Genomic DNA, 53,076 nt, shown 5'->3' on the forward strand with positions numbered 1-53,076 from the left:
AAATCCGAAACCCGTCAGATCAGGACCGCCGCTTCCATGGCAGGTCGTCCTGGTATGGCAGTTTAGGGCCCTGAGACTTCTCTGTCTGCCCAGGGTAACATCGGTGCAGACTGTGTCGGTGGTATGAACTCCAACGACAGCCACGAAGTCTCCCAGTTGAACGAACTCAAGATCGATCTTGACGCAATCGCTGTCATTGCCCACTACAAGGGTAACAGTGACATCATCATGGATGAACAGATGCCTATCTTTGGAGGCTACGCCGGCGGTGTTGAGGAAACAGCCATTGTCGATGTTGCAACCCACCTGAACTCTATGGTAATGAGCAGTGCCAGCTGGCACCTTGATGGTCCAGTGCACATCCGCTGGGGATCCACCAACACTCGTGAGACCCTTATGATCGCAGGTTGGACATGTGCCACCATTTCCGAGTTCACAGACCTTATGTCCGGTAACCAGTACTATCCATGTGCCGGTCCATGCACCGAGATGTGCCTGCTTGAGGCTGCAGCCCAGTCTATGACCGATACTGCATCCGGTCGTGAGATCCTGTCCGGTGTTGCAGCCGCAAAGGGTGTTATCACTGACAAGACAACCGGTATGGAAGCACGTATGATGGGAGAAGTCGCACGTGCAACTGCTGGTATGGATATCAATACTGTCAACCAGATTCTGGATAAACTTGTAGCAAGCTATGAAGGCGATTATGCCAACGCACCTGCAGGCAAGACGTTCCAGGAATGCTATGATGTTGCAACCGTTACACCGACCGAGGAATACGTCAAGGTCTATGACGGTGCAAAAAAGAAACTCGAAGACCTGGGTCTGGTATTCTGAGTGTGAAAGAGCCATTTTTATGGCTCTTTTTTTAGTAGAGATATAAAAACAAATAGGAGGCATCCGAATGACCTGGACTATAATTAACGGCGTCATTTACCTGGTATGTTTCGCCATGATCGGCTGGATGTTGCTTGATGCAATGAAGGTAGCGAAAAAATAATGGGGGAATATTGAATGACAGATGAAACTACTAAAGATCCCTTGGAAGAATCCACCGGCCTTGTCAAGACACTAAGACCATACCATGTATGGGCACTTGGTGTCGGGATTGTGCTTGTGGGTGAATATATGGGATGGAACTTTACAGTTGCCAAAGGTGGTATATTGGGTTCCCTTTTGGCATTACTTGTTGCCGGTACAATGTATCTGATGGTTTCTCTATGTGCAAGTGAACTAGGTGCATCTACCAAACTTGCGGGAGGACCTTATGACTGGGCACGATTATTTGTAGGTCCCGGTGCAGCGGCACTGGTGGGACTTGCTGTTTATATGGAATACATCGCTCTGGAAGCCGCAGATGCCATTGTTGTGGCATCAATTGCAGAATCAATTTTCCCGGAGATACAGGTATTCCCGGTCACGCTTTTAGTGATCACGTTCTTGACATTTATGAATTACAGAGGGGTTGTGGCAGCGCTCAACCTTAATTTCGCACTGACATTTACTGCATTCATTGCAATTCTTGTATTCTTTGCTATGAGTGTTACAGGTTTTGCAGGTGTATGGAATCCGGGTAACTTAATATCCGGTGCTATTCCAAATGGCTTTATAGGAATTTTCGCTGCATTGCAATTTGGTCCCTGGTTCTATCTGGGTATAGAAGGAGCGGCTATGAGTGCTGAAGAATGTAAACATCCTTCCAGGGCAGTTCCGCTGGGTCAACAGGCGGGGATGATCACTCTTTTGCTTGCAGCCGGTATGACACTGTATGTATGTTCTGGTCTTATACCAACAGACCAGCTTGGTGTATCTGTCTATCCACTTTATGAGGCAGCCACTAACAGCGGTGTACAATTGCTCGTAGTACTTCTTGCAATAGGTACTCTCTTTACATGTCTTGCAAGTGCCAACGGTACTATCTGTGACTCGTCCAGATCATGGTATGCCCTATCAAGGGACCAATTCCTTACACCATGGTTCTCTGCTGTACATCCAAAGTATAATACGCCTTACAGGGCTGTTATTTTCACTATGCCAATTGCTATTGCATTTGCATTCAGTGGTTTCTTGGATCAGGTTATCACATTCTCGATAACATCAGGACTTGTGTGCTATGTTATGATTCCATTCTCCCTGATTCGTTTCAGGAAGATGTTCCCACAACACAGCAACAAAGTGCGTCCATTCGTTGGTCCGTTGCAACCCTGGCTTGCATACTTCACAATATTCCTGGCACTTGTGATTATGTCAACCCTGCAGTGGGGATACAGGTATAATCTGATATTTGGCCTGTTGTTCTATGCGATTGCATATTTCTATTTCAACCGGAGATATCGGAGTTTAGAAGTTAGCCATGACTGGGGCGAAGAGATGGGCTGGCCCGACCCTGTGAGGACATAAGGAGGTGATGATCTTGGAAGATAAACAAAAAGAGGAAAATGTTGATACTAGAAGATACATGAGCAAACTGCGGCAGGACGCTCTTGTTGTGGTGGCTTTGATGGGTATTTTGTTCTTCTCAGAGTCATTCATCTTCTATACCATAATTACTACTGTATGGGATAGCACGCCTGAACTTTCGGGTATATTCCCGGTTTATGTGCTGTTCTTACTGCTGGTACTGGGTATAGGAACCGCTGCATGTCTAAGGGTGTATAGTTCTATAAAGGAACACATGTACACATTCAGGTATTATGACTAAGGAGGATTAAGTATGGCAGTTACTAGCAGGGGAAAAGAAAGAAGTGCTTTCATGCAGATATTTGACATCTTGTTTATTTTTATAGTGGCAGGTATCTGTGTTGTATTGCCTGTTGTCCTGCAAGGTACCGTCCTTGTAGGCTGGGGGGAGTCAGGAGGCATGAAATTTATCTGGGACCCGGTGTCTTATTTCAGCCTGGTTGCTGTAATTCTGGTGTTCTTTGGAGTGGTGCTTTTCCACTCGGTTAAGAATTACAGGTTCTGAAGTTGTCAGCATTTCTGGCAACTTATTTTTTAATTAATGGGTAGGTGATACGATGACTGATAATATTAACCGTTTAAAAGATAAGGATAATCCAACGGAGACTGAAAAGAAACATATACCGGTAATCGAAGGGCCGTCAATGATGACAGCAGGAGGTACCTATGAAGTAACGGTTTCTGTAGGAATTGAACCACATGTAATGGAAGATGGTCACTACATCGAATGGGTAGACCTCTATCTTGCGGATCAGAAGATAGGCAGGGTGGATCTTGGGCCATCTGCAGAAAAAGCAGAAGCCACATTTAATGTAACTCCCAATGAGGAGCTAATTGGTGCAAAAGAGTTTGAGGTCTGTCACATAAGGGGTGTAAATGTTTGTGGAGATTGTGGTCTGACTTCTGTGATTACAGATTTTAAAGCAATTGAAAGTTGTAATGTCCATGGCCTTTGGGAATCTTCCATGGAAGTGGAAGTCATGTCCTCAAAACAAAAACCAGGCAAAAAATGCAGCTGGAAAGCTTGATAATCTATATTTGGAATTAAGATACCGGTCTTGCCGGTACTTTTTTTTTATTTTATTGCAACAAAAAACAAATGGCTATTTAAAAATTTACTTCATATATTTTTTCTATAAATTAGTAAACAGAGGAATAATCATGAAATCCGGGGGCATATTGGTAGTTGAGGATGAAATGATCGTTGCAATGGGCATAAAACTCAAACTGGAAGAGATGGGTTATACTGTTTGTGGAATTGTGGCAGATGGGCAAACTGCTATAAATATGGCATCACATTTGAAACCTGATTTGATTTTGATGGATATTGTTCTCAAAGGCAATATAGACGGAATTGAAGCTGCCAAAGTAATCAAACAGAAATTGGCTCCTCATTTTATTTTCCTTACCGGTATCTCTGACAAAGCCATTTTGAAGCGTGTCCATGAACTAAAACCAGTGGGAACTATAATGAAACCCTTTGATGACTCACAGCTGCGTAATATGATAGAAGAGGCTTTGTCTGAAAATCAATCCTCTTCAGAGACATTGGATTTTTCTGATTCTTGTGCTTTGTCAGGATGAAAGAACAAATCGAACCCTGTATGCAAAATTGTTATATTTTTTGTAATCATATACCTATGTCCTGATACGTGCTCATAAACTCTTGAGTGTCTTAAATGAAACCAAAATCCGATCAAAGTAGATACATTATCCTTGGCAGTATTGATGGAGTACTGGCAGTACTTGGTGTTGTCATTGGTGCTTCGAATGTCTCTTCTAACCCTGATCTCATAATAAATGCTGCTCTGGGAGGTGCGCTTGCTCTTGCAATGACCAATGGGCTTGGTTCTTATCTTGCAGAAAGTGCGGTAGAATATGGCCATCTTGCTGATCTTGAAAAACCTCTCTTACGCAATCTTGAATCTACAAGTCTTGAAAAAGAAACACGCAATAAAATATTATATGATACTCTAGCACATGGCGGTTCCAGTCTCATTGGTTCTCTTGTGCCGATATTGCCGTTTGTATTTCTGGAAAATTATGCACTGGAGGTCTCAGTTGTATTAAGTATAATTGTCTTGGCTGCTCTTGGAATGTTTTCCGGCAAAATAGCCCGGCAGAACCTGATACTACATTCTGTCCGAATGGTTGGGCTTGGAATACTTGTTGTAATTGTTGTAACTGCTTTTGGACTTACATGAGAGGGATGAGGGTAAAATGAAAGACATAACCTATAGTAACATTCTGGTGCCAATTGATGAAACGAAACTTTCTAAAAAAGTGATAGATAATGCATTGCATCTTGCTTCTATGGAGAATGGGCGCATTATTGTAATTTATGTGGAAGAGCCAAACAACTTAAAATCATTGCCGGATGAGTTTCATGAAAAACTTGCCGATCTGGTTATTAAGAATATAGAAGCCAATCTGGAATATGCGGCAAAGCAATCTGAAATACATGGCATAGAGTTCCATAGCCGGGTTGTTAGAGGCAAGGATCCGGGTCGTGAAATTATCAATATCGCAAAGGAAAACAAGGTTGATCTTACTGTAATGGGGACAGAATCATTGCGTAGCAATCCTTTTGGAAGCCTCACAAGATGGTTAATTGCTGCCGATATAGGACCGGTTCTTGTTATTACTGCAGGTGACTGAAAAATTTTAATCGGTTAAGTTTTATATTCTCTATTAACCATATTGCGCTGATCCCAAAAATGCAGCAATATACTTTACCTCTTTTTATAGTAGGTCTGATCCTTATTACAAAAGGTGCTGACTGGTTTACTGAGTCTGCAGTTTCTATATCCCAAAAAAGTGGCATTCCTAAAATGATTATAGGAGCGACTATTGTTAGTTTCGCAACGACTGCACCGGAATTTGCTGTTTCTGCATATGCTGCCTATCTGGGTCATACAGGTCTGACAGTTGGTAACGCTGTAGGCTCTGCTATATGCAATGCTGGCCTGATCCTTGGAGGCGTAATAGTCTTACGCTCGATTCCTGTAGAGGATTCCTCTTTTTTGAAAAGGGGTGCATTTATGATTGTATCGGCTTTGCTGCTGATTGTAGTATCCATTGACGGCATGCTCACACCTGTTGATGGTATACTTTTACTGATAGTTTTTGTTGCTTTTCTTTATTACAATTACAGACTTCAATCGATGCTCTTTGGGACAAATGAAGAAGTTAATGAAGAACTCGGCGAAGTATCCGATTCTATTTCAAAAGATGTGGTTTTTTTTGTTCTTGGTGCTGCTCTTGTGGTGGGTGGCAGTCGTATCCTGATTGATTCCGGTACTGACATTGCTATGTGGCTTGGTGTTCCCGAGATGATAATCGGATTGACCCTTGTAGCATTTGGGACATCTCTTCCTGAACTGATAACTGCTATTTCAGCTACTCGTAAAGGACATAATGACCTGGCAGTCGGTAACATACTTGGGGCAAATACGATGGACATAGCACTTATATTGGGTGCTTCTTCCCTTATCAGTGAACTTCCGATACAGGACCAATCCCTATACTATGATTTTCCTGCAATGTTGTTAATTATGGGTATGATTGTATTTTTTGGATTGACAGGTCGCAAGCTTGCACGCTGGGAGGGAGCTATTATCTTAGCCACTTATATTGCATACATTGTAGGCCTTTTCTTTTTCTATATGTAATCAATAAGGGCTTTGTAGAAATCCTTAACCAGACTAAAAAAACAATGTTGAAATGCTGAAGTTAGAGAAAGGATTTTTACAAATCCAAAATAAAGATATATTTTTATTTTAACGAATCAATCTTATCGTTATGACAATGAACGAAACTAATCAAAAAAGAATGGAAAATATTGCCCATGTGTTATCTGAAGTTTCAAACCTGAATATGACTGATATGTTTATCCTGTTGGCTTTGTTGAAGAATAGCAAGATCACGAATTCAGAACTGGCGAAGATACTGGATTTCAAAGATGGTAACTCTGCTGCCTATCACACACGCAGTATGCAGAAAGAAGGCTTGATAGATAAGTATACTATCATTCCCAATTGGAAACGTGCTGGGTTGCCAACTGAATTCATTATACTAGCAGATGCTGATGGATATGTTACTGTAATGCTTTACAAGGATTATCCTAACATAAAAGAAGAAGACATTGCGGGAATAACAAAAATTATTCGAAACAATGCAGTAAAAGTAGGCATAAAAGATGTACCAATCATTTTTACACTTGATGAACATATAAAACCTGCCACGGGCGACTGGCCAGCTTTGCCTTCATATTCTTTAAAATATCGCCCTATTATAGGAGGTATTGCAATGACAACAACCAATGGAACTATTGGACAGGTTGGAAGCGTTGGATTTGCTGCAGAAAGAGACTCTGACAACCAGAAAGGATATGTCACCGCTGGACATGTTAGTTTCTGGTCTTCAGGAATACAGGCATACCAGCCTCTTCCAGGAGTTGGTAACGAGTCAGGAACTTCTTCCCTTATTGGAAGTGACTCCGATGTTGCATTCGTTCCTTACGATAATGTGGTTGGAAAGATTCACGTAGGAGGAGGCTACACTATTGATGTAGATGGATATTACTCAGGTGGTATAACATCCATGTACTTGCAAAGATCAGGTTGTGTGAGCGGTGTAGAACTTGGTGACTATGAGGCAGTTTTAACTGGAGTAACCATTCGTGGACAGTACATGGACAAAGTTGAAGTTATGGATAATGAATGTCAACAGGGAGACAGTGGTGGACCAGTATACTACACATACTATGGTCGCAACAAGGTTGTAGGCATCATCTCTGCATATGGAACATATAATAATGCGGATGTTACATTCTATATACCATGCAGTGAAGTGACATCAAAGTTGGATGTTACACCTCTTGAAGCATGATTCTGAAGAGGTTAACTATCACGTGTAACTTCATTTAAAGGCACATTTCGTGCCTTTATCTTTTTGGAGAATAAATATGTACAAAATTATTGTCACACTTTCAATGTTGTTAATTCTTTTTACTAATATGGGGTCTGCAAATTTTGATGATATTGAATATGTAGATTATTATACAGATGAAAGGGCATTATCAGTTTATCTTGGATTAAAAAATGAGAAGATCTCAAGTTTCACAAATCCTGCTAGTAACATCTATGATCCAAATGTCATCAAAGTATACGGTGAGCTCCCAGAGATTGAAAATACTGGCCAGTTAGTTTCATATATCTATACTTTGAGAGATATAAGAGCTAATTCTTATGATAAAATTGGTCCCGATTTCTATCCTGAAGGAGATGTTGTGCTTTATGGATACAATACAGCAACCGGTTATTTTGCAATTGATCTTTACAGGAATGATAATAATACAACGTATTCTGATGAAGAAATAGAGAAGATATACAATATTATAAAAGAAGAAGCAGACAAGAATGGGATAGAAAACATACCAGTTGTTTTTAGGCTTACAAACAATATTGATGCGGTTGGTTACTATGATGTGAATTTTGGATCCCTGGATGAGACTTTAGAAGATAATAAAGAAGCTAACATCAGCGATTCTAAGGACACTGGAGAAGATCGATCCACACCTGGATTTGGAACATTTTTATGTCTAATGATGTTAGCGTTTGTATTCTATAAAGATCGTTTATTGTAATATTATAATGAAATAACGAATCGCTGTTGATGCTGGGAGGTGAATTCCACGTGGGGAAGTGGAAATTCACATACTTCCAGGAGGAAGCAGCATATACTTGATTAAATAAAATCGGGCAGGTTCAAGCTTGTTGGAATCAGCTCGGTTTAAACTAAATAAGCAATTGCTTAAATAATAAAATTCACATCAATATTACTAAATGATACTGCCAACTGCCCAATCCATAAAGCAGCAAAGGATAGAGCTAGGACTTACACAGAGCGGCCTGGCAAAAAGAGCCGGTGTCAGCCAGCCCCTTATAGCAAGAATAGAGTCGGGTGATGTTGATCCTAGGTTATCTACATTGAGAAAAATATTTGATGCTTTTGACCAATCTGAAAAAGAAAAGATATGTGTCAGGAACATCATGCATACCCTTGTGGTTTTTGTATCTTCCGATGAGTCGGTGGACCATGCAGTCAGTATCATGCAGGAGCATGGTTATTCTCAGGTTCCTGTGATTGACAATGGTGTGCCTGTAGGCAGTATTTCAGAGGACACGTTTGTCAAGTCAATGGCTGAGAAAAAAACCGCCGTGATATCTAAAATGAAAGTAGGCGATATGATGGGTGAATCTTTTCCAGCAGTTTCTCCGGAGGCTGATATTGGTATTGTATCGACACTGCTGGAACGCTATCCTGCTGTCCTTGTGCTTGAAAAAGGAGTTGCTATCGGATTTATCACCAAACACGACATAATTAAGTTGCTACACGGTTAATATTGTTTATTCTGACTGTTTAACTACAGTTAAATATTAGCGCTACATTAGGTGTGGATTAGTTAAAAAAACTATTAGAGGAAAGTCTATGGACCTTGAAGATAATTTATTAATGATGCCGGGCCCGGTGCCAGTACCACCCAGGGTTCTCAGGGCAATGTCCAAACCGATGATCAATCATCGTGGAGCACAATTTTCTGGAATATATGATGATTGTCGTCGTATTCTTGCTGACGTTTTCAAGACAGAAAATGATATTTTTGTGTTAAGTGGTTCAGGTACCGCTTCTATGGAAGCTGCTGTAGGTTGTATCGCAGACAAAGATGACAGGATAATCTCCATTGAGAATGGTAAATTCGGGGAGCGTTTCAAAGATCTTGCATCCAGATACGGTTCTGTCGTTCCCCTGGAATTTGAATGGGGTTCTTCAGTGGACCTGGATATGCTTGAAGCACAACTTCAGGAAGGAGCAAAGGCCGTTACCATGGTTCACAACGAAACATCAGCAGGTATCCTGAATCCTGCCGAACAGGTTGGCAAACTGGCAAAGAAATATGGGGCCCTATTTATAATGGATGGCGTAACCTCCCTGGGCGGAGATAATGTATTTGTTGATGATTGGGGAGTTGATGTAGCAGTGGTTGGTTCCCAGAAATGTATTGGTGCACCACCAGGCCTTTCAATGCTTTCTGTAAGTGAAGCTGCCTTTGACGCAATGGAAAAAGAAAACCTTCCTTATTATCTTGATCTCAAAGCCTGCAAAAAGAGTGCTGACAAGGAAAAAACACAAACTCCTTACACACCTGCGATCCCCCTATTCTACGCCCTGCAGGAATCCCTTCATATAATTGAAGAAGAGGGAATGGATGCCAGGATAGCAAGGCACCATAAGGGTGCAGCTGCTGTGCGTGCTGCTATGGATGCTATGGGTATCGAGATGTTCCCACAGCTCAGTGAATACAGTGCATATTCCAACACTGTCTCGGCAATGAAGGCACCGGCGGGTATGGACAGTGAAACCCTTAAAAAAGAAATGATGAAATCCGGAATTACAATTGCAGGCGGACAGGCCCACCTTAAGGGCAAGATTTTCCGTATTGGAAGTATGGCCAATGTAAGTTACAGGGATATTCTCAGTACTCTCCAGCAGATTGAAGTAGTATTCAAGAAGAATGGAGTGGTTTCAGAACTGGGTCCTGCAACAGAAGCTGCAATTGAAGTATTGTATAAATGAGATAGTATGAAAACCATAGGTATTGTAGACACGACGTTTGCACGTTTTGATATGGGCAGTGCTGCTGTGGATGAGATCAAGCAGCATGTTTCAGCCCGTATAATTCGGATCACAGTTCCGGGTATAAAAGACCTGCCGGTGGCTTCTAAAAAGCTTATCGATGAGCAGGGCTGTGAAATAGTTATGGCCCTTGGAATGCCCGGTGCTGCTCAAAAAGATAAAATGTGTGCACATGAGGCTTCCACGGGTATCATTCAGGCCCAGCTTATGACAAACACACATATAATAGAAGTTTTTGTTCACGAAGATGAAGGCAAGGATGAAAAGGAGCTTGCTTTTCTTATGGAGAACCGGGCCCGTGAGCATGCTCTTAATGTCGTGGATCTTCTCTTTAAGCCTGAGAAACTTGTAAAACAGGCAGGTACGGGCCAGAGGCAGGGTTTTGAGGATGTAGGAAGCCTGCGTGGATGAGAGTTTGATTTTATAATTTATAAGTATGATTAGGAAGCAAAATCTGCATTGGAGAACAATATAATGACAATCAGACTGGGATTTGTGGTAGCGGAGTTTAACAGGGATCTTACCTACCAGATGGAATTGCTTGGTATAGAACATGCGAAATTCCTGGGCGCGGAAGTGACAGATACCATTCTTGTGCCCGGTGTTTACGATATGCCGCTCGCAATCAAGAAACTTTGCGAAAAAGATGACATTGATGCAGTTGTAACCATTGGTTCGGTGATAGAAGGTGCAACAGGTCACGATGATATCGTGGTCCAGCATGCCTCAAGAAAGATTACCGACCTTTCTCTGGAATACAACAAGCCTGTCACTCTGGGCATTGCAGGTCCCGGTATGAGTCGCATGGAGGCTCATCAGAGGGTCGATTATGCCAAGAGGGCTGTAGAGGCTGCGGTAAAACTTATCAGGCGTCTCTAAATAATTCATAGGGGCTACTAATGGCATCTTCAAGATTGGCCCGAGTGGCTGAATCCCCGACAATCCGTATAGCAAATATAGCAAATAAGCTCAAGCATGATGGCATTGATGTAATTAGTTTCAGTCTGGGTGAACCGGATTTTGATACACCCAGACACATCAGTGATGCTGCATGCAAGGCGCTTTATAGCGGAGAAACTCATTATTCTCCATCCCCGGGTATCAAACCGCTGCGCGAAGCTATAGCCAAAAAACTACAAACAGAGAACAATCTGAATTTGGATGCATCCAATGTGATGGTTACACCGGGAGCCAAACAGGCAATCTTCGAAGTTATGATGTCTGTACTTGATGATGGCGATGAGGCTATCCTGTTCGATCCTGCCTGGGTTTCCTATGAACCATGCATCAAATTTGCAGGAGCAAACCCCAAATGGGTGCCTACAGACCCGGAAAATGGCTTTCTTCCTTATGATATTGGAGATCACATTACAGATAAAACTCGTCTGATAGTTGTCAATTCCCCCTGCAATCCCACGGGTGGTGTATTTGGCAAGGACAAATTAAAAGAAATAGCAGACCTTGCCATTGATCATAATCTGCTGGTTCTCTCCGATGAGATCTATGAGAAGATACTTTATGATGAAAAACACTACAGTATCGGTGCTATGGAAGGGATGCAGGACCGCACTATTACTGTAAATGGCTTTTCCAAATCATATGCGATGACAGGCTGGAGGTTAGGATATGTCGCTGCCAATGAAGCTTTCCTCCATGATTTCCAGAAAATCCAGTCACATTCTGTCAGCAGTGCTACAACGTTTGCTCAATATGGTGCCATTGAGGCACTGGAAGGTGACCAGCAACCTGTTGAGGACATGGTAGCCGAATTCAGGCAACGTCGCGATATCCTTGTAGATGGGTTGAATGATATTGGTATACATTGCAGCCGTCCCAGGGGTGCATTCTATGCATTTGCGGATGTAAGCGAGTATGGGAATGGTGAAGAGATTGCTGAGAAATTACTTTCAGATGCCCACGTTGCTGCTACTCCCGGTTCGGCTTTTGGCCCAAGTGGTAACAATTTCGTGAGGCTTTCATATGCTATTTCACAGGAAAGGATAAGAGAAGCTCTTGAAAGGATTGAGAATTGCCTTTTATAATTCTGTTCTCTTTCTTTCCAGGATTCTTTTTATAATTCTGCCACTGCTGCAAAGCGGACATTGCCGGGGCTTTCCCAGACGAACTACCTTTGTCTTGAATCCTCTTTTTTGAAGTTTATCTTCAAGTTCTTTTTCACCGAATACCTGGTCGTGCCCCAGTACGATGATATCCGGTTGTACTTCTTCGAGGGGTTTGAACATATCTTCTTCGCTTCCCAGAAGGGCATGGTCCACAACCTTTAAAGCTTTAACCATTTCAAGCCGCTGTTTTTCAGGAACTATGGGTTTAGGTTTATGTTCAATTGTTGAGTCCCGTGCAACAAGGACATATAATTCATTGCCATACTTCCGGGCCTGGTCCAGATAGTAGAGATGGCCCGGGTGTAGTATATCAAAGGTTCCTGTTGCAAGTATGCGTGTCAATTCATCACCTGATTTATTGTCCGCTAATGAATAGGAATTACCTTTAATAACTTTATGGAAAAGAACCGGATACTTTAGGTTCAATATAATTCCTTTTTGAAATTACTGTAGCACTGCTTTAAAGTGTTAAGGTTTGCCGGTACATGCAGTATATCAAAGTCAAATAAATCAGCGAACTCATCGACCTTTTGGTGGAAATCCTCTTCGTAATTAATTCCTGTGTCGACCTTTGCTACGTGCTTGTAACCAACTTCATTAAAGACATATCTCGATGTTTCAATGTCGTTTTTATCTTTGCCAAACCCAGAAGAAACCAGCATATCCCTCCAGTTGGCTGCCCACATGGGTGTCAGGAAAAAAGCCCCTTCCCCTTTGAAACTCTTAAGAGTGTCGAGATATTCCTGTCTGCCTCCAAGTACGGCACCGATACAGTCATCAATTGTTTCCCCGTTATTTTCTCTTAGTATTCCCACCGGACAGGGATGATCGGCAAAATCCTGTTCTATATTTGAGAGTACGTTGCCACACAATCCGTAGAAAAGCAATATACCGTCAGATATGGGTGTCAATCTCTTGGTATTTGTGTATACCTCATCCTTGAGTTTCTTTGGGGTTGCATGCAGGGCAAATTCAAGTATCTGGATAACTATATTGAATTGATTATCTGACAATGGGTTATTCAGCAAATTCACCATTGTTTTTGTTTCAACATCCACTCCTGCTTTGTTGAGTTTGTTCTTTATACCATAAGATTCATCATTTTCGATTATAATCACATTATCTACCGAATTGTCCTCTTTTATGAGATATGCTATCTCATCTTCGAACATTCTGCAGGCTATTATTGTTAGGGTTGGCAGGTTAAATCACCTGTATAAAAGAGAAAAGGGAAGGGATTTTAAGATTGTGCCTTTTGGCCTTATCTTTTGATGCATCCCCTGTAACATTTGTCGAGGTGTTCTTCTGGCATTGGCTTGGTAGCAAGGCTTACTACTACGGCGGTAATGGCTGCAATTGGTGTGGCAACAAGGATTGGATCCACAACGGTCCAGGTGCCGGTGAGCAGGGTTTCCGTTCCGAAAATAGCCTGTGATATTCCCAGGGGAGCCGCTTCCTTTGCATGGACAAAGGTCAGCCAGAAAAGGCTGCTGAATGTTCCTGCAAGAAGACTTGCAATCGCTCCTTCCCTTGTCATACGCGGCCAGAACAGCGCTCCTGCATAGGCGGGCAGGAAGGCAGCTGCACACAGGCCAAAGAAAATAGCTGTGCCACGGGCAATAATGCTGATTGGCAGCATGTAGGCAAGGATGACACTCAATATGATTGTAACAGCGATTCCCAGTCTGGTTACGGATATGGTCTTTCCGGATTTACCACCCTTGAGGAATTCTTTATAAAAATCATGGCCAATAGCAGTTCCCATTGTGTGATATTGGGAACTGAGAGTTGACATAGCAGCTGCCAGCAGGGTTACCATGAAAATTGCAACGAAAAGGTCTGGTGTGGCACTGTTTATGTATTCCGGGATGATGCGGTCCATATTACCTCCTGCCACATCCAATGCAATCTGGCCTTGCGTATCGAGGAAATACACATTGGAAAGGGCACCCACGATATAGGCAACTCCTGCCATCATGAGGATAAAAGGCCCGCCGGCAAATACTGCCCTGTTGAGGGATTTCTTGCTATCTACTGTCATGAATCGCACGGCCAGCTGGGGCTGTGCCAGTACACCGATTCCCACGCCAAGTATAATTGTAGATACCATTGTCCACCATATCGGTGTGCCAAGTGCAGGCATTGATGTCCATCCAGTATGTCCGCCTGCAGCTAAACCTGCAGGTACCATTGATGACATGTCTGTGAGAGCCTGGTGGGCTTCCGTGACTCCACCGAGGTTAACATAGGTCAATATGAGCAGTACAGTCATACCTCCAAGCATCAGGGTTCCCTGCATGGCGTCTGTGTACATAACTGCCAGTAAACCTCCTGTAATCACATAGGCTGCAACAATAATAGTGAGGATAAATACGGCCACGTCATAATTTATTCCCAGGGATGTTTCCATGAACCTGGCTCCTCCGATAAGTACGATCCCTGCATAAAGGGGCATGAATACACCGATCAAGGCACCTGAAAAACCCTGTATGAATTTTGAGTTGAAACGTTTGCCTAGAAGATCGGGGAATGTGACAGCTCCCAGGTTTACACCTATACGTCGTGTGCGTGATCCGAAAAGGACAAAGGCTACAAATATTCCAACCACGATGTTCATGAAGACGAGCCACAGGGTTCCCATGCCTAAAGTTGCGGAGACTCCTCCAAAACCAACGATTGCCGAGGTACTGATAAATGCTGCTCCGTAGGATAGGGCCAGTATGTACGGATGCACTTTCCGCCCCGCAAGCATGTAATCGTCAACTTCTTTTGTGCGCTTGTATGCAATCCATCCACAATAGAAGACTATCATCAGATAGACCAGAACGATTACACCAAGAACTACCGGGCTTACAGGCAATCCTCTTCCTCCTCTTCATTCCATTTTGCAATTCCATATGCCATGCAGGCAATGGCACTTATTATGCACAGAACATATGCACTCCATATGTAGGGGTCCTCTATGCCTAACATTTTTACACCTCTTTTATACTGGGGAATGTTAGCAAGTAACATACTTGAACTTTTCGAAAAGAGCAGGATAAACAGGGATCAAACAAACGGACCAAAAGGTATTTATCGAAAAATAACAGAAAAGTAGAATTAAGTATTACAATAGATGATTTTTGTAATACTATGTCTGTTTTGCAGACCTTAAAGGGCGTTGTTGTCAGACCACGCCTCCTTCTCTTCTTTTAGAGTTCAATTATCTCGGTTTCCTTTGTTACGGGATCCACCAGTGCAACAGTAGCTTTTCCGGTAAGTACTCCGGCAGTCTCCCCGGGATTTATCACCCGTGTATTGCCGATCATGTGGCTGCCTGCCTGGTGGGTATGTCCCCTGACAATCAGATCAAAATTACCGGATGCAGCAAGAGCCTCAATTTCTTCTTCATTGATTCCATGTAGCAGGGCAATATGCAAATCCTCGATATCCATTGTTCCAAAATCACCACATACGTTTGCTCCCTGTTTTACAAACCATTCTTTTATGGTGATTCTGTCTCCCTCATTATTTCCAAATACAAGGTGGAGAGGTGCCTTCAGTTCAGTGAATCCTTTTACATTGAAGGGTGATACGAGATCCCCGGCATGGAGCACAGCTGAGACCTGTTTTTCATTGAAGAACTTAACTGCTTTACGTATCATTTCCAGATTATCGTGGGAATCAGCCATTATTCCGATCATTTCTATATCTCCTGCTTTGTTTATGGTACTCTCGCATTAAGTACCCTATTGAAGCTACTGAAAGTTTCATCGTTAAAACATACAAATACTATCCTGTCAAAAACAGGCCGGTCATTCAGAAAATCGATTACTTCATTTATCGCTATTTCAGCTGCTCTGGGTATGGGAAAATGGTAGGCTCCGGTACTTATTGAGGGGAAGGCGATTGTTTTTATTCCTTTTTCTGCCGCCACCGTAAGGCAATTCCTGTAACATTTGGCCAGCATTCCGTCCTCGTCATTGTTTCCGCCGTGCCAGACAGGCCCCACTGTATGAATGACCCATTTTGCCGGCAGGTTATAGCCTTGTGTGATTTTTGCTTCACCAGTTGCACAACCGTTCAGTGTCCTGCACTCTTCCAGCAGTTTAGGTCCTGCAGCTTTGTGTATTGCTCCATCAACCCCTCCTCCTCCCAGCAGGGAATTATTGGCTGCATTCACGATGGCATCAACTTTCTGTTCGGTAATGCCGCCTTTAATTATCTTGATTATTTGTTTATCCATAATCTTTGGTCTTTTTTACGGGTTAATAATTGTTGTCACTTCAGAACAGGAAGTAATCAATCAGTAAGACTGAAGTGAAGAGTGATATCCCCAGTATGGCAAGTGGAATGGTATAGTTTGATACTACGGTTTTCACATCATCGCCCGTGGTTCTCTGGATCAGCCAGAAAAATGGATCTGTAACGTAGGAAAACACCATGGTGCCAGCTGAAATCATCAATATTAGAGGGATGGTTGCCACCTCTGAAACATAGGGGCTGTAGGCGAGTATGGATGATGTTATTATTGCAGTGACAGCCCTGGAGCCCTGCGCAGTCTGGATTATCGCGGCGAAAAGAAACGGGATGAAAAGAGCAGGTACTAGGTGTCCGATTAGATTATAGGTATTTTCTGCAAATGAGCTTGCAGCAATTACTCCTCCAAGTGCCCCCGCACCGCATAGGTCAAGTAATATAATACCTGCATTGCGGCTGCCTTTTTCAAAAACTATATCCAGGTTTTCCTTTTTTACCAGTAACAGGGAGAAACTGGCTGCAAGAATAATAGCAAGATTGATATCTGCCAGCAGGGAAGCTCCCGGCAAAAAATGGCCAATTGTCAGGAAAAAAATGGGCAGTATTAATGGAATCCATCCAATAGGTGACTTTTTTGCTGACAATTCTCTTTCTTCCCATGTGTCTTTGTGGCTGCCTCTTTTTGTAATAAGCAGGTATCCAAAAATAAAGAGAATTATGGATATGGTGATTGCAGCCAGGTTGAAGCCAGCATCAACATTAAAATTAAGATTTCTTGTAATACTGTATATAACAGGAAGCGGATACAGAAGGACAAAAGAAAGTGTGCTTGCGATTGCGGTTGCATAATAGCATTTCTTCCTGATTTCAGAGTTTACATTCAGGTTTTCAACAAGGGGTATCATTACCACATAAGCTGTCAGGCAGCACATGAGGGGTATGGATAACAGGTAACCTGCAATCGCTGATGTAAGGGTGGGCCGTGAGGATATTTTTTGCATATCTGAGACAATTCGCTGAGCAAAATTTTCCTGTCTTATTACCAGGGCAATCAATGACCCTGAAAAAATAGGAATTGCTAGAAGTGCAAAAACCCTGCCTGCACCCTGTGTAGCCATTGAGATTGCATTTTGCTGCATCCCACTGAAAATACCATAAAAAAGGGCTGCACCTGTCAGGACAAGGAAAGGGGGTAATCTAATCTTCCAGAGAAGAATTGTTATTAATACTATAGTTATCGTGAAAATCATTACGATATAGATTCAAATACCTCTAATTGTACTATATTTGAATTGATTGTATATATTATTTCTTATTATATGATTGAAAAAATAAAAATAGTTATTTTTGGAATTTAAATTCAATCGGCAACATACAGATTTTTATACTTTGTCAATTTATGTAAATAGGGTGTATCCTAATGGGATTGGCAGACAGAGATTATACAAAAAGGGATTCAAACGGAAATCTTACAACATCAAAAAACCATACTTATCAAAAATATAGTTATCATAAATCAGCTTCCAAATCGTCCACTATATCTTCTAAAGAACAATTTTCTAAATCATCTGGTAAGGATTATCCTATTTCAAATACTACTTTGGAACAAAAGAAATCTGAACTTGCAGCTGTTTTAAGTAACCCAGATATACCCAAAGATGAAAAAATAAGATTAAAACAAAAGTTAAAAGCTGATATTAAATACATCAAAATATCACTGGGGCATGAAACAAATATTGACGTCATAAATACTTCGACAAATGAATACAATTATTCATCTGATAAAACTACATTTTGCAAAAAACCAAAATCAGAATCGAAACCAAAACCCCTATCTGAAAAAATCACTTCCAAATTAGGTAACATATTCAAATCTATTAAAGGCAAAAGTTGAATATTGCATTGTTTGACAACATACTGATTTTATTGGGGGGAATTATGTCTTCAGGTAATAACAAAGAAAATAACAGTAAATGTTGGTATTGTGGCAAATCTCCCAAAGATACAAAATATTCTTATGAAACTGGTGGTGAAAAGAGAATAAATACGAAAGGATATGGAGACGTTTTTAAATGTAATCTTTGTGGATACTATTTTTGTGAGGAACACCACTTACCTGAAAAACATGATTGTTCTGGTTTGTTATTGAAAATGAAAATACGAAATAATAATGGTAAATTGGAATATTCCTATTCAAATCTGATGAAATCAGATTCTAAATCCAATCAAAATATCAAAGATAAAATTAAACTTTCAGGAAGAAAGAATTATCCAATAAATAGTAAATCAGATGAAGCTCGAATCAGTTATAGAAAACCAACTCCTATTACACAAAAAAATGAAATAGAGTATTTAAATAATCCATCATTAAGAAATTGGATTTTGAACAATATAATTCTTTTATTAATGGTTCTTGTAATTATAGGTGCAATTGTATATTATTTGTTTATATACTCTTAACATCAATATTTCATTAATTTTTTTTCTTTCATGCCGTTTTCTAATATATCACGAACGTATATTCCTTGTGGAGTATAGTTCACAATTGCAAATCCACATGCATAAATATGATATTCATTCAATTTATGTTTTATATGCCCCCGACTAAATTCCTCATTGTTTTTACTCAATATTTCAATATCACCCTTTTTAACCGCATTTTTACCTTTAACACGAACAGGTATCATATTACCCCATTTTTTAAAGAAATTCATATCTAAATATTCCCCATTATACTTTTTAGCTAACTTTTTACGTCTGTTTATTCTTTCTTCATTCTTCTTTTGGGTTTCAGATTTTTGAGTATTTGGTTGTTCTTTGGATTTGTTTTGAAGTTCGGAGACTTTCTTTGCATATTCTTCTATACGTTTCTGATGAGTCATTTGAAGTGAGAATTTTTCAGCTTCTAATTTTTTTATTTCCTTATCTTTTTCCATTAATTGCGATTCTAAATTTTCATCATCGGATTTTTCATTTCCATGACTATCATATTCATTACCAAAATCGTTAGGAGTATTCATATTGTTGGGAGGAGTGCCACTAAAATTGTTTCCTGTTCCGTTATTCAAATATGCAACACCATTGTTGCCATATTTTTCACGCATTCGTTTATCGTAATTGGATACAATCTGATTATGTAATGCGATTCGTTCTTCACGATACCCAAATGGGTTATCTATACAGGCATCTTTGCCCATTGGTGTCAATTGGTAGTATGATGGTCGTTTTCCGTACTTTATAATATATCCACGTTTTACATATCTCGATAAATGGCTTCTGAATGAACTATATTCTCCTTTATATTCAGAATATTCATACATATCTTTAGATGTCATATCCACATTGATTATAGGTTTCAATATTTCCTGTTTTGCGATACAATCTCGTTCATGACATTTACCATGTAATTTTTTCTTTTTCTTTGCGTTTGTATTATTTTCAAAATTTTCATTATTATTACTATTTTTTGGAATTTGAATTTTCATAATATCACCATTGATAATATTGTTTTCACTATAACGATTTCAACGATTTCACCTCTCAATTCCTGTGGGTAACCGAAGATGTAATGTATATATATAGATTACATCATTAATATATAATACTTTTTATTGAAATGTATTTGAAGAACAGATATATATTTATTCATAAATTGAAGAACAAATCGACATACATCATTTCAATGAATGGTGAACAATTCATTTCAGGTGTTTGAAAAATGGCAAAAATTATCAAACGTCATTTGTCGTTTATTACATCGACAAAATAATTGTGCAAAAATGAACATATTTATACAATACTTTCATCGGATATATACTTCTTGTTTGAATTATTATCACCTTTACTCAAAAGGTAAACTTTTACTGTCTGTTCGAAATGTATATATAGAAGTTGCGATATTGAGTAGTATGTATTATTCAATACGAATTATATTAATAAGATGATTTAAATGAAACAACGAATAACAATAACAGTCGATGAAGATATATTGCCAATTTTCGATGAGATGGCAAATGAAAGAATGATAGCTAAAAGTAGATTAATTAATCAATTAATTAAAAATGAGATAGACAAATGGAAAAATACGAGGTAACAATATGGAAAAAAAAGAAAAAAATGAAACGCCCTGTCAGACGCAACAGGAAAATATTAATGCCAATAATAAAAATAATAACAAATTATATAAAGATTTCGATACAAATGCAGATTTAACAAATAACAACGATAAAGATGAAATTGATAATCCACAAAAAGAGAAAATAATACAAACCATTTCAAAAGAATATAAAATTCCATTAGATACAATACGAGAAATATATAACATTGGTATTATAGAATTACAAAATGAAAATAAAGAATCAGAATATATCAGTAAAATAAAGGAAAAGTGTAAAGTTTCCGATGATGACGCAGAAGATATAATGGATATAATATCTACAAATGCACGAAATCCCGATGCTATTGAAAATTATAAACAGAACCGAGAGCTTGAAATCCATACTTCAGATGTTATATTTACAATCACGTATGTAAAAAATCAATACCATATTCAATTAATGGAAGATGGAAAAAAGTTAGGTATGAATTATTCTGCAAAAAAATCCTTACTTACATCTCATCCACAAAGAGATAAAGATATTATAAAATTGATACAGGATTTATTAAATATTGATAGGGAAAAGGCGAAACAATCCGTTGCAGAATTAAATCGCAAAATATCAAAAGAATACTTCAAAGCTGTTGATGAACTCAAAACCAATTATGAAAAATATATTGAAACAATAGAAGATGGAGATGAAGATGATGAAAATGAACCTGAAGCGTGGGAAAATGAAGACATAATCGATAAAGCTAATGATATTCTTAATAATGGTAATCCTTATGAATTTATACAAAAATCTACCGCAAAACACCACGCTGGTGATGAAGACTTAATAAAAATGTTAATTATTGCAAGGTCAAATCAATCAATACGAAACAGTAATGGGTTACAACCCACTATTAATGGCGATTCGGGTTCAGGAAAATCACATGCCACATTTACATTTATAAAACATATTCCAAAAAAATATGTAATAGAAGGTTCTTTTAGTGACAAATCCTTTTTTTATCTCGGTTTGAAACCCCCTATGGTTATCGTTAGTGATGATACTGAAATTAGTAATAGTATGGAAAATACATTAAAAAGGGCAATGTCAAATTTTCAAGAAAAAACTGAACATTATACTGTGAATACTGATAGAGAATCAGAAAAATTAATACTTCCTGAAAGGTCACTCTTTTTATTAAATTCTGTAGAAATGAAAGGAGGAGATGAACTACAAAATAGACAGACGAGCTTTGCTGCCGATAATAGTAAAAAACAGGATGAATCTGTCTTTAATATTCAACAAAGAAAGGCAATGTTAGGAGAGATACCCGACCTTGCAGATGATGAAAATGTATTGATATGTAGGGCAATGTTCGATATATATGCAAAGAATCTAGATATCGTAGTCATCCCCTTTGCCGATAAAATAAAGTGGAACGATAAGAAAAATAGGCGAAATTTCGATATGTTTTTAGATATGGTCAAAGGGTTCACAATGTTAAATTTTCGACAACGCAAAAAGAACAATTCTGGATATTATATAGCTACAATTGAAGATTTTAGAGAAGCCGAAAAAATATATCATAAAATTGCAGTAAGTCAAACAACTAAACTAACAAAGGCAGAAATAAAAATGGCAAATCGAATTTCAATTAATGGAAATGCAGGAATAACTGTAAATGAATTGACAAAATCTTTAAAAATATCAGATACAATGGTTAGAAAAAGATTAAATACACTTTTTGAAAAAACACAAATATATGAGGAAGAAGGTTCAAAAGGTACACATAATGAAAATACTAGCCATTATGTAAAATACAAAAAATATTATTTACCTAATTTTAATCCAAATAATATTGGTAAAATCGTATATTTAGAAGGAGATAATGTTGATGGATAATTATAGGTTACAAACCTATATTTTTTTATAAACTACCATTATAATATGTATGGGAACCCCTATACAACCCTATACAAATCCCCATATAACCCCCATATAACCCCTTCTTTTTTTGAATAACGGAGATACATTGACTATTTTTGCCAGATACACATAATAAGATAAAAAAACTACCATTATAATATGTATAATAATATGCATGAAAAAAATATAGACTTCACTCATATCTAATAGGGGTTGGATACCCCTTTATATTTTACAAAATATACTCTACTATTATTAATTATTTATTATATATATAAGGGTTTGATAAGGAGTTTGATAGACAGTTTGATAGGGGTTCGAGAGGTTATACTTATTTATTATTCAAATTATAACCAAAAATGGTAATTTAAGCGCATATTTGAATTATTATTACAAATATGCATCAAACTGCCTATAACCGTAATTATTTGTAAATTTGAGAGAATATGACAATCTAATAGTCATTTTATGTTCTTTATCTTCTCTAACTTATCCTGTTCTTCCCATTTATCTTTATATTTATACATTGTAGATGCAGGTATGTTCATAGTTCGTGCAATCTCAGCCCATGTCAAACCTTTCTTTCGATAATCCATAACCTTACGTTTATTTGGTTCTTTAGAGGGTCTTCCCCACGAATCATTTTCTTTCTTATGACGTTGAATACCGATTTTTATTCGTTCCTGCAAAATACGTTTCTCATTTTCTGCAACCCACCCAAATAATGAGATTAACAACTTCCTGTAATGTGAATCTCCAACTGTACTCCATGATTCAGATGGAGATAATGAAACCACTTTAATGCCCTTATCTTCAAAATCCATGATTAAATTCAATGTATCAATAAATGTTCTACCTAATCGTGAGATCTCAAAAAGATAAATGGTATCAATATCATTTTCCTCAATTAATTTTAACATCTGTTTGAATCCATGTCTTTTGGTAGCTGTTACAGAACCACTAACTCCTTCGTCAAAAAATATATTTTCGTCAGGGATTCCATTATTCTTTAACTGAATGATTTGTGTATCTATATTCTGTTCCTTCGTACTGGTTCTTGCATAACCAACTGATTTATTATATTTTATATCTTCCATAAAATATATTTTATGTTACATACTATATAAACATTTTTATTAGGGTGTTATGTAACATAATAGAGGTGTATTATGGAATGGGAATTTGCGAAAGGTAACAATAGTGAACAGTCTAAAACGAAAAATCTTTACACTCTACTCTACTGCCCCTCTTTTTTTAAACTCTCTAAATAAATTTTGTCGGACTATGCCTATAGTATAAGAGAGAAAAATCGTGGTTTGAGAAAGGTTTATATAATACGAAAATTTGAGATACAAACCAATCTTTAACTATTGAGTGAACATTACACATGATGTAATCTTTTACCAGTAGAACCCTCATATATCCTCATTTTTGGCATATTTTGGTATAAGAGGATATGTAACTCCTTTCAAACAAAATAGTTCCATATTGATAGGATATGAACTTTACAACATCAAATCTTTTTCTTACATCTTGTTGCAAATCGAAATTGAAGAGAATAGTACATGAACGTAATAACACTAATAGATTTGTTTGTGTTATTGATATTCAATCTTCCTTTCTACAAATTGTTAATATATTACCATCTTCCATCCATTGAAACTAATCGTCTATCCAGTCGCCAATCAGTAATATATATTCAACATTTACCTCATTACAGAAATACGATAATAAAGCTGCCAGTTTTGAATTTTCAATAGATTTGTCTGAAAACCTATTTTCAAATGTTATTTCGTTATTTATTTTCAAAACCCATTTTTGCATTTTACATATCATCCTTTATTTGTTGGAATTGAGAGTGACATAATTATCGAAGTAAGAGAGTACAAATATTATATAAATGTGACTGTATTTTAAAAAAGAAGCATGGTGTACATAACAATAGTGAACAGTCTAAAACGAAAAAACTTTATACCCTACTCTAATGCCCCTCTTTTTTTGAACTCTCTAAACAATTTTTGTCGGACTATGCCTATAGTATAAGAGAGAAAAATCGAGTTTTGGGAAAGATTTATATAATACGAAAATTCGAGATACAAACCAATCGTTCAACTATTGAGATGAACATTACACATGATGTAATCTTTTACCAGTAGAACCCTCATATATCCTCATTTTTGGCATATTTTGGTATAAGAGGATATGTAACTCCTTTCAAACAAAATAGTTCCATATTGATAGGATATGAACTTTACAACATCAAATCTTTTTCTTACATCTTGTTGCAAATCGAAATTGAAGAGAATAGTACATGAACGTAATAACACTAATAGATTTGTTTGTGTTATTGATATTCAATCTTCCTTTCTACAAATTGTTAATATATTACCATCTTCCATCCATTGAAACTAATCGTCTATCCAGTCGCCAATCAGTAATATATATTCAACATTTACCTCATTACAGAAATACGATAATAAAGCTGCCAGTTTTGAATTTTCAATAGATTTGTCTGAAAACCTATTTTCAAATGTTATTTCGTTATTTATTTTCAAAACCCATTTTTGCATTTTACATATCATCCTTTATTTGTTGGAATTGAGAGTGACATAATTATCGAAGTAAGAGAGTACAAATATTATATAAATGTGACTGTATTTTAAAAAAGAAGCATGGTGTACATAACAATAGTGAACAGTCTAAAACGAAAAAACTTTATACCCTACTCTAATGCCCCTCTTTTTTTGAACTCTCTAAACAATTTTTGTCGGACTATGCCTATAGTATAAGAGAGAAAAATCGAGTTTTGGGAAAGATTTATATAATACGAAAATTCGAGATACAAACCAATCGTTCAACTATTGAGATGAACATTACACATGAAGTAATCTTTTACAAGTAGAACTCTCATATACCCTCATTTTTGGCGTGTTTTGGCATTAAATGTGAATATACACCTTTCAAACAAAATAGTTCCATATTGAGAGGATATGAACTTACAACATCAAATCTTTTTCTTATATCTTGTTGCAAACCGAAAATGTAGGAAAATAGTCTATGAATGATGAAGATATTTGAATAAATGGGATTATTTAATTATTCTCAAAAAGATGCAATAATGTGTGAAACATTATATTCTTTCATAAGAAAAATTCTATAAATAAAGTTATATAACATGAATATAAGGCACGTAAACAAATTATAGGAGTATTACCAAACCTATTATACTTTGAATATTTATGTAAAATGGATGTATTACAATGGGAGTTCAAGATAAAGATTACCCAAAAAGTAATTTTAACTCAAATCAATCAGAAAAAGAAATCGTTAAGTGTTTTCATTGTGGGATTACCCCCGATAAATACAATAGTTTAATGGATGCAGTTAATATAGATGACAAAGGTCATCTAAAACATAAAAGTAATTGTTCCTTCAAGGTATGCAAAAACTGTGGGGAAATTTTTTGCCCAATCGATATTTTACCTGAAAAACATAATTGTATTGGTAAACCAAATGAAAACTCTCAAAATAATCATACGATTGAACCATATAATTGGTTTGCTTCGGAACAAGAAAAAAGAAACAAGAAACAACCATCTTACTATTCTTTTATACCAAAAATACTCGCTTTATTGGTGATAATTGCATTACTATTGTTGTATCTTTATCTAAACACATAAGAAGTCGTTTTTCACTCACCTATATCGTACTTTTTCTTTATTTCTTCTATTTTTTCGAGATAGGGTTCTTTTATACGTTCAATTTCATATTCAAATCTTCCTTTTTCTTTTTTTAATATTTTTATTGTTCTTTTGTAACTATCAATGTCTTTCGTAGTCAAATTGACATATTCTTTGCCATCAATAATAGTAGTTTTAATTTTATTTTTGTCAGTGCCTATTAGAGTTAATTTTTCAATGGGTTTCATACCATATGTTAGATACTTATTATATTCCTTTATCCAGTACTCTTTATCCTCTATTTCTTTTTGATATGGATAGGTAATTGCATCTATTTTTACTTGTTCATTATTAACTTCACTTTCCATTCTCATCATTTTTATTTCTTTATTATGTTCTATTTCCATTTCAGCTATTTTCTTTTCAAGTCTTCTTTCTCTATCTTTTATTAGGTTTATATTGACTTTTTCTGTAAACATCAAATGGTTCATGTAATCAACATATTTGTCTTTTAAAACTGTCACAGCTTCTTCAGGAGTTCCATAATTTGTCAAATACGTTTCATATGATTCACCTGTTGATTTTCCAGCTAAAAAATGTACGTCTTGTATTCCGTAACCATAACTATGCAATGTTTTTATGAAGAAACTACGTAAATTATGTGTACGAAGCTTATTGTATTTCCCCTCTCCAGTTGATAATCCAGATTCATGTGCGATTTTCACCATATATTTGCCTATATTATGTGGTCGTAAACATCGTTTTTTATCATCAAAATCATCCAAATAATAGTCAGGTATATCCCGCATTAGAAATAACTAATCACTATGGTTTCTCCATTCACGTTTACTTTTCAATATATTAGCGGGTTTCCCTCTATAATTTACATTTTTATTATCTTTGTTTTTATATGTAGGGTTGCGGTTTCTCCATTCTAAATATTCACATACAGCTTTAGTAGCTTCAGGATTTAAAAAGGAAAGGTGCTCCACATCTGTTTTTCCTCTTTTTAATAATTCTAATGTAACTATTTTATTTTCATCAATATTTTCCTAAACATCACCAACAGTCAATTTCGTAATATCATCAGACGCCATACCCGTCGATACTGCAACTAAAATATAAGCTCTTATTAGAGGATTTTCTCCTGCATAATTTTCTAAAACATTCTTAATATCTTCATAAGTTAATCTTTCATTATTTCCATCTTTCTTATTTGTTTTTTTTGCTATGACATTTTCAGAAATAGGAATATCATAATATTTGTAAAAGTTATGAATACACCGAAGTCTCTGATTAACTGTTTTTTCCGAGGAATTTCTTTCATTTATCAAATAATTTTTAAATTTACGAATATATCGTATGTGTTTTTGCCTTTGTATAATAACTTTGTCATCTAATTCGTCGAGTGCTTCATCTATCAATTCATCTGGTGTTTTCCCTGTGAATTTTACATATATTTGTAATGTACTTTTGTAATTTTTTCTTGTGTTAATACTTTTTTTACTTTCTATCCATTCTTTACATGATTCATATTCATCAACACATTTTCCATTTATTTTGTATTTTAAATGGTCTTTATTTCGTCTTTTATCTACCTTTTTATTTTGATTATTCATTCAATTACACCTTTCATACTTTTTGATATGATTCATATGATATAATCACATCGATATCGATTTGATTATCGTGAAAATCAGGATAGCTTGCACATTTTTCACCGTTTTTGGTTAATTCACATTCTGTATATCATCTCCAGTTATATTTTCTGTATATTTTAAACCAATGTTTTCAAAAATACCTTTAATACGGAACAGCAATTTAAATAGCAAAAGAATAGGTTTAATTATAAAAAAATCTAATTTAATATCCTCTTAAAACAATCACATTAAAGGTGCTTTTGCCATGGCTAAAATCTCAGTAATAGGAGCAGGGAATGTTGGTGCAACTACTGTGCAGAGACTTGCCGAAATGGAATTCGGTAACATTGTCCTTGTGGATATAGTTGAAGGTTTACCTCAGGGAAAAGCCTTGGACCTTATGCAGGCAGGGTCTATAGTAGGATATGATACTAAAATCAAGGGCAGTAATGACTATGCGGACATTGTTGATTCAGATATTGTTATCATAACTGCCGGTGCTGCAAGAAAACCCGGAATGAGCCGGACTGATCTGATAAATATCAATACTAAGATCATGAAAGATGTTTGTGAGAAAATCAAGCAATATGCACCTAAATCGATTGTAATTGCTGTTACCAATCCTCTTGATGTAATGACTTATGTGGCCCTGAAAGTCACTGGTTTTGAACCAAATCGTGTGTTTGGAATGAGTGGAATACTTGATACGGGACGTTTTGCCAGTTTTATTGCCGATGAGCTTGCCTGCTCCAAAAGAGATGTTGAAGCAATGGTAATAGGTGGTCATGGGGACCAGATGCTTCCTCTTCCCCAGCATTCTTCAGTATTCGGGACGCCTCTGCCAGAATTGCTTGGGGAAGATGTAATTGCAGGGCTTGTAGAACGTACAATCCATGGTGGTGCTGAAATAGTTGCTCTTCTCAAACAGGGTAGCGCCTTTTATGCACCTTCTGCTGCCATAGTCCAGATGGTTGAATCAATTTTGAGAGATGAAAAGAGAATCTTACCTGTTTCTGCTTATCTGGAGGGGGAATACGGCCAGAAAGGAATATACTTCGGTGTACCTGCCAAAATTGGTTGTGATGGCATTGAAGGGATAATAGAGCTGGAACTGACAGAAGAACAGAAAAAGGCAATAAAAGACTCCTCTGCAAATATAAAGGAAAGCATCGATTATCTGGATATATGATATTTCGCATTTTAGCGAATTTTGTAGGAGAAAAAGGTGCAGCAACAAGTAGACATTTTGGGAGGCAATTGCCTATAAGGCTGGCATTGAATAATGCGAGAAATTAAAATATAATACTTCAAAGCCAGTTATAGTTTTTTGGCTTTGCAGAGGTTCTTGTCATCCTTTGCAACCCGACCACATTTCTTGCAGTAATATGAAGGATTCTTTATAAGTTTTTTAAATTCCTTTGTGTTTTCTTTTATATCATCTTTTTTCCAGGAACACATCTTTTTTGACATATTTGTCCTCCTTAAAAGGATCATAATCAAATCAAACTATACAATACTAGCTTGGTATGTGCTATTATTTTAAATTATCCTGCAGTTCAGAAATCCCATAAATGTGCTGCATTTTTGTACAACACTCTGTCAACATCCTTTGTTGAAAAGGTTCCGTCTTCCTGTAGTTTAACTATGTTCTGGAGTTGCTCCTGCAGGTTTCCCCAGGGTTCATCTGAACCAAAAAGGACTTTTCCTTCTGGCTGGCTGGTTATTATATCCTCAGTAGTCGTGCCATTATTTTTATACATATATCTGTATGCTTCATGGTTTGACATTGCCGTATCCAGATAGAGATTGTCAAGATCATTAACTGCTTTTATAATTTCAGGGATACCATCCCCCAGATGTGCAAGCTGAAAATTAATATCCGGATATTGTTCCACTTTATCCAGCAATTTATAAGGATCTTTACTACACGCCATAGGGATGTGTAAAAGGAGGTTCATGTAGTTTTCATTCATATAACTCAGGATTGAATCATCAGGCATATTTCCATAGATTCCATAATACTTTATCCCTGCAGGAGGTTTTTCGTCTTCATCTTCATATTTTGCAATATTTTCGGCACTATCATTTGCAGCTATAAACGGTATAAAAGCAACCCGGTCATCATCAATTGCCCATATTTCATCGTTTGCTCTGGTGTAATCTATCTTCCAACCAGAGTATGGTTCATCAGGGTCTGGGGATTTGTTTTTGAGATGGTAGAACAGGCCTTTCCAGAAATGTCCGAAAGTGTTTGATGGTTCTGGTTGTGCAAACAGAACACAGTTTTCAACATTATTCTGATCCATGTTCTCCTGCAGCCTCTGTATGTTATTACTGATCCTGGTGGTGGGCCTTAGCGCCATTGTCATAAAGATTGAATTTGTTCCGTAATGGCAATGTGCATCATTGATCCGATATTTTTCACATTTTTCCATGAAGAACTGTTTTTATTTATACCACATATACATACTCGACACAAAGATTTGCTTACTGCTGTCTTTTCTTAAGCCTTTGTCGAATTGATGAGGCTTGTACATAATGTATCGTCTATGCTGGAGTACAGAAGAATTAGATTATATGAAAATAGCATAGATGCGCGTTTTTCACATTATTTACTTGAGGATGTCGGCAAATTTTGGGTGTGGTTAATAATAGGCAGAAAGGTTTATTAATGATAAATCATTATAGATATTTGTAATGATTAAACATCACAATATGTGTGATAATAAATAAACGGAGGTTAGTAAATGGAAATTTACCAAAATGGATCTATACATGAGAGCGGGGATCTTACCAGACAAGCAAACCATACCATGACCATTAATGAAATGGTTTTCATGATGGTTATTCTGGCATTTGGATTGTTTTCTCTGTACAGGTTGACCGCTTATGCCAACCTTATCGGCTGATCATTAAAGGGCAATTCACCGAATTGCCTAATTTTCCTCCTCTCCTATTGTTTTTGTTTATTTTGTCATTCCATTTAACTCAGAAAATGATAAATGGTTTCAGGTCCAATAGGACACAAGGAGCAAACTTCTAAATGATAGCGGCATTTATTACGGTTTTTGCAGTAATTATTTTATCTCTTTTTATCAATCGTATAGCCACGATTGCGCTAACCCTTACCGGTCTTTCCCGTGAAGTCTCACGTTTCCAGGCAAGGTCTGCACTTACAGGTGCGGGATTTACTACCACGGAATCTGAAAAAATGATGAATCATCCTGTAAGGCGCAGGATACTGATGTTGCTTATGCTTGTGGGAAATGCCGGAATAATAACCCTGATGGCCTCTGTAGTCCTTGTTTTCCTGAGCCCCTCGTCTGATACACTGCTAAGTTATATCGTTGTCATTACACTTGGTATGCTAGTGATTTTAATCATTACCCGTAGCAAAAAAGCCGATCGGTTTCTCAGCCGTGTTATCACTTTTTCTCTTACCAGATGGACTGATATCCAGACATCGGATTCTGCAAGCCTGATTTACCTGGGTGGGGATTATCAGGTTTCAGAACTGGAAGTTGGCTCTGAAGATTGGCTAGCAGGTAAAATCCTGAATGAGTTGAACCTTGTGGATGAGGGGGTGCTGATTCTTGGTATCCAGAAACCCGGCGGTAAATACATTGGAGCCCCTGTAGCGTCCACACGTATTGAAGTTAATGATGTACTCCTTCTATACGGCAGAGGCGAATCTTTGCGCTCCCTGGATAGAAGGCGTAAAGGGCTTCGTGGGGCGGTTGCACACGCCGAAGCAGTGGCACAGCAGAGGGACGTGGTGGAAGAACAGAAAACAGGCAGTAAACAAAGTGAGTCTGCGGATATTTGATTATTTTTCTTCGATATACTTTTCTATTTTTTGCTTTTAGATTGGGCTTATTTGGCAAATTCAGTATAGGCTCGTTGTAAAATACCACTAAATATATCCAGTTTTTTAGTAAAACCAATTTATGGGATTGTTTTGCTTACCGACAACCTTTATATACTTGCCGTTGTTATGGACCATGCCTCTTTTTGTTTAAAGAAACATTTAGAACAAGTACATTTAATTGATCATCATTATCCCCAAAGATGCCTATACAGGCACCTATTCTGTGTCAGGCAATTTTTTAGGATACTGTGATAGCAGAATATAAAAGGAATTTCACCATGGAATCATTAACTTTTAAAGATTTGAATTTATCGAAAAATATTGAACGTGCAGTTGAAGACATGGGTTTTGAGGAACCCACCCCTATTCAGTCTCAATCTATTCCCTATCTTATGGAAGGTAAGGATGTAATAGGACAGGCGCAGACCGGTACCGGTAAAACTGCTGCCTTCGGTATACCTGCTCTTGAAATGCTGGATGTTAAAAGTAAGAAGGTGCAGGTAGTGGTCCTCTGTCCAACCAGAGAACTGGCAAATCAGGTTGCCGAGGAGATGAGCAAACTTGCCAAGTACCAGAATACCAAAATGTTACCGGTTTACGGTGGTCAACCCATAGACAGGCAGATTAAGGCCCTGAGAAGAGGCGTACACATTGTAATTGGTACTCCCGGGCGAGTTATGGACCATATCCAGAGAAAGACACTGAAACTTGACGGTGTTAAAATGCTGGTGCTGGATGAAGCTGATGAAATGCTTGATATGGGTTTCAGGGAGGATATTGAATTTATTCTCAGTCGCGTGCCCGGCCAGAAACAGACCGTTCTATTTTCTGCCACGATGCCCCAGCCAATCATTAAACTCACAAAGAAATACCAGCAAAACCCTCAAATGGTAAAGACTGTTCATAAGAAACTAACGGTCCCCCAGATTGAACAATTCTATTTCGAAGTCAAAAACAATGCAAAGACCGAAGTTTTGTGCCGTTTGATAGATATTTACAATTTCAAGTCATCCCTTGTTTTCTGTAATACCAAGAAAAATGTCGATAAACAGGTTGAAACTCTCAAGGCACGAGGTTATCTTGCAGATGGAATGCATGGTGATATGAGGCAAGCGCAAAGGGAACGTGTCATGGCCAATTTCAGGAAAGGAGAAATTGAGACACTCGTTGCAACCGATGTTGCTGCCCGTGGTATCGATGTGGAGAACATCGAGGCTGTTTTTAATTATGACATCCCTCAGGATGAGGAATCATATGTCCACAGGATAGGCAGAACCGGTAGGGCAGGCAAAGAAGGAGTTGCAATAACCTTTGCTTCCGGTAAGGACATCCGTAAGATCAAAGATATACAGAAACACACCAAGGCAAAGATCACAAGGAAAAATGTTCCTTCCCAGAGTGATGTTGAAGATATCAGGGCGGAAATGCTGTCACAAAACGTCAAGAAGATAATCGATGATGGGCATATTGGCAAATATGAGCACTGGGTTGAAAATTTACTGGAAGAAGATTATGCTTCAGTGGATGTTGCAGCTGCCCTTGTAAAAATTCTGTTAGCAGAAGAGAAGAAGTAAGCCTGCCACAGGGAGGTTTTATTTTCACACCTCCCTATTCAAAAAGTATATATACCATAACATCGTATTAAGATTGCTTTCAAGAGATTAAGGCTACTGCGATAAATATTAGGTTTATACGTTTTTACTTATACCGTATTTACTATTTTCCTATGTTTTCCAACTAGTTAATTATCTGTTTTAAGCTTCATTAGAAAGGACGTGTAATATTTGTTTAACAATATGGATTCAAGTGCACCAGTAGAAGCTGGCGAAAGTTATGAAGTGACCATCGAAGATATCGCAAGAGAAGGAGACGGCATTGCAAGAGTTAGCGGCTTTGTCATCTTTGTTCCAAACACCGAAGTCGGCGATGAAGTCACTGTTAAAGTCACCAAAGTAATGCGTAAATTCGCATTCGGTGAAGTAGTTTAAATCTTCTGATTTTGAAAAAAACGATTTGGGTATTTCCCAAATCCCTATTTTTATTTCTATTCCTATGCTGTAATTTAGTATTTGAATACCTATTAAGTTAACTTTAATACTGTTCTATAGTTTTCCTCGCGAAGTTAGTGGGAACTTTGTTTGGGTTAGTTAATCTTCAATTTATTATAACAATGTATTCTTCAAAAAGCAGGAAATAGGACAATAAATCATCTATGTTCAGAATTTACTGAAGGTGATTTAAATCATGCAAAAGAAGGCTATATGGAAAATTCTATCAAAAATCTGATTTTCAAAATTTTCCCGGAGATTGATTTAATTTCCGGGATGAATGGCAGGAATATTTTTCCTGTATGAGAAAAGCCGACTGTTAAGAATTATAGGTGTGGCTGCCAGTGCAATTATTATCAATGCCCATGTGCAGAGTCCGATTGCTGCATATACTGGATACTGGAACAGTTCCCCGAACGTAGTCGGATCTATTATGATACCCACGGTTTCCAGGGTATGAATCATTTTGATACCTGTGTGTGTGAACATTTGCCAGAAGAATATAGATGCTGCTGACAATATTCCCGCTTTGGATGCAAGATAAAATGCTGGATGGCTTCTAAAAATGCCTGTTTTGGAGAGTTTGTTTTTTCGAATCATGATTTTCCATAGGTACTTAGTATAGCACACATCAGGATTCGCATCTATATAAAAAAATCCGGATCCATTAATTATGAACAATATTATTCATGAACATTTCTGTGGATCAAGCATAATTTAGGCTCTATGTTGAATTAAGTATATTTTGAAATTAATAAAAATCTTATAAAAACATATATATACTCTAAGTTGGATTTGCTTCTTAAAATTATGAAAATAGATGTATCATTTGTGTAAACACCACTTTGTTAAGGAATAGGTCCTTTTTACTTATGAATGATATGTCAAAAAAGTTCACAGTGAAGATGTCTTATGACTAAAAAAGAACAGGGCTTGATGCTTGGATGGAGAGAGTGGGTTGCACTACCCGAATTAGGACTGCATGCCATAAAAGCGAAAGTAGATACAGGCGCCAGAACATCTGCTTTGCATGCGTTTGATATCGAGCTTTACAGAGAGAATAATATTGATATGGTCCGATTTCTGGTTCATCCCATTCAAAAAAACTTAAATTTCTATATTGAATGTAACGCACCTCTTAAGGATAGACGTCAGGTGACAGATTCTGGTGGTCATAAGGAGATGCGTTATGTCATCGAAACACCGGTTGTTTTTAAAGATTATATATATCCCATTGAACTAACGCTTACTGGCCGGGATACTATGCGTTTCAAGATGTTACTGGGGCGTAATGCACTTAAGAAAAGAGCAACGGTAAATCCGACTGCATCATTTATGTGTGGGAAACTGGATAAAAAAACATTATACGAACTATATGGGATAAAACCTGAGGTAAACGAATGAAAATTGCTTTATTGTCAAGGAATAAGAAACTTTACTCAACTCGTCGCTTAATTGAAGCAGCAGAAGAAAAAGGGCATACAATTCAGGTTATAGATGTACTGCGCGCTTACATGAATATTACTTCTCACAAACCTTCCATTCACTATAAAGGCGATGAATTGAATGATTTTGATGCGGTAATTCCCCGTATAGGTGCATCTGTTACATTCTATGGTGCTGCAGTTTTGCGACAATTTGAGATGATGGGTGTTTTTCCTTTGAATGAATCAGTTGCACTTACCCGTTCCAGGGATAAACTACGCTCTTTACAGTTACTCTCCCGCAGGGGTATAGGTTTGCCTGTGACTGTGTATGCAAGCAAACCCGATGATGTAAAAGACATGGTAAAAATGGTTGGTGGTGCTCCACTTGTTGTTAAAATTCTTGAAGGTACTCAGGGTATAGGTGTAGTGCTTGCAGAAACACAAAAAGCTGCAGAAAGTATTATTGAAGGATTTATGGGTGTAAATGCAAATATTCTGGTGCAGGAATATATAAAGGAATCCAAGGGAGCCGATATACGCTGTTTTGTTGTTGGGGGTAAGGTTGTGGCATCCATGAAAAGGCAGGGTCCCAAAGGTGAATTCCGTTCAAACATTCACAGAGGAGGAACGGCAACTACTATCAGAATCACACCTGAAGAACGTTCAACTGCTGTGCGTGCTGCAAAAATAATGGGGCTTAATGTTGCAGGTGTTGATCTTTTACGTTCCAATCATGGACCTGTGGTGATGGAAGTAAACTCCAGTCCAGGTTTGGAAGGCATAGAATCCAGTACTGGCAAAGATATTGCAGGTATGATAATTGATTATATTGAGAAAAACAGTAAATTCGGTAAGACACGAACCAGGGGAAAAGGTTAATCGATGCAACCACCAATAACAATAGCAGGGAATACGATCCAGCCAGGAACAAGAAAATCCATCGAATTACCGATTCCCAGCTTTTATACTCATACGTCGGCTTCAATGCCGGTTCATATTATACATGGCCGCAAACCCGGACCCTGCCTACTTGTGTGTGCCGCTATTCACGGGGATGAGATTAACGGTGTAGAAATTATTCGTCGTGTCCTTGCACATAAAACGATCAATAACGTCAAAGGCACTCTTATTACCATACCAATTGTAAATGTTTTTGGTTTTGTCTCCCAGTCCCGTTATTTACCGGATAGGCGAGATCTGAACCGCTCTTTTCCGGGTTCTAAAAAAGGTTCAATGGCATCCAGACTGGCAAACATCCTGATGGAAGAAGTAGTAGAGCATTGCAGTCATATAATTGATCTTCATACAGGAGCTGTTGCCCGGGAAAACTTACCTCAGATACGTGCATGCCTGGTAGATGATACTGAAACAGAAGCTTTAGCCCGTGCTTTTGGTGTACCGGTCATAATTAATACTGAATTGCGTGATGGCTCTTTGCGTGAAGCTGCTCGTGAGAAAAATATACCATTTCTATTATATGAAGCAGGTGAAGCACTTCGTTTTGATGAGGTCGCAATTCGAGCAGGTGTAAGGGGTATACTTGGAGTTATGCATCATTTAGGTATGAGGACAAAGGCCAGAAAAAAGAAAGGTTATGAGACTGTCATTTCCCAATCGACTCAATGGATTCGGTCTCCCAAAAGTGGAATATTACGTTCAATATCTCCTCTGGGGACATTGGTCAAAAAAGGAGATTTACTGGCCTATGTAGGTGACCCTCTGGGTGAGGTCGAAACAAAAGTTATGAGTTCAATTTTTGGGATTGTAATCGGAAAGACAAACCTGCCGCTGGTTCATGAAGGGGATGCTATATATCACATTGCCAGATATCCAGAAGCAGAAGAGGTTTCTAATTATATAGAATCATATCATGATGAACTTGATCCTCTAAACGATGAAATAGCAGACAAGAACAATTCCCTGGCATAATTTTTTGGATTTTTTAAGAGATCTATTTTTTATCATGAATTGTCCGGATTAACTTTTTAATGGCAAATCCACTAGAATCAAATTTATTACGTCAACGTTTCACACAGATAGATTTTCTTTTTTTCTTGATGTATACTCGATTGTACTGAGCAGATTTCGTTCTTGTAATTTATTTTTGGAGCATAGTGCCGGGAAGATTGCTTTTATCCAATTACAGATATTTCATATATTCAGTATGTAATGTGTTAATTTTATTCGTGAGAATGGTTTTTATCTATACAACCTGAACAGATTAAAGGTCAATTAAATTATTATAACAGTCATTGCATATACTTATTAAAAGTATCCACTCAATTTCTTAACAGAGGATTTTTGTATGTCTTTCCAGAAAAATTATAGTGAAAAAAGTTTCACAACTGACGTTTTTGATTTATGGGAAGACAATGTTGCAATCCTATCTGTGAATGGAATTATTTCTTACACAAATAAAAGCTGGAAACAGTTTTTTGAGAATAATTATCTGAATCCTGAAGAATACAATGAAGGTATAAATTACCTGAAGGTATGCGATGAAGCAATAGGTGAAAATTCAAACGGGGTTTCTGTTGCAGCAGAAGGAATAAGGGATGTAATAAGCGGGAAAATAGATGCATTTAAAGTTGAATATCCATGCCACAATTCGGATGAAAAACGCTGGTTTTTGCTGAAAGCCACGCCGCTTTCAAAGACCTATCCGACAAGTGTTCTTCTGCAGCATATAGATATAACGGAAATTAAAGAATCTGAAATTGTATCTCAAAGAAAGTTTGCTATCGAAGATACAATTTCTTCAGTATCATCCTTATTCATTGCACCGGATAATATCGATAGTGCAATCGTGAAGTCCCTTGGAAAAATTGGAAAATTGTGTGGTGCCAGCAGAGCGTACCTGTTTTTGTTCCATGAAAATGAAAAGGTGATGGACAATACACACGAATGGTGTATGGAAGGTGTAGATCCCCAGAAAGAGAATCTTCAGGAATTGCCTGTTGACATGTTTCCCTGGTGGATGCAGAGACTCAGGAAAGGTGAATACATCCATATCACCGATGTTTCTTCATTACCAATTGAAGCTTCTGCAGAACGTGAAATCCTTGAAATGCAGCACATCAAATCTCTCATAGTACTACCTGTATATATTGATGGAAAAATATCGGGATTTATCGGGATGGATAATGTAATAGGTACGGGAAAATGGAATGAAGAGGACGTCTCTATGCTTCAGATGGTAGCTACTGTGATCGGTCAGGGCCTGAAAAGTCAACGTGCTGAAAAAGAACTGCACAAAAAGGCTGATTTTGAACACCTCATTAGTGAGATATCGTCGGATTTTGTGACATTGAGTGTGGATGAGGTTGATACGGGGATCGAACGTGCTCTGGGTTCTATTGGGGCTTTCACCGGGGCTGACCGTGCTTATGTGTTCCTATTTAAGGGAGGATATGAGCGTGTGGCAAACACTCACGAGTGGTGCAATGAGGGTATTGAGCCACAAATCGACAACCTTCAGGATATTCAGCTGAGTGAAGAATTGCCGTGGCTTGCTGAACATATACTCAACTGTGAGATATTTTATGTACATGATGTTGCATCCCTGCCCAAACAGGCACAACTAGAACGTGAACTTTTCGAATTACAACACATTCGATCACTTATCACTGTACCTATGATTCAAGAAGGCCAGCTTATTGGTTTCCTGGGTTTTGATGCTGTGTATGAATATCGAATATGGACTGATACTGACAGGGACCTGTTGAAGCTGATTGGCCAAAACATTACCCATTTGCTTAAAAGCAAAAGTGACAAAGAAACGTTGATCAATTCAGAAAAAAAGCTGCAGGAGAGGGAAGCTCTTTATCGGGCTGTAACTGAAAATAGTCACGATGCTATATTTATTCAAAAAGGTAACAAGCTGCTTTTTGTGAATGATACTGTCTGTAAGCTCCTTGGATATACAAAAGATGAATTATATGAAATGAAGGACTGGGATCTAATCCATTCGGATGATAGGGAAAAATTGCAAAACTATGCACTAAGAAGAGCATCGGGAAAAGATGTCCCTTCTACATATGAGGTTAAAGTATTAACAAAAAGTGGGGATACTTTGTATGTAGAGTTTGCGATTACTTCTATTATTTACAAAGGGGAATATGCAGCTCTTTGCAGTGCAAGGGATGTCACCCAGCGTAAAAAAATGGAAGAGGATATTAAAGACAAATTGAATCAGATAGAAATGATAAATGCAAATGTTCCCAATGTCATCTGGAAATCTGACATCGATAAAAATAGTAATTTTATAAACACATATATTTCCGAAGCTGTAGATCAATTATTAGCTCTTCCTCCAAATACGATTAATAACCAGTGGGACAAATATTTCAGTTACATCAAACCCCAGTATATGAATGGTGCAATGGATGCCTTCACACAGGGAATTGCCCATCCCGGCGAAACCATATCCCGGGAATATGAAGTAGTAAAAGCAGATGGAACAGATGCATGGTTTTTTTCCTCTGGAAAGGTGTTCCATAATAATGGTAGCTTGCAGGTTTACGGTAATACCATCGATATAACCGGGCGAAAAAAGGTTGAAAAGGCTCTTATCCAATCGAAGCTTCTTGCTGAGGAAGCAAGCAAGACCAAATCCGAATTCCTCGCAAACATGAGCCACGAACTCCGCACCCCTCTTAATTCAATTATCGGTTTTAGCCAGGTGCTTGATTCATGTGAATTCGGTACTTTGAATGAAAAGCAATCAAGATATTTATCCAATATCCTTTATAGTGGAAAACATCTTCTTGACCTGATCAATGATATACTTGACCTGTCCAAAATTGAAGCAGGCAGGATGGATTTTGAAGGTGAAGACATTAATATCTCTGAAGTTATTATTGAAACCATTACGATGCTCGGGCCGGTGGCAGAAAAGAAAGATGTCAATATGAAATGTACGAATGGGCCTGAATCTCTGGAAATACATGCAGATAGTATGAAAATCAAGGAAATTATGCATAATCTGCTGAGCAATGCAATAAAATTTACACCGGAAAATGGTGAGGTCAAGGTCAACTTAAAAGTTATCGATGACCAAATCCATGTATCTGTTTCAGATAATGGTACTGGCATTCCAAAAGAAAAGCATGAAGAAATATTTGATCCATTCCGCCAGGCAGATTCATCTTCCTCTCGCAAATTTGGAGGGACTGGTCTGGGTCTTGCCCTTGTCAAAAAATATGTAGAAATGCATGGTGGGGATATCTGGCTATACAGTGGAGTTGGTAAGGGCAGTACCTTTACGTTCACAATACCTGCCAGTGTGTAATTCTTAGAGATTAATTTATAGTGTGATTTAAGATTAAAAATTGCATGGATTGCTCTGCTCACATTTGCATGGCACAAATACAATATATGTTTACCGCAGAATTAGAATAGTATGGCTACTTCTTTTGTATAAGCAAATCGGGAAAAATTAAAATCAAATTCGAGAAGTATTTGCTCTCGGCATTGAATTAATTCCCTGGATGAATGGTAGGAATATTTTTCCTGTATGAGAAAAACCGGCTATTGAATATTATTGGGGTGGATGCCAGTGCAATTATTATCATTGCCCATGCACCGAGTCCTATTGCTGCGTATATCGGATACTGGAACATTTCACCGAACATTGTCGACTCTATCATAATGCCAGCAGATCCCAGGGTCTGAACCATTTTTAGACCTGTATTTGTAAATATGTGCCAGAAAAATATAGATGCTACCAGTAACATTCCTGCTTTTGCTGTAAGATAACATGCTGGGTGGCTTTTAAACGTGCCCTTTCCGGATATTTTGCTTTTTTGGCTCATGATATTCCACAGATACTTTATATTATACAATAGGATTCGCATCTATATAAAAAAATCCGGATTTATTAATTATGAACAATATTATTCATGAACAATTGAGCAAAATTACAACATATATTTTGTTGTTATTATTATTTATCAGTTTAAATTAAATTAATCTTCAATTTTAAGTTAATTTATATTGTATAAAAAAATGTATATTTGTTCTACTGTTATCTGAAGTTCACAGTACAGATATAAATTAAAATGCTAGTTATTTGAATTGATTGTACTGTTCCCTTATTTTATCATATTTCTCTATGCGACGGAAAATTCCTATATACCTGTGCCACCCACATCACTATGGGAGTTGAGGGTAGATTATGCAGATATACAAAAATAGGGTGGATGCCGGGCGCAAACTGGCTGGTGAATTAAGTGAGTATGCAAACAGGAAGGACGTTATTTTGCTTGCCCTTCCAAGGGGTGGAGTGCCGGTTGCATATGAAATTGCAAAACAATTGAAAGTACCTATGGACATTTTTCTGATTCGAAAACTGGGTGTTCCCGGGAATGAAGAACTGGCAATGGGAGCTATCGATTCCGAGGATGTCCGTGTACTGAATCAAGATATAATCAGGTCTTTCGATATCTCCGATAGAATGATTGCCAAAGTTGCAGCTGATGAACGTAGAGAGCTACATAGAAGAGAACGGCTATACCGGGGAGATCGCAAACGTCCAGAAGTAAAGGGTCGTACTGTGATTCTGATTGATGATGGTTTGGCTACAGGTGCCACTATGCTAGCTGCAGTTAAAGCATTGCGTTCAAAAAACCCATCAAATATAGTAATTGCTGTCCCGGTTGCCTCCTTAGATACATGCAGGGCTTTTGAAAGGGAAGTTGACGATCTAATCTGTGGCGCCACTCCGGAACCTTTCCATGGTGTAGGTGCCTGGTATGAGGACTTCAGGCAGGTAAGCGATGAGGAAGTCTGTGATATGCTGGAAAAAAGTATTTCATTACAAAAGCCAGGGGCGGACTGAATATGGTTATTAATAAAATCCAGGAAACTGTACGCATCCAGATGGATTCTATTATCCTTGAGGGTGATTTGGAAGTCCCTGAAGGTGCTGAGGGATTAGTTATATTTGCTCATGGCAGTGGAAGTAGTCGACATAGTATACGTAACAAAACAGTTGCAAAAATGCTGCGGCAGAATAAAATGGCTACTCTTCTCTTTGATCTATTAACTCCAGAAGAAGAAGAAATCGACAATGTTACCGCACACTTGAGATTCGATATAGATCTTCTTTCTGAACGTCTTATAGGAACCACTGATTGGGTCCTCCAAAACCCGCCTACCAAAAATTTGAATATCGGTTATTTTGGAGCCAGTACAGGTGCTGCAGCTGCCCTTAGTGCAGCCAGTAAACGTTCAGACAAAATTGGTGCAGTGGTTTCCAGGGGAGGCAGACCTGATCTGGCAGAACAAGCCCTTCCGAGTGTAAAAGCACCTACCCTTCTGATAGTTGGAGGGAAAGATTATCAGGTTATAGACATGAATCGTGAGGCATTAAAAATATTAAACTGCAAGAAAGAACTCCAGATTATCCCAGGTGCCACCCATCTTTTCGAGGAGCAAGGAGCACTGGAGGAGGTAGCAAAGATCGCAGGAAATTGGTTTGTTGAATATTTAATCACAGACTAATTGAATTTCCTTTGGTTGTAGGTATAAGAATATTTTTGCTTAATCTGCAACTCTCTTTTATATATTTTGATACAGGAAAATTGCATATATGAAGTAACTCTCCACTGTCCAAAAAACATCCTAATAAAATTGGCCCGTAATTTATTTAATTATGGAATTAATTCCTATATTGAGGAGAGTTTTGGTATGAAACTCTCCTGTATGTTAAGCCAACCGCTGAGAAGGAACGGTTGAAAGGAGTGGTGGTACGAAAGTGGGAACATTATAGCAGCGATTTTCCCACTACTTTATATTTTACTTTAATTATATACTAAAATTCAGTTTATACTCTTCTAAAAGTCAGGGCTTACGCTGTTTTTGTGTTTTGTTTGTAAGAAAATTACAGTATTGCACTTATTATTGGTACATTGATGTCTGGTAGGAAAACAAAGTGTAGTTTGAGAAGCACTATCCAATATAAAACTTAACTGGGAGATTACTTCTCCCAGTAAGGAGCAAATCCATATTTTGCATAGACATCCGTCAACCATTTGCGCTCACTGGACAATGGCCAATTATCTTTATCAAATCCTTCCGCTTCTTCAAGTAGAGACCTGTCGTGATGAAATACAAACCTGTGCTCTCCTTCTTTCAAAGACAATGCTTCCCAGGGAACTGCAAATAACTTGTCTTTGAAGGAAAGGGCTGCATAGGCAACCGTACCAAAGTCCAGATCTATCATCAGTTCTTCTATATGGCCAATGTCTTCACCGTTTAAATCTTCTACTTTGTCTTTTTCGATTGTACTTGCTGACAAAAATTTAGGTGCATTTCCATTCATTTTTCCCACTCCTATTAAATGAAAGGCATGCGAACAGGATATTCTGATTTCTTATACCTGCGGTTAAACCAGAATGAAACAAATTCTTTCACCGCAGCTACAAATCATCCCCCCATACCTTCCATACTGTCTTCTTTTTTGATGGTTGTTAAAAGTATCGCCTATATGGACCATCTAAAGCTATTTCTGGTAGTAAACACAAATTTATACAGGATATTTTAAGGTGGGGGCCATGGAGTCATTTCGGAAACTTGTAGAACTTTATGAAAAATTAGATAATTCTACATCTCATAAGAAAATAATTGAATTGCTGGCAGAGCATTTTCAAAAACTTGAGCCGGCAGAGGTGAAAATAACCGCATATCTTGCACTTGGTACAATCGGTCCCCGTTTTGAAAAAATTGATTTGGGAATTGGAGATAAATATGGTATACAAGCCATCTCCAAGGCCTATGATGTGGATATAGAAAAAGTAGAGATAGCATTTGAGAATCAAGGAGATCTGGGGGATGTGGCTTCTGATCTTAATGATAGACAGCGAAGTTCACTTACGCTCAAGTATGTCTTTCAGCATTTTGTGCAGATAAGGGACGTTTCAGGAAAGGGTAGCCAAAAAAGAAAGATAAATCTACTCGCAGAAGTCCTGTCACAGGCCAGGCCTTTGGAATCCAGATATATTATGCGTATTGCACAGGGAAATCTGAGGCTGGGTTTTGGTGAGAAATTTCTTCTGGAAGCTCTGGCTCTGGCCTTTACAGGTAGCCGGAATAATACAGCCAAAGTGGAAGATACATACAATGTATGTACTGATATCGGTCAGCTTGGCGAGTCTCTGGCAAAGCACGGGATGAGTTCACTGGGAAAATTTTCCATTAAAATAGGCCGGCCTGTCCAGATGATGCTAGCCAGCAGGGTAGATACTATGGAGGAGCTGAATGAGAAATTCTCTGCAACCATGGCAGCCGAGGAAAAATATGATGGAGAAAGGGTTCAGGTACATGTGGACGGGGATAATATAAAGGCGTTCTCAAGACGGCTAACTGATATTTCTGCACAGTTTCCTGATGTCATTGAGGCTGTTCGCGAAAGTGTAAAAGCTGAAAAAGTTGTCTTAGATGGAGAAATAGTTGCCTATAGGCAAGGGGAGTTCCTTCCTTTCCAGGAGCTTATGCAGCGCAGGCGAAAGTATCATGTCAAGGAATATGTGGAAAAAATCCCAGTTGCCGTATTTTTCTTTGATATTATATATCTCGATGGTAAATCCCTGATGAACAGGGCTTATCCTGAAAGGAGACAAGTTTTGGAAGAAAATCTCGTAGAGACAGAAAAAGTAAAACTTGCAGGTCGGGTTGTGAGTGCAGATTTCTCCCGGATACAGCGTTTTTTCGATTCTTGTGTGGAGAAGGGAATGGAAGGCATAATTATTAAGTCAGTAAAGGCTAAATCCACTTACAGGCCGGGAAAAAGGGGTTGGTTGTGGGTTAAGTGGAAAAAGGAATATATTGAAGACGTAAGAGAAACCTTTGACCTGGTGATTGTTGGAAGTTATCATGGTAAAGGGAGGCGCAAAGGTTCATTTGGAGCATTGTTATGTGCTGTGCTCAATGAAAGCGAAAAACGGTATGAAACTCTGGCTAAAGTAGGTACGGGTTTCAAAGATGAAGACTTTGCGGAAATCAACGATCTTCTAAAAGAATACTCCGTTGAAAAACAACCTGTCAACATTTTGGTAGACAGTAACATGCAACCAGATAAATACATTGAACCATCTGTTGTTATCGAAGTAATTGGATCGGAGATTACTTCAAGTCCCTCCCATACATCAGGTCAGGAAAATTCAGGGAATGGATACGCGCTACGTTTTCCACGTTTCCTTAGGATAAGGTATGACAAAGGCCCAGAGGATGCAACTACAGTTGAAGAGGTGAAATATCTGAAATGATCAATCGGGAAATAGCCAAACTGCTCTATGAGATTGCGGATATATTTGAATATAAAGAAGTAGAGTGGAAACCTCGTGCATACCGCAAAGCAGCCAGAAAAATAGGGGATATGAGGGAAGACATCTCAGGGCTCTACTCAAAAAAGGGCAGGGAAGGATTGGAAAACATTCCCGGTGTTGGGAGCCGTATTGCAGACCACATTGTTGAATATATTGAGACCGGTTCTGTGGAAGAATTTAGAAAGATAAGAAAGCAAACTCCCAGGGGTGCTAGTAAGATAATAAAGATTAGAGGACTTGGTCCTAAAAAGGCAAAAAAACTCATGGATGAACTTGACATACAATCAATACCCGATCTGAAAGAGGCAATTAAAAATCAGGAGATCCGCAAACTTGAAGGGTTTGGGAAAAAGACTGAAGAAAATCTGGATAAAGCAATTTCCCAATACGAAAAAAGCCATGAACGCATGCTTTTACCAAAAGCAATGGATTTGGCGGAAGAAATTATAGCTTATATGGAAGAAAACACTACCCTGAAAAAAATAGATTACGCTGGGTCTCTGCGGCGGATGAAGGAAACGATCGGGGATATTGATATACTGGTTGTTGCTTCGGATCCTGAAGAAGTCATGGATGCCTTTGTTAATTTTGAAAATGTGGACGAGGTTGAATCCCGGGGTAAGACACGCAGTACAATAATATTCCAAAACGGCGGTCATGTAGATTTGAGAGTGGTTCCTGAAAGTAGTTATGGAGCAGCATTACAGTATTTTACAGGTTCAAAGGATCATAACATCGAACTGAGAAATCTTGCCCTCTCGAAAGGCTATAAGCTTTCGGAATATGGATTGTTTAAAGAGGATTCCAAAATAAAGATTGAAGGAAAAGAAGAAGATAGAATCTACGCAAAATTAGGCTTAAGTTTCATTCCGCCACAACTGCGGGAAAACAGGGGAGAGTTGGAATGTGCAAAAAATACACTTCCTTCACTGGTGAAAGTAGAAGATATCAGGGGCGATCTGCATGTCCATACCTCTTACAGTGACGGAACGGATAGCCTCAATTCTATGATCACACAGGCCGATAAATTGGGATATGAGTATATTGGTATCACTGATCATTCCAGATCCCGCAAGATCGCCGGTGGTTTAGGTACCGATAAGGTAAAAGATCAGTGGAAGGAAATAGATGGACTCCGCGAGGATTTTGATATAGAAATCCTGAAAGGTATTGAAGTGGATATCCTTCCTGATGGAAGTTTGGATTGTCCGGATGACATTCTTGAGGAAATGGATATTGTCGTGGGATCTATTCATTCCGGTTATAAGTCTTCCAAAAAGAAAATGACTGAAAGGATAACTACGGCCCTGCAAAATGAATTTTTGCATGTGCTGGGACATCCTACAAGCCGCAAGATTGGTATTCGGGAAGCATATGATGTTGACCTTGACAAAATCTTCGAAACAGCGGCAGAAAACGGTAAACTTATGGAAATAAACAGCCAGCCGGAAAGGCTTGATCTTAACGACAACCTGATTTTACGAGCCAAAGAATATGACCTTAAGTTTTGCATCAGCAGCGACAGTCATTCCTCTGCACAACTGGATTTCATGAAATACGGTATCGGACAAGCACGCAGAGGATGGCTTACAAAGGATGATATTGCGAACACTTATTCACTGAAAAAACTGAAACGATTGATTGGCTGAAAGTTCCAAAATGTTTCCATATCGTTCATATTTCCGGGCAAGGATATTAGACATAAATATTAGAATTATTGTTAAAGAAGGCAATGACAAAAATACAGTTCAAGTCCTTCTATCAGGCAAAGTGTAAAGAGGATTTGAGAGCAAAGGGGCCCTTACCCAATGCTCTCAACTCATACCCCACTCCTTTTTTCAGTCGCAACCCCTATTACGACTGATTTTTGTGAGAGTTCCCTTTCCTCTCACTCCAACTTAGTAAATGAGGTCTTTATATATATACAAAATGGCCAGAAATATTGTATGCAATTAGAATTTTCAATAGCATTTTAATTGATTTTTATGTATGTTTTGACTTTAATTTAAATCGACAACAGGAAATGCATATAAAATATATGTCTCCGATGGTTTACGCAGCCTGTGGCGGGAATTCCTTTTTCTTGTCCCCATCCCCAATAAAACGTACATTTTTCAATATATCAGGTTTTATGCTTTATCTTTTAAGTGGGCAGCATCGAGGATTGATTTCCCGACTCTTCTTACCAATTATAATAAATATCAGGTTATGTTAAATATCATATACTGATTCTTCAAATATGGAGTGGGAATATGACAGAACCAGAAAAGGAAATTGAGAAGAAGTATTCATACAATAAACAGGAACTTATTGGATTTTTGGATCAGTTTAAGACCCAAATTAAGGCTGGAAAAATAGAGATCGGACAAGAACATGTTGAGATACCCGATGGCAACATGGACGTAGAATATGGTTTCAAAATTGAAAATGGCCAAAAAGAGATTGAAATAGAAATAAAATGGAAAAAATAAAAAGATAATATTACTTTGAAAAGATTACATATAATATTATTGTATATTGATGGGCCAGGGAATAAACTACATCAGGTGTTATAAACTCCTTTCATTGTGGTCTGGTGGTGGATAAAACAATTTTTATCCTGCATTATACCCTACCCATCAATATATCTATATGATTTTTTGGGGATATAAGTAGCGGAACGAGGAGTTCTGAACTTTCTTATCTATTCAAGGGATAGTTGAAGGTTCCTTGTTTTAATATTGCTTTAAAAAGTTAGACAATTTAGTTAATCATGAACTAAAAAAAGTGTAAGATGGAAAAGTTCCATCTTTGAATTATTCATAGTTTGGTTGTCTTTATGGGACGACCATCACAGACGTTTTCGCATGACGTACGACATTTTCTGCTACACTTCCCAATAAGAGCTGGGTTAGACCTGTTGCACCCAGTGTTCCCATTACGATGAGGTCCATATTGTTTTCCTTCGCAAAGTTGACTATCCCCTCAGATGGATGATCTTCAACGGTAACTGGTTCTACTTCGACTCCAGCTGCTTTACCCACTTCAACAACATATTCAGTGGCTTCCTTTCCTTCCTTTTCTAAATGGGTACGCGTTCCTTCAGCCCAGCTTTCTCCGCGAACTGCAGCAGAAACACCTACTGGCGGTATGACAAATAAGGCCTTGACCTTTGCATCGGTTGATTTTGCAAGATCTATACCCCAATCTACCGCATTCTTTACATTCTCAGATCCATCAGTAGCGATTAATATATTTTCAATTTTCTCACTCATTAAAATGCCCCCAATTATTATACAGAGAGATAATCCTATATAGTTTTTGGTCAAAACGCAGAAATTATTAAAATAAATTAAATATTAATATAATGTATTATATGTTTTTTATAGTTATAAGTATGTCTTTTCTACAAACCGGATAATAATATGCATAATCAAGTGTTTTATATGTTGGAAACCTAGTTTTTTATGGGATTTTGGGGGTGCGAGTAAATGAAAGTATTAGTAACATACATAACTCGAACGGGAAATACAAAGAAAGTTGCAGAAGCAATTTTTGATGGGATTGATGAACAAAAAGAAATGAAACCATTAGATGAAGTTAATAGCTTAGATGGTTACGATCTAACTTTTATTGGTTTTCCGATTAATCAATTCTATCCACCAGAAACAGCGCAGAAATTTTTAAGCAATCAAACATCTGGTAAAGACATTGCTTTGTTCATGACTCATGGAGTACCTGAGGGTACAGGATTGATACTGGATTGGATATCTACAGCTAAAGAAATGGCATCCGGGGCAAATATTATAGGTACTTTCAATTGTCAGGGTAAAGTTGCCCGGAAAGTACTGGATATTCTACAGGACTCTGATGATCCGGAAATGAGAGATTTTGCTAATATGTGTGCTCTGGCTAAAGAGCAGCCAGACAGAACTAGGTTGCAAAAAGCGCGTAAATTTGCAAAAGCGATGATATATCAAAAAAAGGAATATATAGCACCATAAGAGTAAATTTTCTAATTTATTTTTTTAGATATGGTGCTTTATTGTTACTTTATAGATTTAGTACCTTTATTTTTCACAGGTTCGGTTCAATGCCTTCATCCAGCAAGACTTTTGCCGTCCATTTCGCTGCATTTCCCGTTACACTTGGGCATTTATCATCATGCCCTCCAGCTTCTTCAAAAGCTTCAAATTCCCGGGGATCCCACAGATTGTAGGATTTCCCAAATACTTCTTTTTGGATATCATTGCAGATGATACTACCATATTTATCAATGAATTCTTCTCTAACTTTCCTTGATAATTTAGATGACTCCATCCAATCCGCAACGTCCCCTTCGCCGAACTGATCCCTTTTCCTACCGAAAAAAGCGCTAATAGCCATCATAGCTCCACTATATCCGCCACAGGTCCCATCACCATCCAGTGAGCCTCCGCCAGCAAGGGAGTGGGATGCCTGGATCACTTCATCATCTATTCCACCAAAAATATCCTGAATTGCTGAAAGGACGGCTTGAGAGCAGTAACCATATTTCCTTTCGTACTCAAAACCTTTATCGTAAGCCCTGTCTAGAATTTCCTGCTGGTTTTCAACCATAATATACCCCCTTTACCAAATAATATTGTCCTCGTTGTGGATATATATTTTCCCTTCAGTGTTTAGTTAGTTTAATCGAATATAATTTCCAAAATGCCGGGTATTCAATAGGATAATTGTAGCATGATAAAATATCAATTCTGTAGAAATCATGTTGAAATTGACACCCAACAAATCTTGATAATCGTGTGAATCTCGAGGATTTCTACAAAGGCTAAATACAGTTCTTATAATTGAACTCAAATCACATTCGTCTTATTCTATCTTCAGATTTCCAGCAGATTCCCATTCATCTGGTTTTTCATCCTGTACATTAACCGTAGTCATAATCTCCTGAAAACTTTCAAGGGCGGATTCCAGATTCTCGACAATTTCATTTGCCAGAATATCCGGTTCAGGCAGATTGTCAAGGTCGGCCAGACTTTCATCCTTGAGCCAGAATATATCCAGGTTGGTTTTGTCCCTTGCTACAATTTCATCGTAGGTGAATCTACGGAAACGTCCCTCTGGATTGTCTTCACTCCACGTTTCTTCCCGGTTGAAACGGTTTTCCGGATTGTAGCACCTGATGAAATCTTCAAGATCGGAGTATCTCATCGGGTTCTTTTTCAGGGTATGATGGACATTGGTACGATAATCATAAATCCAGACTTCTTTTGTCCAGGGGTCTTTAGCAGCCTTTTTTGCTTCAAAGAAGAGCACGTTTGCTTTCACACCGTTTGCATAGAAGATGCCTGTAGGCAGTCGCAGTATGGTGTGCAGGTCGGTGGTTTCAAGAAGTTTTTTGCGGACTGTTTCTCCAACCCCGCCTTCGAACAAAACATTGTCCGGAAGGACCACTGCTGCCTGACCTCCAGCTTTCAACATGGTGCGGATGTGTTGCAAGAAGTTGAGCTGCTTGTTACTTGTGGTGACCCAGAAGTCCTGCCTGTTATAGGTGAGGTCCTGCTTTTCGAGCTCTCCTGCATCGTTGGTGAAGGTCATGCTGCTCTTCTTACCAAAAGGGGGATTGGTGAGGACATAGTCGTAGCGTTTACCTGCATCGGCAATCAGCGCATCAGTGTTGTCGATCATCGGTTCCCCGTCGATCTCACCGATGTTGTGGAGGAAGAGGTTCATCAGCGCAAGTCTGCGTGTACCGGCCACAATTTCGTTACCCGAAAAGGTCTGGTCTTTCAGGAAACGATTCTGTTCCCGGTTCAATCTTTCTTCCCGGTTTTTGAGGAAGTCATAGGCTGCCAGGAAGAAGCCACCGGTACCACAGCAGGGATCACCTATGGTTTTGAGGGGTTCGGGTTGCAGGCATTCCACCATGACCTTGATGAGAGGACGGGGTGTGAAATACTGGCCTGCACCGCTTTTGGTATCTTCTGCATTTTTCTGCAAGAGCCCTTCGTATATCTCACCCTTGGTGTCCACACCCATCATGACCCAGCTTTCCTTATCGATCATGTCAATGACCTTGTACAGCATTGCCGGGTCACTGATCTTGTTCTGGGCTTTGAGGAATATCTGGCCGAGCATACCGGGCTTTTTCCCCATTTCCTCAAGCAGTTTCCTGTAATGGGTGTCCAGTTCCGCCCCACGTTTCTGTTTCAATTCTTCCCACGAGTATTCTTCGGGAATCCCGATGTCCCGGTTGTAGGGTGGTTTGTTATACTCGCTGGCCATCTTCAGGAAAATAAGATAGGTCAATTGCTCCAAATAATCTCCGTAACTGACCCCGCCGTCACGCAGGACGTTGCAGAAGCTCCAAACCTTGGATACTATGGATGATGTGTTTTCTGACATATTAATTCCATATTATTTTAATCATCTTAAACAAAAGCCGTTGCCTACTTTCAAGTTCATCTGGCCCAAATTTGGTGCTTAATGGAATCATTTCATCAAGAGAATATTTGTTTTTGAAATTTCTTATATCCAATTTTGATTTATAGAAGTCTTCCCTTAATGTTTCGTTCCAATAAAGTGTATTATTATATGACTTTAATTTTTGGAGATAAGATTCATTCCCACTAGAAATATTATCTTTGCCTTTGAGTAAAAGAATTCCTCCTAATCTATTTCTTTCCTGTTCGAATGTATCTTCATCTTCATTGAATAGTTTTAGATTTTCCTCATTTCTTGATAATATATGTTCAATATGGAAACCGTTTTTTGGTCCTGTTTTTGTGACCAAGTTTTCAAATGGGTGTTTCATATTCAAATTCGTGTTTTCTGCAATGAACTTTTCAATTCGTGCAAAAAAATACCTCTTAAAACGCATATTGAGATTTATTCCGGTATTTCTGAAAAAAGCATATTGAATAGGTTCTTTTGCTTCTGAATTCCTTTGTTTCGATAACTGTTCGAGCAAATACTTATCAAAAGTACCTCTTATATTGTCAAGTGTTCCATCTCTAATTTCACTTGATATTTTGTACAATGTTTGATTGAATACATTGCTTTCATAAGCATTTTGAAGTTGATGTAAAGCAAAAAAACGGTCCAATTCATAAGATATTTTTTCTATTTTTTCATCTTCTTCGGCATCATTTAGTTTGCAGGAAGATAATATTAGTAAAAATTGACCATCCATCTCATTTAGCTTATTGAAGAAAACATGGTCAAACCCATTCCCATAATTTGAATATGATTTCCATATTTTTGTATATAATTGTGTGTAATAAGTGAATGTATTTTCAAGAAATTTCTTCACTTCGGATGGATTGTGCTTTAATTGCAAGATATTATTAATGTCATTTTTGAACATCTCTCGGTGATAATCATCATCAAAACGTTTACCTTCACTCTGTGTATTTGCGAATTTAGCTTTTAGTAAGTATCTAAAAAACGTATCGATTTCAGGCTCTGTAGAAATCCCCATTTGAATAATTACTGAAACAGAGACAGACCTGTCTATATTATGGATTAATAATTTGAACTTGACCTCTTTGACCTGATTTCTGTATTTTGTTGCCCTGAGTTCTTCCC

Annotated in this window: 55 protein-coding genes and 2 pseudogenes; 36 read left to right on the forward strand and 21 right to left on the reverse strand. The window is 38.1% G+C overall.

Annotated features, from left to right (window positions below):
• The 16 genes and pseudogenes from BKM01_RS04010 to BKM01_RS04085 all read left to right on the forward strand — a co-directional run.
• Window positions 1–837: pseudogene (locus BKM01_RS04010) on the forward strand (monomethylamine:corrinoid methyltransferase); the annotation flags it as partial.
• Between the two features lie 177 nt (window positions 838–1,014).
• A complete protein-coding gene (locus tag BKM01_RS04015) occupies window positions 1,015–2,400 on the forward strand; it encodes an APC family permease (protein ID WP_072361283.1) in 1,386 nt (461 codons plus the stop codon).
• A gap of 7 nt (window positions 2,401–2,407) precedes the next feature.
• A complete protein-coding gene (locus BKM01_RS04020) occupies window positions 2,408–2,701 on the forward strand; it encodes a monomethylamine transporter (RefSeq protein WP_072361278.1) in 294 nt (97 codons plus the stop codon).
• Window positions 2,702–2,713: 12 nt separating this feature from the next.
• Window positions 2,714–2,965, forward strand: coding sequence for a hypothetical protein (locus tag BKM01_RS04025; protein ID WP_072361275.1), 252 nt, complete (start codon window positions 2,714–2,716; stop codon window positions 2,963–2,965).
• A gap of 52 nt (window positions 2,966–3,017) precedes the next feature.
• On the forward strand, window positions 3,018–3,488 hold the full coding sequence (locus BKM01_RS04030) for a class II SORL domain-containing protein (protein ID WP_072361272.1): 471 nt from the start codon (window positions 3,018–3,020) through the stop codon (window positions 3,486–3,488).
• A 133-nt stretch (window positions 3,489–3,621) separates the two neighbouring features.
• On the forward strand, window positions 3,622–4,044 hold the full coding sequence (locus BKM01_RS04035; protein WP_072361269.1) for a response regulator: 423 nt from the start codon (window positions 3,622–3,624) through the stop codon (window positions 4,042–4,044).
• Window positions 4,045–4,139: 95 nt separating this feature from the next.
• The gene (locus BKM01_RS04040) at window positions 4,140–4,664 is read left to right on the forward strand and encodes a VIT1/CCC1 transporter family protein (protein ID WP_072361266.1); all 525 of its coding nucleotides are present in this window, start codon (window positions 4,140–4,142) and stop codon (window positions 4,662–4,664) included.
• A 16-nt stretch (window positions 4,665–4,680) separates the two neighbouring features.
• A complete protein-coding gene (locus BKM01_RS04045; protein ID WP_072361264.1) occupies window positions 4,681–5,118 on the forward strand; it encodes a universal stress protein in 438 nt (145 codons plus the stop codon).
• Between the two features lie 59 nt (window positions 5,119–5,177).
• The gene (locus BKM01_RS04050; protein ID WP_072361261.1) at window positions 5,178–6,131 is read left to right on the forward strand and encodes a calcium/sodium antiporter; all 954 of its coding nucleotides are present in this window, start codon (window positions 5,178–5,180) and stop codon (window positions 6,129–6,131) included.
• A 130-nt stretch (window positions 6,132–6,261) separates the two neighbouring features.
• The gene (locus tag BKM01_RS04055; RefSeq protein WP_072361258.1) at window positions 6,262–7,350 is read left to right on the forward strand and encodes a hypothetical protein; all 1,089 of its coding nucleotides are present in this window, start codon (window positions 6,262–6,264) and stop codon (window positions 7,348–7,350) included.
• Window positions 7,351–7,426: 76 nt separating this feature from the next.
• A complete protein-coding gene (locus tag BKM01_RS04060; RefSeq protein WP_072361256.1) occupies window positions 7,427–8,107 on the forward strand; it encodes a hypothetical protein in 681 nt (226 codons plus the stop codon).
• A 199-nt stretch (window positions 8,108–8,306) separates the two neighbouring features.
• Entirely contained in the window at window positions 8,307–8,864 is a 558-nt protein-coding gene (locus BKM01_RS04065) for a CBS domain-containing protein (RefSeq protein WP_072361254.1), read from the forward strand.
• An 88-nt stretch (window positions 8,865–8,952) separates the two neighbouring features.
• Window positions 8,953–10,098, forward strand: a complete 1,146-nt coding sequence (locus BKM01_RS04070) for a pyridoxal-phosphate-dependent aminotransferase family protein (protein ID WP_072361252.1) — start codon at window positions 8,953–8,955, stop codon at window positions 10,096–10,098.
• Between the two features lie 6 nt (window positions 10,099–10,104).
• A complete protein-coding gene (gene ribC / locus BKM01_RS04075) occupies window positions 10,105–10,569 on the forward strand; it encodes a riboflavin synthase (RefSeq protein ID WP_072361250.1) in 465 nt (154 codons plus the stop codon).
• 63 nt (window positions 10,570–10,632) lie between these two features.
• The gene (ribH, locus tag BKM01_RS04080; RefSeq protein ID WP_072361247.1) at window positions 10,633–11,037 is read left to right on the forward strand and encodes a 6,7-dimethyl-8-ribityllumazine synthase; all 405 of its coding nucleotides are present in this window, start codon (window positions 10,633–10,635) and stop codon (window positions 11,035–11,037) included.
• A gap of 20 nt (window positions 11,038–11,057) precedes the next feature.
• A complete protein-coding gene (locus BKM01_RS04085) occupies window positions 11,058–12,200 on the forward strand; it encodes a pyridoxal phosphate-dependent aminotransferase (protein WP_072361244.1) in 1,143 nt (380 codons plus the stop codon).
• On the opposite strand, the gene BKM01_RS04090 is transcribed toward BKM01_RS04085, so the two are convergent.
• The 7 genes from BKM01_RS04090 to BKM01_RS04115 all read right to left on the reverse strand — a co-directional run bounded on the left by BKM01_RS04090 (window position 12,195) and on the right by BKM01_RS04115 (window position 17,773).
• A complete protein-coding gene (locus BKM01_RS04090; protein ID WP_084006336.1) occupies window positions 12,195–12,623 on the reverse strand; it encodes an adenylyltransferase/cytidyltransferase family protein in 429 nt (142 codons plus the stop codon). The two genes, BKM01_RS04085 and BKM01_RS04090, sit on opposite strands and share 6 nt — an antisense overlap.
• Window positions 12,624–12,703: 80 nt before the next feature.
• Complete coding sequence (locus tag BKM01_RS04095) at window positions 12,704–13,453, reverse strand: DUF1638 domain-containing protein (protein ID WP_084006334.1); 750 nt, start codon at window positions 13,451–13,453, stop codon at window positions 12,704–12,706.
• An 89-nt stretch (window positions 13,454–13,542) separates the two neighbouring features.
• The gene (locus tag BKM01_RS04100; RefSeq protein ID WP_072361238.1) at window positions 13,543–15,141 is read right to left on the reverse strand and encodes a sodium:solute symporter family protein; all 1,599 of its coding nucleotides are present in this window, start codon (window positions 15,139–15,141) and stop codon (window positions 13,543–13,545) included.
• Window positions 15,132–15,254 (reverse strand): symporter small accessory protein, encoded by a 123-nt coding sequence (locus tag BKM01_RS11130; protein ID WP_013037568.1) that lies wholly within the window; start codon window positions 15,252–15,254, stop codon window positions 15,132–15,134. Before BKM01_RS11130 ends, BKM01_RS04100 begins: the two co-directional genes overlap by 10 nt.
• A 221-nt stretch (window positions 15,255–15,475) precedes the next feature.
• Entirely contained in the window at window positions 15,476–15,967 is a 492-nt protein-coding gene (locus BKM01_RS04105) for a metallophosphoesterase (RefSeq protein ID WP_072361235.1), read from the reverse strand.
• Window positions 15,968–15,987: 20 nt separating this feature from the next.
• A complete protein-coding gene (locus tag BKM01_RS04110) occupies window positions 15,988–16,509 on the reverse strand; it encodes an O-acetyl-ADP-ribose deacetylase (protein WP_072361232.1) in 522 nt (173 codons plus the stop codon).
• Between the two features lie 40 nt (window positions 16,510–16,549).
• Window positions 16,550–17,773, reverse strand: a complete 1,224-nt coding sequence (locus BKM01_RS04115) for a GntP family permease (RefSeq protein WP_072361229.1) — start codon at window positions 17,771–17,773, stop codon at window positions 16,550–16,552.
• Between the two features lie 170 nt (window positions 17,774–17,943).
• Here BKM01_RS04115 and BKM01_RS04120 point away from each other — a divergent pair, with 170 nt between their 5' ends.
• Both BKM01_RS04120 and BKM01_RS04125 read left to right on the forward strand, forming a co-directional pair.
• Window positions 17,944–18,417: a hypothetical protein gene (locus BKM01_RS04120; protein ID WP_072361226.1), complete on the forward strand. Its 474-nt coding sequence runs from the start codon at window positions 17,944–17,946 to the stop codon at window positions 18,415–18,417.
• A gap of 44 nt (window positions 18,418–18,461) precedes the next feature.
• Window positions 18,462–18,983, forward strand: coding sequence for an AN1-type zinc finger domain-containing protein (locus BKM01_RS04125; RefSeq protein ID WP_072361224.1), 522 nt, complete (start codon window positions 18,462–18,464; stop codon window positions 18,981–18,983).
• A gap of 2 nt (window positions 18,984–18,985) precedes the next feature.
• On the opposite strand, the gene BKM01_RS04130 is transcribed toward BKM01_RS04125, so the two are convergent.
• On the reverse strand, window positions 18,986–20,008 hold the full coding sequence (locus tag BKM01_RS04130) for a hypothetical protein (protein WP_072361222.1): 1,023 nt from the start codon (window positions 20,006–20,008) through the stop codon (window positions 18,986–18,988).
• A gap of 464 nt (window positions 20,009–20,472) precedes the next feature.
• Here BKM01_RS04130 and BKM01_RS11240 point away from each other — a divergent pair, with 464 nt between their 5' ends.
• Window positions 20,473–20,616: a ribbon-helix-helix protein, CopG family gene (locus tag BKM01_RS11240; RefSeq protein ID WP_205781720.1), complete on the forward strand. Its 144-nt coding sequence runs from the start codon at window positions 20,473–20,475 to the stop codon at window positions 20,614–20,616.
• 4 nt (window positions 20,617–20,620) lie between these two features.
• Window positions 20,621–22,513 carry a hypothetical protein gene (locus BKM01_RS04135; RefSeq protein WP_072361219.1) on the forward strand — a complete coding sequence of 631 codons (1,893 nt, stop codon included), beginning with the start codon at window positions 20,621–20,623 and terminating at the stop codon, window positions 22,511–22,513.
• 485 nt (window positions 22,514–22,998) lie between these two features.
• On the opposite strand, the gene BKM01_RS04140 is transcribed toward BKM01_RS04135, so the two are convergent.
• Window positions 22,999–23,634, reverse strand: a complete 636-nt coding sequence (locus BKM01_RS04140; protein ID WP_072361216.1) for a recombinase family protein — start codon at window positions 23,632–23,634, stop codon at window positions 22,999–23,001.
• A 2,163-nt stretch (window positions 23,635–25,797) separates the two neighbouring features.
• Between BKM01_RS04140 and BKM01_RS04145 the strand changes: the two genes are divergently transcribed.
• Window positions 25,798–26,217: a hypothetical protein gene (locus BKM01_RS04145; RefSeq protein WP_072361214.1), complete on the forward strand. Its 420-nt coding sequence runs from the start codon at window positions 25,798–25,800 to the stop codon at window positions 26,215–26,217.
• Between the two features lie 11 nt (window positions 26,218–26,228).
• On the opposite strand, the gene BKM01_RS04150 is transcribed toward BKM01_RS04145, so the two are convergent.
• Window positions 26,229–26,945, reverse strand: coding sequence for a hypothetical protein (locus tag BKM01_RS04150; RefSeq protein WP_143744169.1), 717 nt, complete (start codon window positions 26,943–26,945; stop codon window positions 26,229–26,231).
• A gap of 324 nt (window positions 26,946–27,269) precedes the next feature.
• Window positions 27,270–27,836, reverse strand: coding sequence for a phage integrase N-terminal SAM-like domain-containing protein (locus tag BKM01_RS04155; protein WP_072361209.1), 567 nt, complete (start codon window positions 27,834–27,836; stop codon window positions 27,270–27,272).
• 286 nt (window positions 27,837–28,122) lie between these two features.
• On the opposite strand from BKM01_RS04155, the gene mdh reads away from it, so the two are divergent.
• Window positions 28,123–29,046, forward strand: a complete 924-nt coding sequence (gene mdh / locus BKM01_RS04160; protein ID WP_072361206.1) for a malate dehydrogenase — start codon at window positions 28,123–28,125, stop codon at window positions 29,044–29,046.
• A 128-nt stretch (window positions 29,047–29,174) separates the two neighbouring features.
• Here the strand turns inward: mdh and BKM01_RS10890 are convergent, their stop codons facing one another.
• Together BKM01_RS10890 and BKM01_RS04165 are read right to left on the reverse strand one after the other, a co-directional pair.
• Entirely contained in the window at window positions 29,175–29,327 is a 153-nt protein-coding gene (locus BKM01_RS10890; protein WP_169922775.1) for a hypothetical protein, read from the reverse strand.
• Window positions 29,328–29,413: 86 nt separating this feature from the next.
• On the reverse strand, window positions 29,414–30,292 hold the full coding sequence (locus tag BKM01_RS04165; RefSeq protein WP_072361203.1) for an amidohydrolase family protein: 879 nt from the start codon (window positions 30,290–30,292) through the stop codon (window positions 29,414–29,416).
• Between the two features lie 312 nt (window positions 30,293–30,604).
• Between BKM01_RS04165 and BKM01_RS10745 the strand changes: the two genes are divergently transcribed.
• From BKM01_RS10745 to BKM01_RS04180, 4 genes are all read left to right on the forward strand, one after another.
• Window positions 30,605–30,766, forward strand: coding sequence for a hypothetical protein (locus BKM01_RS10745; protein ID WP_157769608.1), 162 nt, complete (start codon window positions 30,605–30,607; stop codon window positions 30,764–30,766).
• 134 nt (window positions 30,767–30,900) lie between these two features.
• Window positions 30,901–31,683: a TrkA C-terminal domain-containing protein gene (locus BKM01_RS04170; protein WP_084006333.1), complete on the forward strand. Its 783-nt coding sequence runs from the start codon at window positions 30,901–30,903 to the stop codon at window positions 31,681–31,683.
• Between the two features lie 320 nt (window positions 31,684–32,003).
• Window positions 32,004–33,299, forward strand: coding sequence for a DEAD/DEAH box helicase (locus BKM01_RS04175; RefSeq protein ID WP_072361200.1), 1,296 nt, complete (start codon window positions 32,004–32,006; stop codon window positions 33,297–33,299).
• 222 nt (window positions 33,300–33,521) lie between these two features.
• Window positions 33,522–33,713 carry a TRAM domain-containing protein gene (locus BKM01_RS04180; RefSeq protein WP_013037550.1) on the forward strand — a complete coding sequence of 64 codons (192 nt, stop codon included), beginning with the start codon at window positions 33,522–33,524 and terminating at the stop codon, window positions 33,711–33,713.
• A 324-nt stretch (window positions 33,714–34,037) separates the two neighbouring features.
• On the opposite strand, the gene BKM01_RS04185 is transcribed toward BKM01_RS04180, so the two are convergent.
• Window positions 34,038–34,262: a hypothetical protein gene (locus tag BKM01_RS04185; RefSeq protein ID WP_143744167.1), complete on the reverse strand. Its 225-nt coding sequence runs from the start codon at window positions 34,260–34,262 to the stop codon at window positions 34,038–34,040.
• Between the two features lie 423 nt (window positions 34,263–34,685).
• Here BKM01_RS04185 and BKM01_RS04190 point away from each other — a divergent pair, with 423 nt between their 5' ends.
• From BKM01_RS04190 to BKM01_RS04205, 4 genes are all read left to right on the forward strand, one after another.
• Window positions 34,686–35,177, forward strand: a complete 492-nt coding sequence (locus BKM01_RS04190) for an ATP-dependent zinc protease family protein (protein WP_072361194.1) — start codon at window positions 34,686–34,688, stop codon at window positions 35,175–35,177.
• A complete protein-coding gene (rimK, locus tag BKM01_RS04195) occupies window positions 35,174–36,079 on the forward strand; it encodes a 30S ribosomal protein S6--L-glutamate ligase (RefSeq protein WP_072361191.1) in 906 nt (301 codons plus the stop codon). The genes BKM01_RS04190 and rimK overlap by 4 nt, the downstream gene beginning before the upstream one ends.
• Window positions 36,080–36,082: 3 nt before the next feature.
• A complete protein-coding gene (locus tag BKM01_RS04200) occupies window positions 36,083–37,129 on the forward strand; it encodes a succinylglutamate desuccinylase/aspartoacylase family protein (RefSeq protein WP_072361188.1) in 1,047 nt (348 codons plus the stop codon).
• Window positions 37,130–37,505: 376 nt separating this feature from the next.
• Window positions 37,506–40,490 (forward strand): sensor histidine kinase, encoded by a 2,985-nt coding sequence (locus tag BKM01_RS04205; protein WP_072361185.1) that lies wholly within the window; start codon window positions 37,506–37,508, stop codon window positions 40,488–40,490.
• Window positions 40,491–40,677: 187 nt separating this feature from the next.
• Here BKM01_RS04205 and BKM01_RS04210 read toward each other — a convergent pair whose 3' ends face one another.
• Window positions 40,678–41,013, reverse strand: coding sequence for a hypothetical protein (locus BKM01_RS04210; protein ID WP_072361182.1), 336 nt, complete (start codon window positions 41,011–41,013; stop codon window positions 40,678–40,680).
• A gap of 362 nt (window positions 41,014–41,375) precedes the next feature.
• On the opposite strand from BKM01_RS04210, the gene BKM01_RS04215 reads away from it, so the two are divergent.
• Window positions 41,376–42,038, forward strand: a complete 663-nt coding sequence (locus BKM01_RS04215) for a phosphoribosyltransferase (protein ID WP_198926194.1) — start codon at window positions 41,376–41,378, stop codon at window positions 42,036–42,038.
• A gap of 2 nt (window positions 42,039–42,040) precedes the next feature.
• The gene (locus BKM01_RS04220; RefSeq protein WP_072361176.1) at window positions 42,041–42,703 is read left to right on the forward strand and encodes a dienelactone hydrolase family protein; all 663 of its coding nucleotides are present in this window, start codon (window positions 42,041–42,043) and stop codon (window positions 42,701–42,703) included.
• Window positions 42,704–43,178: 475 nt separating this feature from the next.
• On the opposite strand, the gene BKM01_RS04225 is transcribed toward BKM01_RS04220, so the two are convergent.
• A complete protein-coding gene (locus tag BKM01_RS04225) occupies window positions 43,179–43,523 on the reverse strand; it encodes a PRC-barrel domain-containing protein (RefSeq protein WP_072361173.1) in 345 nt (114 codons plus the stop codon).
• A 232-nt stretch (window positions 43,524–43,755) separates the two neighbouring features.
• Between BKM01_RS04225 and BKM01_RS04230 the strand changes: the two genes are divergently transcribed.
• From BKM01_RS04230 to BKM01_RS04240, 3 genes are all read left to right on the forward strand, one after another.
• Complete coding sequence (locus tag BKM01_RS04230) at window positions 43,756–45,465, forward strand: ATP-dependent DNA ligase (RefSeq protein WP_072361170.1); 1,710 nt, start codon at window positions 43,756–43,758, stop codon at window positions 45,463–45,465.
• Complete coding sequence (polX, locus tag BKM01_RS04235) at window positions 45,462–47,174, forward strand: DNA polymerase/3'-5' exonuclease PolX (RefSeq protein WP_072361167.1); 1,713 nt, start codon at window positions 45,462–45,464, stop codon at window positions 47,172–47,174. The genes BKM01_RS04230 and polX overlap by 4 nt, the downstream gene beginning before the upstream one ends.
• 603 nt (window positions 47,175–47,777) lie before the next feature.
• Complete coding sequence (locus BKM01_RS04240; protein WP_072361165.1) at window positions 47,778–47,996, forward strand: amphi-Trp domain-containing protein; 219 nt, start codon at window positions 47,778–47,780, stop codon at window positions 47,994–47,996.
• A 345-nt stretch (window positions 47,997–48,341) separates the two neighbouring features.
• On the opposite strand, the gene BKM01_RS04245 is transcribed toward BKM01_RS04240, so the two are convergent.
• On the reverse strand, window positions 48,342–48,779 hold the full coding sequence (locus tag BKM01_RS04245; RefSeq protein ID WP_072361163.1) for a universal stress protein: 438 nt from the start codon (window positions 48,777–48,779) through the stop codon (window positions 48,342–48,344).
• A gap of 216 nt (window positions 48,780–48,995) precedes the next feature.
• On the opposite strand from BKM01_RS04245, the gene BKM01_RS04250 reads away from it, so the two are divergent.
• Window positions 48,996–49,508, forward strand: a complete 513-nt coding sequence (locus BKM01_RS04250) for a flavodoxin family protein (RefSeq protein ID WP_072361161.1) — start codon at window positions 48,996–48,998, stop codon at window positions 49,506–49,508.
• Window positions 49,509–49,581: 73 nt separating this feature from the next.
• Here BKM01_RS04250 and BKM01_RS04255 read toward each other — a convergent pair whose 3' ends face one another.
• The 4 genes and pseudogenes from BKM01_RS04255 to BKM01_RS11025 form a co-directional block, all read right to left on the reverse strand.
• Entirely contained in the window at window positions 49,582–50,103 is a 522-nt protein-coding gene (locus BKM01_RS04255) for a C-GCAxxG-C-C family protein (RefSeq protein WP_072361158.1), read from the reverse strand.
• A 255-nt stretch (window positions 50,104–50,358) separates the two neighbouring features.
• The gene (locus BKM01_RS04260) at window positions 50,359–51,894 is read right to left on the reverse strand and encodes a class I SAM-dependent DNA methyltransferase (RefSeq protein ID WP_072361155.1); all 1,536 of its coding nucleotides are present in this window, start codon (window positions 51,892–51,894) and stop codon (window positions 50,359–50,361) included.
• A 1-nt stretch (window position 51,895) separates the two neighbouring features.
• Window positions 51,896–52,969: an HNH endonuclease family protein gene (locus BKM01_RS11200; protein ID WP_327078538.1), complete on the reverse strand. Its 1,074-nt coding sequence runs from the start codon at window positions 52,967–52,969 to the stop codon at window positions 51,896–51,898.
• Window positions 52,952–53,076: pseudogene (locus tag BKM01_RS11025) on the reverse strand (IS5/IS1182 family transposase); the annotation flags it as partial. The gene BKM01_RS11200 and the pseudogene BKM01_RS11025, both read right to left, overlap by 18 nt.

The organism is Methanohalophilus portucalensis, assembly GCF_002761295.1.
In the GTDB taxonomy this organism is placed as follows: domain Archaea; phylum Halobacteriota; class Methanosarcinia; order Methanosarcinales; family Methanosarcinaceae; genus Methanohalophilus; species Methanohalophilus portucalensis.

Excerpts from the sequence above, each read along its gene's own strand:
- BKM01_RS04250 (WP_072361161.1), top strand. The coding sequence starts at position 48,996 with ATGAAAGTATTAGTAACATACATAACTCGAACGGGAAATACAAAGAAA.
- BKM01_RS04245 (WP_072361163.1), bottom strand. The coding sequence starts at position 48,779 with ATGAGTGAGAAAATTGAAAATATATTAATCGCTACTGATGGATCTGAG.
- BKM01_RS04015 (WP_072361283.1), top strand. The coding sequence starts at position 1,015 with ATGACAGATGAAACTACTAAAGATCCCTTGGAAGAATCCACCGGCCTT.
- BKM01_RS04050 (WP_072361261.1), top strand. The coding sequence starts at position 5,178 with ATGCAGCAATATACTTTACCTCTTTTTATAGTAGGTCTGATCCTTATT.
- BKM01_RS04135 (WP_072361219.1), top strand. The coding sequence starts at position 20,621 with ATGGAAAAAAAAGAAAAAAATGAAACGCCCTGTCAGACGCAACAGGAA.
- BKM01_RS04070 (WP_072361252.1), top strand. The coding sequence starts at position 8,953 with ATGGACCTTGAAGATAATTTATTAATGATGCCGGGCCCGGTGCCAGTA.
- BKM01_RS04230 (WP_072361170.1), top strand. The coding sequence starts at position 43,756 with ATGGAGTCATTTCGGAAACTTGTAGAACTTTATGAAAAATTAGATAAT.
- BKM01_RS04155 (WP_072361209.1), bottom strand. The coding sequence starts at position 27,836 with ATGAATAATCAAAATAAAAAGGTAGATAAAAGACGAAATAAAGACCAT.
- BKM01_RS04180 (WP_013037550.1), top strand. The coding sequence starts at position 33,522 with ATGGATTCAAGTGCACCAGTAGAAGCTGGCGAAAGTTATGAAGTGACC.
- BKM01_RS04170 (WP_084006333.1), top strand. The coding sequence starts at position 30,901 with ATGATAGCGGCATTTATTACGGTTTTTGCAGTAATTATTTTATCTCTT.
- BKM01_RS04200 (WP_072361188.1), top strand. The coding sequence starts at position 36,083 with ATGCAACCACCAATAACAATAGCAGGGAATACGATCCAGCCAGGAACA.
- BKM01_RS04065 (WP_072361254.1), top strand. The coding sequence starts at position 8,307 with ATGATACTGCCAACTGCCCAATCCATAAAGCAGCAAAGGATAGAGCTA.
- BKM01_RS04035 (WP_072361269.1), top strand. The coding sequence starts at position 3,622 with ATGAAATCCGGGGGCATATTGGTAGTTGAGGATGAAATGATCGTTGCA.
- BKM01_RS04175 (WP_072361200.1), top strand. The coding sequence starts at position 32,004 with ATGGAATCATTAACTTTTAAAGATTTGAATTTATCGAAAAATATTGAA.
- BKM01_RS04190 (WP_072361194.1), top strand. The coding sequence starts at position 34,686 with ATGACTAAAAAAGAACAGGGCTTGATGCTTGGATGGAGAGAGTGGGTT.
- BKM01_RS04045 (WP_072361264.1), top strand. The coding sequence starts at position 4,681 with ATGAAAGACATAACCTATAGTAACATTCTGGTGCCAATTGATGAAACG.
- BKM01_RS04120 (WP_072361226.1), top strand. The coding sequence starts at position 17,944 with ATGGGATTGGCAGACAGAGATTATACAAAAAGGGATTCAAACGGAAAT.
- BKM01_RS04130 (WP_072361222.1), bottom strand. The coding sequence starts at position 20,008 with ATGAAAATTCAAATTCCAAAAAATAGTAATAATAATGAAAATTTTGAA.
- BKM01_RS04040 (WP_072361266.1), top strand. The coding sequence starts at position 4,140 with ATGAAACCAAAATCCGATCAAAGTAGATACATTATCCTTGGCAGTATT.
- rimK (WP_072361191.1), top strand. The coding sequence starts at position 35,174 with ATGAAAATTGCTTTATTGTCAAGGAATAAGAAACTTTACTCAACTCGT.
- BKM01_RS04060 (WP_072361256.1), top strand. The coding sequence starts at position 7,427 with ATGTACAAAATTATTGTCACACTTTCAATGTTGTTAATTCTTTTTACT.
- BKM01_RS04240 (WP_072361165.1), top strand. The coding sequence starts at position 47,778 with ATGACAGAACCAGAAAAGGAAATTGAGAAGAAGTATTCATACAATAAA.
- BKM01_RS04105 (WP_072361235.1), bottom strand. The coding sequence starts at position 15,967 with ATGATCGGAATAATGGCTGATTCCCACGATAATCTGGAAATGATACGT.
- BKM01_RS04055 (WP_072361258.1), top strand. The coding sequence starts at position 6,262 with ATGACAATGAACGAAACTAATCAAAAAAGAATGGAAAATATTGCCCAT.
- BKM01_RS04030 (WP_072361272.1), top strand. The coding sequence starts at position 3,018 with ATGACTGATAATATTAACCGTTTAAAAGATAAGGATAATCCAACGGAG.
- BKM01_RS04140 (WP_072361216.1), bottom strand. The coding sequence starts at position 23,634 with ATGGAAGATATAAAATATAATAAATCAGTTGGTTATGCAAGAACCAGT.
- BKM01_RS04205 (WP_072361185.1), top strand. The coding sequence starts at position 37,506 with ATGTCTTTCCAGAAAAATTATAGTGAAAAAAGTTTCACAACTGACGTT.
- BKM01_RS11130 (WP_013037568.1), bottom strand. The coding sequence starts at position 15,254 with ATGTTAGGCATAGAGGACCCCTACATATGGAGTGCATATGTTCTGTGC.
- BKM01_RS04115 (WP_072361229.1), bottom strand. The coding sequence starts at position 17,773 with ATGATTTTCACGATAACTATAGTATTAATAACAATTCTTCTCTGGAAG.
- BKM01_RS04020 (WP_072361278.1), top strand. The coding sequence starts at position 2,408 with ATGATCTTGGAAGATAAACAAAAAGAGGAAAATGTTGATACTAGAAGA.
- polX (WP_072361167.1), top strand. The coding sequence starts at position 45,462 with ATGATCAATCGGGAAATAGCCAAACTGCTCTATGAGATTGCGGATATA.
- BKM01_RS04095 (WP_084006334.1), bottom strand. The coding sequence starts at position 13,453 with ATGTTCGAAGATGAGATAGCATATCTCATAAAAGAGGACAATTCGGTA.
- ribC (WP_072361250.1), top strand. The coding sequence starts at position 10,105 with ATGAAAACCATAGGTATTGTAGACACGACGTTTGCACGTTTTGATATG.
- BKM01_RS10890 (WP_169922775.1), bottom strand. The coding sequence starts at position 29,327 with ATGTCAAAAAAGATGTGTTCCTGGAAAAAAGATGATATAAAAGAAAAC.
- mdh (WP_072361206.1), top strand. The coding sequence starts at position 28,123 with ATGGCTAAAATCTCAGTAATAGGAGCAGGGAATGTTGGTGCAACTACT.
- BKM01_RS04220 (WP_072361176.1), top strand. The coding sequence starts at position 42,041 with ATGGTTATTAATAAAATCCAGGAAACTGTACGCATCCAGATGGATTCT.
- ribH (WP_072361247.1), top strand. The coding sequence starts at position 10,633 with ATGACAATCAGACTGGGATTTGTGGTAGCGGAGTTTAACAGGGATCTT.
- BKM01_RS04145 (WP_072361214.1), top strand. The coding sequence starts at position 25,798 with ATGGGAGTTCAAGATAAAGATTACCCAAAAAGTAATTTTAACTCAAAT.
- BKM01_RS11200 (WP_327078538.1), bottom strand. The coding sequence starts at position 52,969 with ATGGGGATTTCTACAGAGCCTGAAATCGATACGTTTTTTAGATACTTA.
- BKM01_RS04165 (WP_072361203.1), bottom strand. The coding sequence starts at position 30,292 with ATGGAAAAATGTGAAAAATATCGGATCAATGATGCACATTGCCATTAC.
- BKM01_RS11240 (WP_205781720.1), top strand. The coding sequence starts at position 20,473 with ATGAAACAACGAATAACAATAACAGTCGATGAAGATATATTGCCAATT.
- BKM01_RS04255 (WP_072361158.1), bottom strand. The coding sequence starts at position 50,103 with ATGGTTGAAAACCAGCAGGAAATTCTAGACAGGGCTTACGATAAAGGT.
- BKM01_RS04110 (WP_072361232.1), bottom strand. The coding sequence starts at position 16,509 with ATGGATAAACAAATAATCAAGATAATTAAAGGCGGCATTACCGAACAG.
- BKM01_RS04125 (WP_072361224.1), top strand. The coding sequence starts at position 18,462 with ATGTCTTCAGGTAATAACAAAGAAAATAACAGTAAATGTTGGTATTGT.
- BKM01_RS04085 (WP_072361244.1), top strand. The coding sequence starts at position 11,058 with ATGGCATCTTCAAGATTGGCCCGAGTGGCTGAATCCCCGACAATCCGT.
- BKM01_RS04210 (WP_072361182.1), bottom strand. The coding sequence starts at position 41,013 with ATGAGCCAAAAAAGCAAAATATCCGGAAAGGGCACGTTTAAAAGCCAC.
- BKM01_RS04150 (WP_143744169.1), bottom strand. The coding sequence starts at position 26,945 with ATGGTGAAAATCGCACATGAATCTGGATTATCAACTGGAGAGGGGAAA.
- BKM01_RS04260 (WP_072361155.1), bottom strand. The coding sequence starts at position 51,894 with ATGTCAGAAAACACATCATCCATAGTATCCAAGGTTTGGAGCTTCTGC.
- BKM01_RS04185 (WP_143744167.1), bottom strand. The coding sequence starts at position 34,262 with ATGTTCACACACACAGGTATCAAAATGATTCATACCCTGGAAACCGTG.
- BKM01_RS04025 (WP_072361275.1), top strand. The coding sequence starts at position 2,714 with ATGGCAGTTACTAGCAGGGGAAAAGAAAGAAGTGCTTTCATGCAGATA.
- BKM01_RS10745 (WP_157769608.1), top strand. The coding sequence starts at position 30,605 with ATGGAAATTTACCAAAATGGATCTATACATGAGAGCGGGGATCTTACC.
- BKM01_RS04225 (WP_072361173.1), bottom strand. The coding sequence starts at position 43,523 with ATGAATGGAAATGCACCTAAATTTTTGTCAGCAAGTACAATCGAAAAA.
- BKM01_RS04215 (WP_198926194.1), top strand. The coding sequence starts at position 41,376 with ATGCAGATATACAAAAATAGGGTGGATGCCGGGCGCAAACTGGCTGGT.